This window comes from Bradyrhizobium sp. AC87j1 (assembly GCF_002936975.1).
In the GTDB taxonomy this organism is placed as follows: Bacteria; Pseudomonadota; Alphaproteobacteria; order Rhizobiales; family Xanthobacteraceae; genus Bradyrhizobium; species Bradyrhizobium shewense.
Window position 1 is genome coordinate 1 of sequence record NZ_PTFE01000024.1, and the last position, 56,310, is coordinate 56,310.

Here is a 56,310-nt window from a genome sequence, read left to right on the forward strand (position 1 = left end):
AACTTCAGGTCCTTGCGCAGCGTCAGGCGGAAGCGGCCCTGCAGCGCCGTCTCGATCGCGGTGACGCAGACCTCGCCGTCGCCCTGCACGCCGTGGCCGTCGCCGCAGGAGAACATCGCGCCCGGCACGAACACCGGCAAATAGAGCGTCGCGCCGGCGCCGAGCTCCTTGTTGTCGAGATTGCCGCCCATCGCGCGCGGGATCAGCGAGGAGATACGGCCCCAGCCAGGGGGCGGCGACACGCCCATCACGCCGAAAAACGGCTTGAGCGGCAGGTCGAGGCCCCACGGCATGCGGCCGGTCATCCGCGTCCGGTCGAGCGGGATGTTGAGGATGCGGGTCTCGTGGAAATCGTCGGGCAGGGTGCCGGACAGCGGCTTGATCATGTTCCAGCCCCAGTCCTGCCGGAGCTGGACGTCGAGGATCTCGACCGCGAGCACGTCGCCGCGCTCGGCGCCTTCGACCGCGATCGGGCCGGTGAGAATGTGGCCGGGCAGCATGCGCTCGTTGTTGGCGTGAACCTCGAACATCTCGGGGGGAATGTGAAACTTGTCGCGGTCGGGCAGCATGTCGGGGCCGCCGCTGATGGTGTCGACCGTCACCTCGTCGCCGCTTTTGATCGTCAGCACGGGCTTGAGCGCGGCTTCGAAGAAGCCCCAATGGCAGGTTTTGGGGCTGGAATGCAGGTGGTGATGGGTCATTTGCCGCGTCCGGTCGCTTTCATCAGGCCGGGCTTGACCCGGCGATCGATCCTCTTTCAAGAAGATTTCTGAAGATCGCCGGGCAGGTCAAGCCCCGCGCGGACCGGCCAGTTCATTCCAGCGAGGCTCCCCTGTTTTTCGTCCTTTCCAAGACGCTTGGCACCGCGCTGCTGCCGATCAACTTCATGGTCGAGCTCGGGATCCTGTCGCTGGTGCTGATGGCGACGCGCTTTGCCGCGTTCGGCCGCAAGCTTGCGGTGACCACGCTGATGCTGCTGGCGCTGGCGGCGTTCTCGCCGCTCGGCAATCTCCTGATCTATCCGCTTGAGTCGCGCTTTCCGGCGTGGGACCCCGCGCGCGGCGCGCCCGATGGCATCATTGTGCTCGGTGGCTCGGTCGACACCGATTTGTCGGCGGCGCATCGCACGCCCGTGGTCGCGCACGCCGCCGACCGTCTGTTTGCGCCGGCCGAGCTCGCGCGCCGCTATCCGAATGCGCGCATCGTCTTTACCGGGGGGACCGCGAACCTGGTCTCGACCGACGCCAGGGAGGCCGACTATTCCGCGCCGATCCTGGAGAATCTGGGCATTGCGAAGCAGCGCCTCATCCTGGAGCGGAGTTCCCGCAACACCTGGGAGAATGCGATCTTCACGAAAGAGCTGGTGACGCCGAAGCCGGGCGAGCGCTGGCTTCTGGTGACGTCGGCCTTCCACATGCCGCGCTCGATGGGGATCTTCCGCAAGGCCGGATTTGACGTCGAGGCCTATCCCGTGGACTGGCGGATGGGCGGGCGTGACGATCTCTTCTCCTTCACCAATATGGGCGCCGACGGGCTGGGCCGAACCGAAGTTGCGGTGCGCGAGTGGATCGGCCTTTTGGCCTACCGCCTGATGGGCCGGACCGGCGAGTTGCTTCCGGGACCGGGCAAGGACTAGAACGAGAGCCGTAAAACAAGAACACACGGCGCACGATCGCCGGGCCGGAGGAAGCCATGCAACAGCAGAGTGCAGACAGCATCGATCTTGGCGGCCTCGTCGCCGATCTCAACAGCCTGCTGCGGCTGAAGACGAATGTGATCGGCATGAAGCTGTTCGCGCAAGCGGCAGAGATGGAGGCGATCCCGAAAATCCGGCGGCCGAATGCGATCCACACCACCGACCAGATCGTCAGCATGGCCGCGCGCCTGGGCTGGACCGTCGGCATCACCGCCGAGGACCTTGTCGGCGCGCAATGCCGCGCAGTGATCGGGCTCAGCCCCCAGGACGAGAAATGGCTCGCCGGCGAAAATTATGTCGGGGTCTGGCACGGCACCGCGGACGACGCGCGCAAGCGCCAGGAGGCGCTGGACGTGGTTCCGTTCGGACAGTATCAGGCGCTCGCCGTCAGTCCGCTCGCCAGCGGCCGGCTCGATCCGCCCGACATCTGCCTGGTCTATGCGACGCCCGGGCAGATGATCATCCTGATCAACGGGCTGCAATATACCGGCTACAAGAAGTTCGAATGGGGCGTCGTCGGCGAGACGGCTTGCGCGGATTCCTGGGGGCGGGCGCTCAAAACCGGGGAGCCCAGCCTGTCCTTGCCATGCTATGCCGAACGGCGCTATGGCGGCGTGCCGGACGAGGAGATGCTGATGGCCTTGAAGCCGTCGCATCTCGCCAAGGCAATTGAAGGCATGAAGGCGCTGGCCAAGAACGGCCTGCGCTATCCGATCCCGCCCTATGGCATTCAAAGCGACGTCCGTGCCGGCATGGGCGTGAGTTACGCGAAGAAGTAAAGGCCAGTCATGAGCTCTGCGAAATTCGACATCGTCGTCTACGGCGCGACCGGTTTCACCGGCCAGCTCGTCGCCGAGTATCTGGCGGCGAATTACAAGGACGACAAGGCGCTGAAGTGGGCGATGGCAGGCCGTAGCCTCGACAAGCTCAAATCGGTGCGCGACGCCATCGGCGCGCCCGCGGATACGCCGCTGATCGTGGCGGATGCGTCGAACGCTGCCTCGCTGAAGGCGATGGTGGCGCAGACCAGATCGGTGATCACGACGGTCGGACCGTATCAATTCTACGGTGAAGAGTTGCTCGCGGCCTGCATCGCTGCGGGCACAGACTATTTCGATCTCTGTGGCGAGCCGGTCTGGATGCGCCAGATGATCGACAAGTACGATGCGGCGGCCAAGGCGAGCGGCGCGCGCATCGTGTTTTCCTGCGGCTACGATTCCGTGCCGTTCGAGCTTGGCACGTTCTTCGTGCAGGAAGAGGCCAGGCGCGTGTTCGGCGCGCCGGCCGCGCGCGTCAAGGGCCGCGTGCGCGACATGCGCGGCACGCTGTCCGGCGGTACCGCAGCGAGCGCGAAAGCGACCTTCGATGCCGTCGCCAAGGATCTTAGCCTCGTCGCCATCCTCAACGACCATTTTGCGCTGACGCCCGGATTTACCGGTCCGAAGCAGCCGAAAGGCAACAGAGCGGCTTACGAGGAGGATCTGCAATCCTGGGCCGCGCCGTTCATGATGGCACTGATCAACACGCGCAACGTCCATCGTTCCAACATGCTGATGGGCTTTCCCTACGGCCGCGAGTTCGTCTACGACGAGATGGTCCTGACCGGTCCCGGCGAGAAGGGCGAGGCCAACGCGAAGCGCGTGATGGCGGTCAATGCCGAGAAGACCGGCCCGAATGCGCCGAAGCCGGGCGAGGGGCCGTCGAAGGAAGAGCGCGAGAACGGTCTGTTCAATCTGCTGTATGTTGCGATCGCGCCGGACGGCCGCCAGGTCCGCGCCGGCGTCACCGGCGACCGCGATCCCGGCTACGGCTCGACCTCGAAGATGATTTCCGAATGCGCGATCTGCCTGCTGCGCGACGCGGCGGACGTTCCGGCCGGCTTCTGGACCCCGGGCGCAGCGATGCAGCACAAGCTGATCAAGCGGCTGCAGGATCATGCCGGGCTGACGTTCACCGTGGAGAGCTAGCTCGGTGCCGTAGGGTGGGCAAAGGCGCAACGCGCCGTGCCCACCATTGTCCCGATTGGAGAGAGATGGTGGGCACGCTGCGCTTTGCCCACCCTACGGCAGCGTTCGTGCCGCTTACACCGCCCTCGCGTCATACGCGTACATGAACTCCATGCTCTTCGATCCCAGCGGCAGCAGCCATTTCAGCATCTGATTGCGAACCCATGCGCCGGTGGCGCTGAATTCGCGCTTGCTGTTGCCGTTGCGGCGCGCCATAGCGACGATCTTCTCGGTGCGCGGGCGGCGCTCCGCCTCGAAGGCCTGGAAGGTGGCGCCGAGCTCCTGGCCCTCCTGCATCAGGCGCGCAAGCCGCATCGCGTCTTCGAGCGCCAGCGAGGCGCCCTGGCCGGCATGGGGGCTGGTCGCATGCGCGGCATCGCCGATCAGCAGCGAGCGCTTGCGCGACCAGGTCGGCAGGGTCGCGACGTCGAGCGTGTCCGTGACCACGATGTTCTCGGCGGCCTCGATGATATCAGGGATCGGATCGTGCCAGCCGCGATGGAAGCCGCGCAGATGCTGCTTCAGCGTCGACGGGTCGAGGGCGCGAAACATCGCAGCGTCCATGCCGTGCGCGGGCTGCGTGCTCCACCACATCACGCCGTCCGTGGGATCGGGGCTGCAATAGCCATAACCGAAGAAGCCGCTCTGGCCGAACGTGGTCTCGACGTGCCGGCCGATCGGCCTGCCGTCGAGGACGGCGTGCGGCACGAAGCCGCCGAAGCCGATCAGTCCGGTGTTGAAGGGCTGCGGTCCATCCGGCACCACCTGCCGACGTGTGATCGAGTGCACGCCGTCGGCGCCGATCAGGAAGTCGCCCTCGGCCGTGGTGCCGTCGGCGAAATAGGCGATGATCGGCTGGTCGCCGCGGTCCTCGACCTTGATCAGGCGCTTCTCGAAATAGAGCGAAACGCAGGCGCACCAGGCCTTGTCGACCAGGATCTCGTTCAGCGTGGCGCGGCAGACGTTCACCGCAGGCTGGCCGAAGCGCCGTTCCATGTCGCGGTTGATCGAACCGAGCCTCGCGCCGCGTTGCGAATAGAAGTCGAAGGATTCTGCGACCGAGCCGCGGCTGATCAACTCATTCGCCAGCCCGATCTCGTCCATCACATGCATGCCGTTCGGCGCGATCTGAAGGCCGCCGCCGATGCCCTTCGAATAGGGCCAGGCCTCGTAGATCGCGGACTCGATGCCGGCGCGGCGGAGCAGGATCGCGGCCACGGGTCCGGCAATGCCGGCGCCGATGATCAGGGCCTTGCGGGGTCGATAGGACATGGCTTGCTCCCGACGTTTCCGTGGTGCTAGGAGGAATTACGGTCGCTAAATCTCTTAGTGACTAAGATATATATCGCCTAAGATATGAGGTCGGCCTTGTCAAGGAAGAAGGCGCGCGCTGCGCTGCTGCAGGAGCTCGAGGAGGCCATGCGCAGGTCGTCGGCGCAGGGCGTGCTCTACGGGCAAACCGTTGCCAACGTTGCCGGAATTGCCAATTCCGATCTCGAATGCATGGACATCCTGTATCTCGAGGGACGCGTCACCGCAGGGAGGCTCGCCGAGGTCACGGGCCTCACGACCGGCGCGATCACCGGCGTGGTTGACCGGCTCGAAAAGGCCGGGCTGGTGCGCCGTGAGCGGGATGAGAAAGACCGCCGCAAGGTCTTCATCGCCGTCGTGCCGGACGCGGCGATGAAGATCGGCCAGTTCTACGTGCCGATGCAGCAGGCGATGGAGAAGATCTGCAACGGCTATTCCGACGAGGAATTGCGGCTGCTGCTGCGTTTCGCCAACGAAGGCTACAAGGGCGTGCTCGCGGCGACCGAGGCGCTGAAGGGCCTGCTCGACACGCCGCCGGAAAAACGACCGGCCCTCAAGCTGAAGAAGCTTCGTCGCTAGCCCCAGTCTTGTAGATCTGCGCGGCCGCGATCATGCCCCACATCGCGCCCAGCATCATCCAGAAGTGCCGCCAGTGGTCGGTGTCGATCACGAAGCTTTCGCCGACGGTGCCGACGAAGGCGGAGAACACTGCGAGATAAGCGCGCTGCCAGGGCACCGGAACGAAGATGTGCCGGAAGCCCATGATGACGGTGGTGAAGACCAGCGCGGGATAACACACGCCGGAGAGCCATCCGCCGGACATGAAGGCGTTGAGATAGGAGTTGTGGGTGTCCTCGGGGAAGAAGCGGTGGAATTGCAGGGGGCCGATGCCGAACGGCAGGTCGAGCGCCATTTCCGCACCGAGGATGTGGCGGCCGAACCGGCCGAAGCGGCCCTCGTCGTAGCTCTGGTCGAAGCTCGCGCGCTGCTTGAACATCTCGGCGGTGGAATCGAACGACAGCAGCACCGCGATCAGCGCGAGGCCCAGCACGGCGGCCACGATCGCCATGATGATGATGCGCGAGCGCTGCGCGTTGGTGCGGCTGGTCAGCACCATCAGCGCCAGCATGAAGGCGGAGGTCAACACGAGGCCGCCCCAGGCGGCACGCGAGAAGGCGAGCAGGATCGCGAGCGACATGATGCCGAAGGCGATGACGTTGCGGAAGGCCTTCCCCAGTCTGTCCGAAACCACGCTCTGCAGCGCAAACAGCGCGGGCAGGATCAGGAAGGCGCCGAGCACGTTCGGGTCCTTGAACGTGCCGCGCGCGCGGCCGTAGAGCGTGAGAAGGTCGTTGCCGCCGGGCACCAGGTGGAAATAGCCGGCGACCGCCAGCAGCGAGGCGATCATTCCGCCGACCACGAGGCCGCGGCGGAGCATGTCGAGCCGGGCCGCGGTATCCTCGGACGTGACCATCGCGAAGAACAACACGGTCACCGCCATGTACCAGGAGGTCGCGATCCAGCTCACCACCTCGGACTGCTCGAACAGCGGGATCGCGCTGATGGTGTAGCCGACATTGAGCAGGACCAGCATCAGCACCAGCGGCATCAGCGCGAGCCGCAGCCGCAGGCCGGTGGCGAAGAACGTGACGGCTGCGAGCAGCGTCATGATCTCGTAGGGGCTCGGCTCGATGAAGACGATCGCGCCGGAGGCGCCGACCAGCCACACCAGCGCGCGCTGCAGCGCCAGCACGCCGGGCGCAGCCGGTACGGCTACGTTCACTCCACCGGCTGTTGCCGCATACGCCATCACATGCTCATACGCTTACGCTACTCACACGCCACAAACACCGCTGTCATCGCCCGGCTTGACCGGGCGATCCAGTACTCCGTGGCGGCCATTGGAGAAGACGGTCGGCGCCGCGGCGTACTGGATCCCGCTTTCGCGGGGCATGTCGGAGAAACTCAGCTCAATACGCGTTCTCGTTCTTGGTCAGCAGCGAGATCGGCGTCTTCAGGAGAATGTAGAGGTCGAACAGCACCGACCAGTTCTCGATGTAATAAAGGTCGAACTCGACGCGCTTCTGGATCTTCTCTTCGTTGTCGATCTCGCCGCGCCAGCCGTTGATCTGGGCCCAGCCCGTGATGCCCGGCTTGACGCGATGGCGGGCGAAATAGCCGTCGACGGCCTCGTCGAACAGGCGGCTCTGCAGCTTGCCCTGCACCGCATGCGGGCGCGGGCCGACCAGGGAAAGATTGCCGGAGAACACCACGTTGAAGAGCTGTGGCAGCTCGTCGAGGCTGGTCTTGCGGATGAAGCGGCCGACGCGGGTGACGCGCGGATCGTTCTTGGTCACGACCTTGGAGGCGGTCGGATCGGCCTGATGGTGGTACATCGAGCGGAATTTGTAGACGTCGATGCGCTCGTTGTTGAAGCCGAAGCGCTTCTGGCGGAATAGCGCCGGGCCGGGGCTGTCGAGCTTCACCGCCAGCGCCACCAGTCCCATCACCGGCAGCGCCACGAGCAGCGCGAGGCTGCCGACGACGCGGTCGAACAGCCATTTCATCACCAGATCCCAGTCGGTGATCGGCGCCTCGAACACGTCGAGCGTCGGCACCTCGCCGAGATAGGAATAGGAGCGGGGCCGGAAGCGCAGCTTGTTGGTGTGGGCGGAGAGGCGGATGTCGACCGGCAGCACCCAGAGCTTCTTCAGCATCTCCAGGATGCGCGTTTCCGCCGAGATCGGCAGCGCGAACAGCACGAGATCGACGCGGGTGCGGCGGGCGAATTCGACGATGTCGTCGACCTTGCCGAGCTTGCGCGCGCCAGCGCAGGTGTCGAGCGCGCGGCTGTCGTTGCGGTCGTCGAACACGCCGAGCACGTGGATGTCGGAATCCTCCTGCGCCTTCAGCGCTTCGACCAGCTGCTCGCCATTGCTGTCGGAGCCGACGATGATGGTGCGGCGGTCGAGCCGGCCCTGGCGCGCCCAGCCGCGCACCAGCGAGCGCAGCACCAGACGCTCGGCGAGCAGCGCGGCGAGCCCGAGGAAGTAGAAGGCGGCAAGCCACAGCCGCGAGATTTCGCTGCCGTATTTGGCGAAGAAGGAGATGCCGATGAACAGCAGGAAGACGAACGACCAGGACGAGATCATCCGTGTCATCTGCCGGAGCTGCCCGCGGAACAGCTGCACCTGATAGATGTCGGCGGCCTGGAAGCAGACCACGGCCGCGATCGATACGGCGATGACCTCGGCGGGATAGACCCAGCTGAAGCCGGAGAGCGGCATGACATAACCGACATAGAGCGCGATACCGACGAGGCTCAGCAGCGCGAAGTCGGCGACGCGCACGAAGCCGGCGATCACGATCGGCGAATAGGCGCGGGCGACCTTCTGGTTGACGACGTCGAGGGCTGCGGGCGAGAGCCGGCGGCGACGCTCCACGAAGGGTTGGTCAGCGGGTTTCGCCGCGGCGCTGGTCGCGGCATCGAGCATCGAGCGTGCGTTGAGCGGTTCCACGGGCGTCCACGTCCATTTCAAGCACCCGCGGGCCAATAGCGTTGGCGCCCCGGGCGGCATCCCCTGGTCCTTCGATTATCGAACAAATCGGAAGATTTTCTAAAGCGGGCTTAAGGATGGTTAATGATTGGCAAATGCGTCGCGATAGCCGGCGATCACGCCGTCGACCATGGCGGCTTGCGAGAAATGCGCCGAGATGCGTTCGCGCAAGGACACGGCGCGCTGCGCCGTTGCTGTGGGATCGTCGAGTGCGGCCGCGATCGCCTCGGCCATGGCCTCGGAATCGCTTGGCGCGAACAGGGCAGGACTCTCGGAGCCGAAGATCTCGGGAATGCCGCCGATGCGCGATGCGATCATGGGAATGCCGGCCGCGCCGGCCTCGATCACGACATAGGGCATGGAATCGCCGCGCGAGGGGACGACCAGCAGCCGCCCCTTGGAGAAGCCGTAGCGCGCCTTGACGTGGCCGATGAAACGGATCGCATGGGTGAGGCCGAGCCTCTCGACCTGCGCCTTCAGCGCCGCCGTTTCCTCGCCGTCGCCGCCGAGCGTCAGCGTGACCTTCTTGCCGCCCTCGTGCAGGCGCGCCACGGCATCGACCAGGAGATCGGCGCCCTTGATGTGCCTGAACTCGCCGACATAGGCGAGGTCGGTCGCATCGTCGGTGGTCACGACGGGCTCGAATTCCTCGGGCGTGACGCCGTTGAAGACGCAATGCACCACGCCCTTGGGCGTGCCGACGATGCGTTGATAGGTGTCGCGGGCGAATGCGCTCTCGAACAGGAACAGGTCGGTCGCGTCCATCAGCGTCCGCTCCAGCCGCGCGTAAAACTCACCCTTGAAGGTGTTGAGGGGATAATGCAGCGAGCCGCCATGCGGCGTGTAGATGCGGATGGTGTCGTCGGAGCGTCGTCGCATGCGGATGAAGGCGCCGGCCTTGGCGCCGTGGCCGTGCATGACGTCGGGCTTGAGCGTGGCGATCAGGCGCCGCATGCGAAGCCAGACCAGGACATCGTCCGGCGACGGCTCGCGGCGGATCGCGAGCCGGTACACGCCGAGCTTCAGCCGCGGCGCGAGTTCTGCCAGGGCCTTGTCGGCGCGCTCGCCGCCGGTGAGGCTGTCGGCGAGAATGCCGACATGGTGGCCGCGATCGACCTGGCCGTTGGCGACGTCGAGGATGTGGCGGAAGATGCCGCCGACCGGAGCACGCACGGCGTGCAGGATACGAAGCGGCCGGTCAGGAGAGGGGGGCATGAATCAAAACCAGCGCTCGACGGCGAATGCCGAACAATTCCTAGGAAAATATCGAGACGGATTAAGGGCCCTCGTGGTTAACAAACGGTGACGAGTGCGCCTGCGCAAGTCGCCGCATGCCGCGATTAACCCAGCGGCAACCTTAATGGAGTGTAATCGCCCCGGTTGAGGTAGCTTAGTGGCGTTGCCCCTGCGGGAGTGTTCGATGCGTTTAGCGTTCTGGCGTGCCGGCAAGGACAAGGCCGTGGTCGCGCGGGCCGTCTCGAAGGCCAAACCCGAGGTCGCGCCCAAGCTCGAGACCAAGGTCGAGACCAAGGCTGAAGTCAGGCTTGAAGCAAAGCCTGCGCCCGTCGTCACCAAGCAGGCCCAAATCGAATCCGGCGATATCGACCTGCACGCGCTCGGCGCGGCCTTGGCGCGCAAGCGCGGCTGGATCATCGTGCCGACGGTGCTCGCGCTCGTCGCATCCGTCGCCGTCGTCAACCTCGTCACGCCGCGCTACAAGTCCGAATCGCGCATCCTCATCGACGGCCGCGAGAACGTGTTCCTGCGTCCGAGCAGCGACCGCACCGAGGAGCGGCAGGCGCTCGACGCCGAGGCCGTCACCAGCCAGGTGCAGCTGGTGCTGTCGCGCGATCTGGCGCGGGAGATCATCAAGAAGAACAAGCTCGCCGAACGCCCCGAATTCGATCCCGTGCTGCAAGGCATCTCGCCGCTGAAGTCGCTGGCCGCGATGATCGGTATCGGCCGCGATCCGTTCTCGATGACGCCGGAAGAGCGCGTGCTCGATGCCTATTACGATCGTCTCCAGGCCTACGCCGTCGACAAGTCGCGCGTGATTGTGGTCGAATTCCAGTCCGCCGATCCGGACCTTGCCGCGCGCGTCGCCAATTCGATCGCCGACGGCTATCTCGTGCTCCAGCAGGGCGCGCGCCAGGAGCAGGCCAAGAACGCCAGCCAGTGGCTCGCCGGCGAGATCGAGAGCCTGCGCAAGAAGGTCTCCGACGCCGAGGCCAGGGTCGAGGACTTCCGCTCCAAGTCGAGCCTGTTCGTCGGCACCAACAACACCACGCTGTCGAACCAGCAAATGGGCGAGGTCAACACCCAGCTCAACAATGCGCGCGCGCTGAAGGCAGATGCGGAATCCAAGGCGCGCCTGATCCGCGAGATGCTCCAGAGCGGCAAGCCGATCGAGGCCTCCGAGGTCGTGAACTCCGAATTGATGCGGCGGTTGTCCGAGCAACGGGTCACGCTGCGTGCGCAGCTTGCCGAGCAATCGTCGACACTGCTTGGCAATCACCCGCGGATCAAGGAGCTGAAGGCGCAGCTTGGCGATCTCGACAATCAAATCCGCGACGAGGCGGCCAAAATCTCCCGCTCGCTCGAAAGCGACGCGCGGATCGCCGGCGGCCGGGTCGATGGCCTGACCGTGAGCCTGGAGCAGCTCAAGAAGCAGGCGACCTCGACCAACGGCCAGGACGTCCAGCTCCGTGCGCTGGAACGCGAGGCCAAGGCGCAGCGCGATCTGCTCGAGACCTATCTCGCCAAGTACCGTGAGGCCAACACCCGCGAGACCATCGACACGGCGCCGACCGACGGCCGCGTCATCTCGCGCGCCATCGTCTCGAACACGCCGGCCTACCCGAAGAAGCTGCCGATCGTGCTGATCGCGACGATCGCGACGCTGCTGCTTTCGTCCGGCGTCGTCGTCACCGGCGAGCTGTTGCGCCAGACCGCACCGCGCACGGTGGCCGCGTTCAGCCCGGTGCAAACGCAGGCACCGGTGCGCCAGGAACCGGTTGTCCAGCCGGTCGTCCAGCCGGTTGTCCGGCCCGAGGTCGAGCCGATCGCCGATCCGGTCATGGCGGAGCCCGCGCCGCTTCAGCCGGAGATGACTGATGATGCCGACGTCACCGAATTCACCGAAATCGAAAATCTGGCCGGCAGCCTGCGCGCCGCGGGCGCGGTGGCGAAGAAGGTCACGGTGCTCGGCACCGCCTCCGGCGAAGCCATCACGCTGTCGACGCTGACGCTTGCCCGGCATCTGGCGCGCGAGGCGCGCGTCGTCGTGGTCGACCTCGCCGCGTCCTCGCCGACGATTGCCGCGGTCTCCGTCGACGCTTCGGCGCCCGGCCTTGCCGAGCTGATGCAGGGCGAGGCGTCGTTCGCGCAAATCATCACGCGGGACAAGCTGTCGCGGCTGCATCTCGTCATGGCGGGCCGTCCCGGCTTCGACCGCAGCGTGCTGCAATCGCCGCGGGTGACGCTCGCCATCGACGCGCTGCTGCGCGCCTATGATCACGTGCTGATCGACGCCGGCAGCGCCTCCGACCTTCCGGCCGAACTGCTGACGGCGCATGCCCGCGCCGTCGTGGTGCCCGATGCCTCGATGGCGAGCGATGCGCGCACGCTGATGTGCGAGCAGCTGAAGGCGGTCGGATTCAGCGAGGTGACCATGCTGAGCAAGCCGGTGCAGGCTTCGGATGCGGTGGATGCGCCGCGCGTGGTGGCGGCGTAGGCTCTTCTTTCTCCGCGCACCAGGAATCGTAGGGTGGGCAAAGGCGCGTATGCGCCGTGCCCACCACCTATCCAATGCAATAACATAAGACGTGGGCACGCTTCGCTTTGCCCACCCTACAGGTTTGCTCGCAAGTGGATGGAGGGCGCTAAAGCGCTTGTGACGTTTACCCGAACGCCTGCCGCAGCCGCCTGGCCAGATCAAACAGCATCTGGTTCTGCTTCACCAGCCGCTTGCCGTGGCTCAGCGAGGACATTGCCATCGCCGCGAGCTTGCCGCGCGAGGTCAACGGGACAAAACTGTCGAAGATGTCTTCATCGTCCTTGCAGAACATCCGCTTGTAGTCGTCCGAACCGATGCCGAGGTCGAGTGAGCGGTAGCCGCGCTCGCCGTAGCGATCGATGATGTAGCGCATCAGGATCAGGCCGGGGCTGTAGCGGGCGTGCTCGGACATCGTGTAGGTGTTGAACATCATCGAGAAGCGCTCGCCGTCGGCGACGCCGGCGAAGATCGCGATCACCTCGTCGTCGCATTCGAGCGCATGGATGTCGATGACGCGGCCTTCACCGCGCGGCGCAAGGCAGGCGCTGCGGACGAACTGCTCGACACCCGGTTCGGCGAAGACGTTCGGGAGCTTCTGTTCTGCCATCCGCACCGGCTTGACGCGGAAGAACCAGTCGAGCAGGCGGGTGATGTCGGCGTCTGACGTGGCAAGGTGATAGCGATAGCCGGCCAGCGCCTGGAGCTTCTTTTCCTTGCTCTTGAGGCGGCGGCGGAAGGAGTTGCTGATCCGCGACGCCGGCGGCCCGCCCGGCTCCATCACCAGTTGCGGACAGCCGTTGATCGGGCTCTGCCGCGGCAGTAGAGCAAACGGGTTCTGCTGGCCGTGCCAGCGCTGCGGCAGCTGCGTCAGCGCGAGCACGTCGATGTGCTCGCGCAGCGGCGCAAGCAGCGTATCGAGATCGGCGGCAGTGGTCTGCGCGGCACACGCGGCGTTCCACAGGCCCATGTTGAAGGTGGTATGCTTGCCGCCCATGAAGCACGCGGTGCGCACGCCGTGGCTTTGGCGCAGCGAGAGCGGCAGCAGCATCAATGGCGTGTGATCGGCGTCACGGGCGATCACGACGAAGGGGCGCGCACCCTCGCGCTCGCCGACCAGTCGCTGCCAGGGGCTCAGCAGATCGAACCGCTGATAGGGCGTGAAGAGATGGCCGGGCTCCTCAAAGGCGCGCCAGACCGCCTCGGCAGCGCCAAGATCGGTGAGGATATCGACATGCGCGATACGGCTCGCTTTCGACCGCGCTGGCGCTTCTGCCGTCCGGCTTTGCATCGCCGCAGCCATGGTCATTCGCGAAACCTGTCGAGAAATCAAAATAGACGTAATTCGGCCTGTGGCCGACCTTTGCAAAGAAATGTCAACAAAGGGTAAGGACAATGGAGAGGGAACGGCGCCTTGGGGGCGCGAAGGTGGGATATTGGCATCCGACGACAGATGGCTGGAACGGCTGCGCCTCGAGCTGGCCTGGTTCACCGGCCAGGCCGCGCTGCGCAGCCGCGGTGCCGGCGCCATCCTGCGCTTTGCGCGGGTGCGGCCACGGCGGCGTGGCGGGTTTCAGCCGCTGCGCGCGCACGAGATCACGCCGCAATTTCTCGACCGCGCCATTCGCGCGTTGAAGCGCTGGAACTACGATTTTCTCGGCATGGACGAGGTCTGCCGGCGCGCGGTGACACTGCCGGAGAAACGGCGTTTCGTGGCGCTATCCTTCGATGGTGCGTCCAAGGATCTCATCGACTTTGCCTATCCGGTGCTGGCGCATCACGCCGTGCCCTTCACGGTCTACGTGCCCACCGCATTTCCCGATGGCGTCGGGCAGGCCTGGTGGCTTGGGCTCGAACAGGTGATCGCGCGCGAGAGCCGCATCAACCTGATGATGGGCGAGAGAGAGCAGCGCTTCACCGTCACCGACAATGCCGAGAAGCAGGCGCTGTTCTCGCATCTCGAGAGCTGGCTGCGCTCGCTGTCACCGGCGGATCTATCGGCCGCGATCGCCGATCTCTGCACGCGCTACCGCATTGATCTTGCCGCGCTCTCGCGCGCTGCGTCGATGGATTGGGAGGATCTGGCGAAGCTCGCCGCCGATCCGCGCGTGACGATCGGCAGCGCGACCGTGAACTATTCCGTTCTCGCCAGCATGAAGGATACGGCAGCCTCGCGCGAGATGGCGATGGGCAAGGCCGTTGCCGAAGCCGCTTTCGGCCGCGATGTCAGGCATCTCGCCTTTCCCTTCGGCGACCGCACCTCGTTCCGGCGCAGCCACGTCATGATGGCGGAGGAGGCCGGCTTTGCCAGCGCGGTGTCAACGATCCCGGGCATCGTGGACGCGGAGGGGCGGACCAATCTGCGCGCGCTGCCGCGGATTTCCTGGGACGGCCGCGTGCGCTCGCTGCGCATGTTGCGGGTGCTGGTGTCGGGTGTTACGTTTGCGCCGGTGAGGCCGACCGCTACGAGCCAGACTTGACGCGGTCGGGCCGCTGCATCCAGCTCACGATCGGCATCGCCGGCAGCACCCAACCCATGCCGACCACGACGTAATAGATCGCCTGCCGCCAGCCGGACTCGGCAATCCACGGAATCTGCGCCGCCGCCATGCCGAGCAGGGCCCAGACCGTGGCCAGCACCAGGAGCAGGATGGCGCCGAGGAACTTGCGGGTGCGGATCGTCATGGCGGAATGTCGCGGTCTTTCGCGTAACTTGCGCTGCGGGAGCGGGGGACTATAAGGGGCACGCAGTCCGGTTCAAGCCCTGGTTTTAACCTCTGAAATGACGACGAATTCTGTCCCAACCAACCCGCATCGCGCCGTGCGCTGGTGGCTGATCTCGGTCGCCGCACTGATCGCGCTGATGGTACTGGTCGGCGGCGCGACGCGGCTGACGGAATCCGGCCTTTCGATCGTCGAATGGAAGCCGGTCACGGGCAGCGTGCCGCCACTGTCGGAGGCACAGTGGACCGAGGCGTTCGAGGCCTACAAGAGGATCCCGCAATATCGCGAGCTCAACGCGGGCATGAGCCTGTCCGAGTTCAAGCAGATTTTCTGGTGGGAATGGAGCCACCGGCTGCTCGGCCGTTTCATCGGCCTCGCCTATCTGCTGCCGTTCCTGTTCTTCCTGTGGCGCGGTGGCCTGTCCGGCGAATTGAAGCGCAGGCTGTGGTTGCTGTTCGCGCTTGGCGGTCTCCAGGGCGCGGTCGGCTGGTGGATGGTCGCCTCGGGTCTCACCGAGCGGGTCGAGGTGTCGCAATATCGGTTGGCGACGCATCTTGTGCTCGCGCTCCTGATCTTCGCTGGCATCGTCTGGACGGTGCGGCGGCTCAAGGAGCGGCCGCAGATCGCAGCACCGGCGCGGTTGCGCTTCACGAGTGCGCTGCTGCTCGTCGTGACGTTCGTGCAGATCTATTTCGGTGCGCTGGTTGCGGGCCTGCGCGCCGGGCGCGCCTACAACACCTGGCCGCAGATCGACGGCGCGTTCATTCCCTCGGCCGAGCGGCTGTGGTTCGAGACGCCGTGGTGGCGCAACATGTTTGACAACGTGCTCACGGTGCAGTTCGAGCACCGCATGACCGCCTATGCGCTGTTCGCGCTGGCCGCGCTGCATGCGATCGACGCGGTGCGTTCGCGCGCAGGTGCGGCCGCAAGCGGCGCGCTCTGGCTGTTCGCGGCGGTGAGCCTGCAGGCGGTGCTCGGCATTCTCACGCTGCTCAACCAGGTGCCGATCGACCTCGCGCTGTCGCACCAGGCGGTTGCAATCGTCGTGTTGACGCTCGCGGTGATGCAAGTGGAACGGCTCGCTTCGCGGCGATCTGCAGAGGCGCAGTCGCGTGCGGTTCCGATTAGCCAGCCCGGCTGATCAGCAATAGCCGTAGATGCCGCACGCGTAAGGCAGCCGCCAGAAATAATCGACCTGCTTCCCGCCGTAATACGGGCCCTGATAATCGTAGCTCCAGGGCCGGCCATAATAGCCCGGCAAGGTGCTGGAGCCGGGCAGCAGCGGCGTGCCCGGCAGGTTGCGGACGTAGCTGCCGATGCCATAGGCCGGCGAGATCAGCGCATCCGGATCGGTATCGACATAGACCTGCGGCGGCTCCTGTGGCGGAGCGGCGGCGCGCCGCTTCGGCGTGGCCGGCAAGTCAGCGGCAACGGCGGCTGAGACCGTCAGCATCGCCGCAAGGGCAGGCACCATCCAGCGCAGCATCGTCGGCTCCGAATCAAAAGGGCGATCCAAAGGCCATCTATGCGGCAGATATGGTTAATGACTGTTAACTGACGGCGGCCAAAGCGGCGTCATTCCGGGGCGCGCGTGAGCGCGAACTCAGGTGCGCGATTGCGCACCCGGAATCTCGAGATTCCCCGGTGCGCAATTGCGCACCTGAGGTCTGGTCCTTCGAATCATCCCGGAATGACAGCGATGACTACGCCCCCAGCGCCTGCTCCAAATCGGCGATCAGGTCTTCCTTGTCCTCGATGCCGATCGAGAGCCGGACCACGTCGGGGCCGGCGCCGGACTTCACCTTGGCGGCGTCGTCGAGCTGGCTGTGCGTGGTGGAGGCCGGATGGATCACCAGCGAGCGGGTGTCGCCGACATTGGCCAGGTGCGAGAACAGCTGCAGTTTCGACACCAGGCTGACGCCGGCGTCATAGCCGCCCTTCAGGCTGAAGGTGAACACGGCGCCCGCGCCCTTCGGCGCGTATTTGCGCGCGAGCTGGTTGTACTTGTCGCTCGCAAGGCCGGCATAGCTCACCGAGGCCACCGCCGGATGGCCGGCGAGGAATTCGGCGATCGCCTTGGCATTGTCGCACTGCTTCTGCATGCGCAGCGGCAAGGTCTCGATGCCAGTCAGGATCATGAAGGCGTTGAACGGCGACAGCGCCGGGCCGAGGTCGCGCAAGCCCAGCACGCGGCAGGCGATCGCGAAGGCGAAATTGCCAAAGGTCTCCTGCAGGCGGATGCCGTGATATTCCGGCCGCGGCTCCGACAGCATCGGATATTTGCCGCCGGTCGACCAGTCGAAGGTGCCGGCATCGACGATGATGCCGCCGAGCGAATTGCCGTGACCGCCCAGAAACTTCGTCAGCGAGTGCACGACGATGTCGGCGCCGTGGTCGATCGGACGGATCAGGTAGGGCGAGGCCAGCGTGTTGTCGACGATCAGCGGCACGCCGGCCTTCCGCGCCACCGTCGAGATTGCCTCGATGTCGGTGATGCTGCCGGCCGGATTGGCGATGGACTCGATGAAGATCGCCTTGGTGCGCGGCGTCACCGCGCGCTCGAAGCTCGCGACGTCGTCGGGATCGGCCCACACCACGTTCCAGCCAAAGCTCTTGAAGGCGTGCGTGAACTGGTTGATCGAGCCGCCATAGAGTTTTCGCGCGGCGATGAACTCGTCGCCGGGCTGCATCAATTGCTGCAACACCACGACCTGCGCGGCATGGCCCGAGGCCACCGCCAGCGCGGCCGTGCCGCCTTCAAGCGCGGCGACGCGCTCTTCCAGCACCGCGTTGGTGGGATTGCCGATGCGGGTATAGATGTTGCCGAACGCCTGCAGACCGAACAGCGAGGCGGCGTGGTCGGCATCGTTGAACACGAACGAGGTCGTTTGATAAATCGGAGTCGCGCGCGCACCGGTGGTGGGGTCGGGCTGTGCACCGGCATGCACGGCGAGGGTTGAAAATCCCGGAAGGCGATCGCTCATTGAGGGCGTCCTGTTCTCTTGGTCTGAAATCGCGCGGCATGCTGATGGGCGCCGCGCTCGCCGTCAAGGCGCCGCGTCACATCAAGACCATTTGGGAATGATCTTGCTACGCATTGTCGCGTTGGCAAAATGAATCCCTCGCAATTGCGTCAGCTTTGCTCGGTCTTGTTTTTGGCGGCACGATCGGATGCCGCGGTGTCGCCGCCGCCGACGCTCATCCGATTGAGGGATAGACGCATGCCTTGCGTCGGTGCCGGCGCGCGCTTCGAGCTCAGCGTGCGTGAATTCACGCCCATCCAGGAGATCTCGGACGACAAGCGGCCATATTCGATCTTGGGGCAGCGGTTCATCACCACCTTGATACCGACCGACTCGGCTTTCGCTGCCGCCAAATCGTCACGTGCGCCAAGCTGCATCCAGATCACCTTCGGCAGCGGGTCGAGCGTGAGCGCTTCCTCGACGACAGGCATGATGTGGCTGGAATTGCGAAAAATGTCGATCATGTCGATGGGACGGCCGATGTCGGACAGCGAGGCGATGAAGGGCTTTCCGAGCAGCTCCTTGCCGACATGGCCGGGATTGACCGGGATCATGTCATAGCCGCGCTGCGCCAGATATTTGAACGCGAAATAGCTCGGCCGCACATTGACCGGCGAGGCGCCGACCATCGCGATCGACTTCACGCTGTTGAGGATGCCGCGGATGTAATTGTCGGGATAGGCGTCGTGGTTCATCTTTTTCTTTCTCTGACCCTCATGGTGAGGAGCGCGGCACGCGCGTCTCGAACCATGAAGCCGCAAGCGGGCCTCTATCCTTCGAGACGCCGCGTTCCGCGGCTCCTCAGGATGAGGAGTTGACTATTCATCCCGCCATGTCGGCGTGCGCTTCTCGATGAAGGCGCCGATGCCTTCCTCGGCGTCGCGCGCCATCATGTTCTCGGTCATCACCTCTGCGGCATAGCGATAGGCATCCGCAAGGCTCATCTCGGCCTGGCGATAGAACGCCTCCTTGCCGAGCTTGACGGTGTAGGCCGATTTCAGCGCGACCTGCTCCGCCAGCGCGATCGCGGCGTCGCGTTCGGTGCCGGCGGGCACCACGCGGTTGATGAGGCCGATCTCGCGGGCGCGCGCGGCCGTGACAGGCTCGCCTGTCAGCAGCATCTCCATCGCCTGCTTGCGCGGCACGTTGCGCGACAGCGCCACCATCGGCGTCGAGCAGAACAAGCCGATGTCGACGCCAGGCGTAGCAAATTTCGCGTCCTCCGAGGCGATGGCGAGATCGCAGCTGGCCACGAGCTGGCAGCCGGCCGCGGTCGCGATACCCTGGACGGATGCGACCACAGGCTTTGGCAGATGCACGATCGCCTGCATCATCGCGCTGCAGGCGGTCATCATCTCGGCAAAGAAGGCGCGGCCACGGTCGGCGTCAGTGCGGCGCGCGGTCAGCTCCTTCATGTCGTGGCCGGCGGAGAAGGCGGGACCGCTGGCGGCGATCACGACGCCGCGGACGGCCTTGTCATCGCGGATCTCGTTGAGCTCCGCATGCAGGCTGGCGATCATCGCCGCCGACAGGCTGTTGCGCGCGGCGGGGCGGTTCAGCGTCAGCACGGCGATCGGGCCTACGGTCTCGCGCAGCAGGATCGGCGGTTGCGGGGAGGGGGCGCGGGCGGCCTGGGCGGACATCGAAGCGTTTCCGTTGGATTATTGCATTTGAATGACGCAGATAACTTAATGTAACAGGGCAAGTGAAGCGAGGGTGGGGAACAGCATGGCGTTAGCGAAAATGAGCGTGGCAGAGGTCGAGCAGTTCCTCCGTCACGAGTTTCCCCAGGCCTTCAGCGGCGACGACATCACGATCGAAAGCGCGGACGGCCAGACCTGCCTTTTGCGCCAGCGCTACAGCGAAAGGATGCTGCGACCGGGCGGAACCGTGTCCGGCCCGACGCTGATGGCGCTCGCCGATTTCGCGATGTACGTGGTGCTTCTGTCCGCGATCGGGCCGGTCGGGCTCGCCGTCACCACCAATCTCAACATCAACTTCCTGCGCAAGGGCCAGCCGGGGCAGGACGTGCTGGCGGAGGCGCGGCTGCTCAAGCTCGGCAAGCGGCTTGCGGTCGGGGAGGTGAAACTGCTGTCCGGCAGCTCGCCCGATCCGATCGCCCATGTCACCTCGACCTATTCCATTCCAAATGTTTGAGCTTTTCGCAGGTAATATAGCACCATATTTTTAAGCCATTGATATTACGGTGCTAATTTCAATTGCTGGGCATTGACCGGTGCGCGTCTCTTCTCTAGAAAACCGCGCAGTCCGGTGCGGTGTTCGCGCCGATGCTCCCCGTCCACGGAAACTCTGACATGAAAACCTTTTCGGCAAAGCCGGCTGAGGTGACGAAGAAGTGGGTGCTGATCGACGCCAAGGGTCTGGTCGTCGGCCGCCTCGCCACCATCGTCGCCATGCGCCTGCGCGGCAAGCACCTCCCGACCTACACCCCGCACGTTGATTGCGGCGACAACGTCATCATCATCAATGCGCAGCATGCGGTCCTCACGGGGCGCAAGCGCGAGCAGAAGACCTACTACAAGCACACCGGCTATGTCGGCCACATCAAGGAGCGCACCGCGCGCCAGATCCTCGAGGGCAAGCATCCCGAGCGCGTGCTCGAGAAGGCCGTCGAGCGCATGATCCCGCGTGGTCCGCTCGGTCGTGTCCAGATGGGCAATCTCCGCGTCTATGGCGGCGCCGATCATCCGCACGAGGCCCAGACGCCCGAGAAGATCGATATCGCCAAGTTGAACCGCAAGAACACGAGGGCCGCATAACATGGCCGAATCCATCCAGTCGCTCGACCAGCTCTCGCAGCTCAAGACGGCGGCGGCGCCCGATGCGCCCAAGCACGAGAAGAAGGTCGACAAGTTCAACCGCGCCTATGCCACCGGCAAGCGCAAGGACGCGGTCGCCCGCGTCTGGATCAAGCCGGGTGCCGGCAAGGTCACGGTCAACTCGCGCGAGGTCGAGGTCTATTTCGCCCGTCCCGTGCTGCGCATGATGATCGAGCAGCCGTTCTCGGTGGCCGCGCGTTCCGGCCAGTACGACGTGATCTGCACGGTTGCCGGCGGCGGCCTGTCCGGCCAGGCCGGCGCGGTCCGTCACGGCATCTCCAAGGCGCTGACCTATTTCGAGCCGGAGCTGCGCTCCGTGCTCAAGAAGGGCGGCTTCCTGACCCGCGACTCCCGCGTGGTCGAGCGCAAGAAGTACGGCAAGGCCAAGGCCCGCCGGTCCTTCCAGTTCTCGAAGCGTTAATCGCTTCGGTCACATTCGCCGCGAAAGCGGCTTCAATGAGATGCAAAAGGGCGCTGATTTCAGCGCCCTTTTTGTTGTTCGTTTGTATGCAAATTGATGGCGTGTTTCCCGAAAACTTGGCCTCCCGCGAAAACCTGAATGGAACTCGCGCGACCTAGCATCGCATTCGGAAGGGCGCGCAAATCGGCTGGGGCCGGTCGCGTAACTGCTATGTCTTAAAGGGGGCCGACATGATGTCGCTCGATAGCATCACGCTCTATTTGGTCGCCACGATGGTTGCCGCATTGCTCGGCGCCATGATGGTGTTTTTCGGCAGGCAGGAGAACAGCCCTGCACTGAAATGGTGGGGCACCGCCTATCTGCTCGGTGCCGCCTCCGTCGCGCTGTGGACCGCGGCCGGCGACAGGCTGGGCCCGCATCTTTACCTTGCGCTGAACGCGGTCGGCTTCGTCGCCTGCGGCATGGTGTGGAATGCGGCGCGCGTCTTCCACGGCCGCAAGCCGAACTGGCCGGGTCTCCTCGTCGGCGCGCTGGCCTGGGTCGCCGCCGTCACGCTGCTCGCCCCCGAGGCATCCATGTTGCGGATGATCATCGGCGCCGGCATCGTCTCGGTTTATGCGGCATTGACCGCGAGCGAGCTCTGGACCGAACGGCGCAAGAGCCTGCAGCGGCGCTGGCCGGCCTTCGTGATGCCGGTGATGCATGGCTGCGTGTTGATGCTGCCGGTCCTGATCGGCAGCTTCCTGCGTCCGCACGACGCCGGCTTCTCCCAGAGCATCTGGGTCAAGGTCTTCGCGGTCGAACTGATCCTCTATGCCGTCGGCACCGTGTTCGTGATCTTCATGCTGGTGTCCGAGCGCACCGTGACCGCGCACCGCACCGCCGCGTCGACCGACCCCTTGACCGGCATGCTCAACCGGCGCGGCTTCTCGGAAGCCTGCGGCCGCGTGATCGAGCGCGAGGCCAAGGCCGGACGTCCCGTGACCGTGATGATCTTCGACATCGACCACTTCAAGTCGATCAACGACCGCTTCGGCCACCCCGCCGGCGACGAGATGCTGAAACTGTTCTCGACCGTCGTCGTCAGCAATTTGCGCATCACCGACATGTCGGGCCGCATCGGCGGCGAGGAATTCGCAGCACTGCTGCCGTGTTCGCTGGAGGAGGGCGTGCTGGTCGCCGAGCGCGTGCGCGAGGCGTTCGAGACCTCCGGCGTCGTGGTCGACGAAGGCCCGGTCGACACCACCGTCAGCATCGGCGTCGCCGGCGGACCTGCCGGCACCGAGCTCGAGGTGCTGCTGGCATCCGCCGACACCGCGCTCTACCAGGCCAAGCGCGGCGGCCGTAACCGCGTCGAGGCGGCGGAGGAGCTGCCGCTGTCGCTGGAGAACTGGCGCCGACAGAGCGCCGCGCGGATCAGTGCGCCGCAGCCGCGGCCGGCCACCGCCTGAGACGCAAGGCGGCATCGCGGTAATCCCCTGTTTACCATTCGATCCCTACCATTGCGGCCATGGAATCGATCCGTCGACAGAACCCGCAAGCTGCCCTGATGTCGCTCGAAGCTGCTGCGGCCTCGGCACGCAGCGGCTTCGCCTGTCTGTTCTCCACTGCGGATGAATACGAGAGCGCGCTGATCACCGAGCGCCGCGCGCAGGGGCGTTACACGCAAGGCCGCCGCAGCTACTGGCCGCTCGCTTTGTTCATCGGCTGCGCCCTCATCGTGGCAGGCACGGTTCTGCTGCTGGTCTGAGAGATCTGCATTTTTGGGCCGACCAGGGCGCCGTTTCGGCGCCTTTTTCTTTTTCGCCGGCTGCGCTAGACACGCCCATCGAACAAAAAACAGGTGGAAACCGATGATCACCGAGATCGCGCAAATCGACGTCAAGCCGGGCAGCGAGAAGGACTTTGAGGCCGCCGTCGCCAAGGCCAAGGTCGCCTTCGGCCGCTCCAAGGGCTTTCACGGCTTCGAGCTGCACAAATCGATCGAGAAGCCGCAGCGCTACCGGCTGATGGTGAAATGGGCGACGCTGGAAAATCACACCGTCGATTTCCGCGGCTCGGAGAACTTCACCGAATGGCGCGGCCTCGTTGGCCAGTATTTTGCCTCGCCGCCCGAGGTGGAGCACACCGAGACCGTGCTCACGACCTGAGGGCTTATTTCTGGAGCATGATCTTATCGGAAAACCGCTGCACACTTTTCCGGATCATGCTCTAGGCCGCTTCTGCCAAAGGCGGCGCCTCATAGGTCTTGAAATGGTCGATCATGACCTTGGCGATGGCGACCAGCGGGAGCGCCAGCGCCAGGCCCCAGATGCCGAACACGACGCCGAGCACGATCTGGAACGCGAACAGCGTGGCCGGCGGAATGTCCAGCGCCTGCCGCTGCAGGATCGGCGTCAGCACGTAGCTCTCCATGGCGTGTACGCCCATGAAGAGCAGAAAGGCCGATAGCCCCGGGATCCAGCCCGAGGCGAGGCTCGCCAGCACCACAACGACGCCGGCGATGATGGCCCCGATGGTCGGGATGAAGGCGAGCAGGCCGGCCTGAATTCCCAGGATGAACGAGCTGGGGATGCCGATGACAGCAAGCCCGATCCAGGTCACCACGCCGACCGCGAGCATGACGATGATCTGCGCGATCAGCCAGCGCTCCAGAGTCTCACTGATGCGATCGATGATGAGGGCGACGCGGGTGCGGTGCCTGGCCGGCGCCAGGAACAGCAGGCCGTCGTGATAGACGGCCGGCTGGGCGGCGAAGGCGAAGCCCAGGAACAGCACGATGAAGATGTTGCCGACACCGTGGATGGTGCCGAGCAGCAGCTTGAAAGTCTGGCTCACGATCGCGCCGCCGCTGGAGGCCAGCGCGCCGGCGCCGGGCAGGGGACCGCGCGAGGGCGCTGCTGGTGCGGGCGCCGTCTCCGACGGCGCAGTGGCCGAGGCGTCGGTCGCGCCGTTGCCGAAATCGAAGAAGCTGGTGTCGATGCCGTGGTTGTCCAGGAAGGACTTCACGTTCCCGATCTGCGACTTGATGGTCTTGCTCAGCAGCGAAGCCTGTTCGGCAATGGTGGCGCCGCCGAGATAGGCGATGCCGGCCAGCATCAGGGCGAGCGCGGTGCAGACGATCGCGAGCCGCACCGGATGCGGCAGGGGCACGCGGCGACCGAGCGCGCCCGTCAGCGCGTTGAGGCCGAGACCGAGCAGCATGCCGGTGAAGATCAGCAGCAGGGTGGCGGCGAAATACCAGGTGAAGGCGAGCAGCGCGGTGAACAGCACGACGCCGATGCCCCCGACCGAGATCGCCCAAGCGAGGTCGCCGCGGGTCCGGGAGCGTTCATCTTTGGACGACATGGTCACATCGGGTCCTTTTCAGCGCAATGCGCGCTGCACTCTCTCGACAAACGCGCTTGGGATCAAGACCGCGTCAACGCGCTGGTTTGACGTCGGCGCGCCAACGGTGCAGAGCGATGAGGAAAGAACAATGGGGGCGGTTTGAGCTTCATCAGCAAATGGGCCGGTCTGCTCGGGCTTCTGGCCGTGCTCGTGGTCGGTGACCAGATCCGGATCAACCGGCCCGGGCACAAATATCGTCTCACAGTCGAGGTCACGACGCCTGACGGGATCAAGGCCGGATCCGGCGTTCTGGCCGTCGTGCCCGACCGCAACTATAACCGTGGCGGCCGCACCACGATGCGCGGGGAGGCAGTGTTCGTCGATCTCGGTCAGAGCAAGAATCTGGTGGCATTGCTGGCGCACCGGCAGGACGCCAAGCTGGACTTTGACGACATCAACTATGTCGCGCTCCGTGCCTATGGCGCCGCGCGCGGCAACCGCGTCTCGTTCAACGATATCCACCGGCAGACCGGCGTTGTCCCGGTGCAGGCAGATCTCGTGCCGGTGCTCGTGAGCTTTGGCGATCCCAAGGATCCCAAGACGGCGCGCCTTGTCGCCGGCGACCATGCGGAGGCGGTTCTGGGCGAGGGCTATGCGATCCGGGGCATCACGGTCGAAGTCGTGCCCAACGGGTTCTGGCCGGTTGATTTCGGTGGGGCGCTCGGAAAGCCCGTGACGCGCGGCATCGACGCGAAACTGCCCTGGCTGGCCGCCCCGGGCGATCCGGCCGCAACTGCACTGCAGGCCGCCGGGCTGCCCGCCGGGGGCGAGGCCCGGGAGGCATTTGCGCGAAAATAGCATTGCCGTCCCGCGATCCCTTCTGTTGAATTTGTTCCAGCCCAAGGGCATGTTTGGAGAATCCTATTATCGGAGAGGCGCGGAACGACAGATGAGAAAGCCGGTCGTCGGCGTGATCGGGAATGCCCATCGCGTCGAAAATCGATTTCAGGTCCAGATGGTCGGCGAGCGCAATTTGCGCGCCGTGGCCGAGGTTTCCGGCGGCCTGCCGATGATGTTCGCAGGTGCGCCCGATATCACCGATATCGGCGCGCTGCTCGACGTGGTCGACGGGATCGTGCTCACCGGCGCCCGCGCCAACGTCCATCCGACCCGCTTCAATGTCGATCCGTGTGAGCGCCACGAGCCGTACGATATCCATCGCGACGAGGTGGCGCTGGCGCTTTCGGTCGCCTGCGTCGCCCGCGGTGTGCCGCTGTTCGGCATCTGCCGCGGCCTCCAGGAGATGAACGTCGCCTTCGGCGGCTCGCTGCATCCCGAGATCCGCGAAATTCCCGGCCGCATGAACCATCGCATGCCCCGGCTCGAGAACGGCGAGATTCACCCCGATCCGACCGTGGTGTTCGCCGACCGTCACGACGTCGAGTTGACGCCGGGCGGAGCGTTCGCAACACTGCTCGGCTGCGAGAAGATCAGGGTCAATTCACTGCACGGCCAGGGCATCCTCGATCCCGGCAAGCGCGTGCTGGTCGAGGGCGTCGCCGAGGACGGCACCATCGAGGCGATCCGGATCGCGGAAGCCTCGACCTTCGCGCTCGGCGTGCAATGGCACGCCGAATACGATCCCCAGCGCAATCCGGTCAACCGCAAGCTGTTCGAGGCTTTTGGCGAGGCCATGGTGACGAGGCAGAAGGCGGCGGCGTAGGCCGTAGTCTCGTAGGATGGGTAGAGCGAAGCGAAACCCATCAGCACTTCCACGCTGAAGCATGATGGGTTTCGCAAGAGCTCTACCCATCCTAACGGCTCTTCCCATCAGCAGACACGTCTTCCCATTCTCGCGGCGCGTTTCGCCCGAGGTTTGCTGTCGTTCGCGCCCCATGAAGACCAAAGGGCGCAGGGAAGGCCGGGCGCCGGCGGCACCCGCAAGTCCGTGCGCGACGAAGATGCACACGGGATGGACCACAGGTGATGCCGGTCGCCCGGCCTTCCCTGCGCGGCTGGTTTTAACGGTGTCCTTCGTGCTCTCCCCGGGGAGCGTTGCACTATTGCCCCCGTCGCCTCGCGGATGATCGATGCGCGTGCCCGGTCGGGCCGCCGCATCACCGCAAGCCTTGACGCACAGACCCCGGGCGTCAGGACCACACGACTTCTCCGTCCGCGGACGATCCCGCCCGAATACCCGGAGGCTTGCGTGTGCTCGCCCTCGGGCATCGACGAAACCGCTGTGACCGCGCCGTGTCGTATCGCGTCGCCTGAGGACTCACGGTTGCCCGCCCTGTCATCATGCTGAGCCGCGCCGGCGCTACCGCGTCCACCGCCACCCGGCCCGCATCTCGTGACGATCGCGAAGCGCCCCTTTGGTAGGGCCGGGATGACGCGTCTATGCCACAAATCCGAAATTCGGGAAAGTGGAATATTTTTGTCGGAAGGGCTTGACCGGGTGTTTTGCCCGACGCCTCTCGGGAGTGACCCTGGCAGGGACTTATTGCGTTATCCCAATGCCGGGAGCCGCTTTATCGGGAAGACTTGTTTGGTGGATTTGGCAGATACACCTTAAGTTTTGTCCCAGGACGGAGGATGACCTTCATGAGCAGACCTGTGAAGACTGAAAGCGAACTGATCGCCATGGCCAAGGCCGAGTTGAGGGTTCACGCCGACTGTCCCGATGGAATGACAATTTCGATCCTCCGCGATGGCAATTCCTGGGAGTTTCGAGCCAGCGCAGACCGGGCCACCTCGGATCGGCCCGGCTACCCTGAATGCGTCGCCATGCTTGTCCAGATCGGCGATCACCTCTGCAAGCAGTACGACGTCGAGGGTTAGGCGCGTCCGAGAGCCGGATTGCCGGCTGCCCCGTGCATCGACCAAATTAGGCACAGTGACCCATTTTTGAGGTCACTGCGGCAAACTGTCCATTTTCCTGTTGACCACGAAATTGCTGACGGTAAAGGTGCCGTGCTTCACGCGCGGCCGAGACCCGAACACGTCTCGGCGAAAACCGACAACAAGAACGAGCGGAAGCATCAGGAGGGTGAACTAGCTCCCGCGCAGACGTGGACGGTCGCTGATACAGCGCCATGGTCCTGCTCGTTCGGGGGGAAGCACTCAGCGAGCGGGGAAAAGGCATCGATGCGCCCATTGTTGGCGGTGAGTACGGCTATCGACTGGCTGAACGAAAAGGTCGGTAACGTCTGCAATATTCTGGTGCTCGCGGCCTGCGTGGTCAGCGCTGCAAATGCGATGATCCGGTATGCCTTCAGCTACAGCTCCAACAGCTGGCTCGAGACGCAGTGGTATATGTTCGCCGTCGTCGTGATGTTCGGCTCGTCCTATACTTTCAAGCGCAACGAGCATGTGCGCGTCGAAATCCTCTACCTCATGCTGTCCGAACGCGGCCAGGTATGGCTCGACCTGATCGGGACATTGGTCTTCCTCGTCCCGGCGTGCCTGCTGCTCAGCTACCTCTCATGGGCGATGTTCTACAACTCGTTCATCATCGGCGAGATGTCCAACAATGCCGGCGGCCTCCTGCGGTGGCCGATCAAATTCGTCCTGCCGGCGGGATTCTTCATGCTGGCTTTGCAAGGCGTCTCGGAGGCCATCAAACGCATTGCGGCCTTGCGTGGTGAAGTCACGATCGATGCGAAATACGAGCGGCCGACCCAATGATCACGATTGAAATGATGCCGCCGCTGATGTTCGGCGGGCTGGTCCTGGCCATGCTGATCGGATTTCCGGTCGCCTTCACGCTGGCCGCTCTCGGGCTTTCGTTCGGATTTCTCGCGATCCACGAAGGATTCTTCGGATTCAGCTTTCTCCAGGCCATTCCGGAGCGCATCTACGGCAGCGTTCTCGCCAACGAGCTGCTGCTGGCAATTCCGTTCTTCACGTTCATGGGCGCGATCCTCGAACGATGCGGGCTCGCCGAGGATATGCTGGATTCGATGGGGCAGTTGTTCGGCCCCATTCGCGGCGGTCTCGGCTATTCCGTGATCATCGTCGGCTTCATCCTCGGTGCGATCACGGGCACCGTGGCGGCGCAGGTCATTGCGATGGCGCTGATCTCGATGCCGGTGATGATCCGCTACGGCTACAACATGCGCTACATCACCGGCGTGCTCGCAGCCTCCGGCACCATTACCCAGCTGGTGCCTCCCTCGCTGGTTCTGATCGTGCTCGCGGACCAGCTCGGGAAGTCGGTCGGCGATATGTATCTGGGCGCCTGGGGCCCATCGATCCTCCAGATCGCACTCTTCGCCGGCTACACGTTTGCGCTGAGCGTGATCAAGCCGGGCCACGTTCCGGCAGTGCCCAAGGAAGCAAGGACGCTCACGGGCTGGGCGCTCTGGCGCAAATGCCTTTTGGGCATCATCCCGTCCGCCGTTCTGATCTTCGTGGTGCTCGGCACGATGATGCTTGGCCTTGCCACCCCGACCGAAGCAGGCGCGATGGGCGCCGTCGGCGCGATCGTCCTTGCCGTCATCCATCACAAGGATTTCAGCTCGGCTGGTCACAAGGTGCTGCTGGTCGGCGTTGCGGCGGCGGGCGTCGGCACGATCATCGGCATCTACCTCACGCCGAATCTGCCGTTCAAGATCGCCTTCGCGATTGCCTATCTCGCCGTCGCCTGGGTTTGCATCGAGGCGATCAGGATTCCGGACCTGCGCATGCTGGTCAAGCAGGGCTACGAGACCACGATGCGCATCACCTGCATGGTGACGTTCATCCTGATCGGATCGACCTGCTTCTCGATCGTCTTTCTCGGTTGCAACGGTGGTGTCTGGCTGGAACACATGCTGACATCGCTGCCGGGCGGGGTCTGGGGATTCCTGATCTTCATGAACCTGTTCATCTTCTTCATCGCCTTCTTCCTCGACTTCTTCGAGATCGCCTTCATCATCATCCCGATGATCGCGCCGATCGCGCAGAAGCTGCTCACCCCCATCGTCGGGGCGGACGCTGCCTTGATCTGGTTCGGTGTCATGCTCTGCGTCAACATGCAGACTTCCTTCCTGCATCCGCCCTTCGGCTTTGCCTTGTTCTACCTGCGAGGCGTGGCGCCGAAGGAGGTCAAGAGCTCGGACATCTATTGGGGCGCGATGCCTTGGATCGGCCTGCAGGCGATCATGGTTGCGGTCGTCATCGCATTCCCGATCACGGTCACCGGGCTGCTGGACGCTCCCATCAAGGTGGATCTGGACAAGATCAAGATCGAGATTCCCGACATCGAGCTGCCGCCGCCACTCGATTTCGGCCAGCCCAAGAATTGAGGAAACATCTCTGCCCGGGGATTGATCCAAATATTGGAGGGCTGCCGGTGACCTGCCAACGCTGCCCTTGCGCAGGGAGCCGCGGACCTTGATTGCGACGTCGCAACCGATCAGCAGGCTGGCGGAGTAGACGGTCGCCTCGCGCTGTGGCTAAGTCCAGGCCCAGAGCAGCGAAAGGGGAGCCCGATGCCGTATTTCCCATCTGGACAAGACCGAAACTTCCGCGTCTGCAAGGTGCTTGCCGACCTGTTTTGCGCAATCTTGCTCGGGACCTTTTCCATCGTCTTCTTCGGCTGGGTCGGTGGCATTGTCGCGTTCGTTATCCTCGAAGTGTGCCTGATCGGGCTCGATTGGCTGATCCCGAGCGCGGACGACGCGGCTGGCGTTGTTCGCTAAGGGCAGCTCAATGGCAGAATCTCTCCCGCGACGGAATGGCCTCGCGATGAAGCGCAGCGCCACCGTCACGGTCCTTTTCCTGCTCGCATCCTCCGCATTCGCCCAGAGCGTGCCGCAGGAGGGGCCGATCACCTGCGCTTCGCCGGTTGCCCCTGACGATACCGAGCGGAGCCTGAAGCAGCGCTACGGCAAGGACGCCGTGGTGCAGGAGCTGCCCGGCGCCGAGGGCGAACGATACAAAGGCGTCGTGCTGTTCCCGAAGGCGAGTGACCGCCGCATCGAGGTCGCCTTCACCGACGACAAGGCCGGGCGCGCCTCCGGCCTGACCTTGCGCGACGCCAAGACCAGCCGTTGGACCGTTGCCGGCGTCACGATCGGATCGAGCCTTGCCGACGTGCAGAAGGCGAACGGCAAGCCGTTCCTCGTCAGCGGCTTCGAATGGGACTATGGCGGCTTCGTCATCGACTGGAAGGGCGGGGCGCTGAGCCGGCCGCTGCAAGGCGGCTGCACCGTGTCGATCCGCTTCGGCGGCAAGACCGGGGCGCCGAGGTCGCTGTCCGGCGATGGCGTGAAAGCAGCGTCCGATCATGCGGCGCTGGTGAAATGGGCGCCGGTGGTGACCGCAATCGGGGTGAATTTTCCGGACAAGTGACGAGGCGCGCTGGTGTGTAGGGCGGATTAGCCGAAGGCGTAATCCGCCATCTTGTCTTGATCGGGCAGCTTCAAAGCCCCGAGACGTACAGTCCGGATTATTTCCGGAGGACTGGGGAAGAGACGGCAGCACGGATGGCGACTTTGGAGAGCGCGTGAGCGTCACCAGCAGTCGGCGGATTACGCCCTCGGCTGATCCGCCCTATGTAAACCAATCAGTAGGAATTGGTCCGCCCTGATTTTTGCGGCTCTGATTTGTTCTTTGAGAACAAAGTAGAGTCGGATGTGGAACGAAAGCGGATGACTCGACGGCGCCTCACATCGTCCGCTCCATCCGTCGCGCGCGATAGGCCTGCGGTGACATCAAGGTGAGCTTGCGGAACGCCTTGCGAAAGCTGCTCTCGTCCTCATAGCCGGTCGTGCGCGCGATCGCCTTGATCGGCTGCGTCGTCGTCTCCAGCAGCGTGCGCGCGTGCTCGACGCGGCGGCGCATGATGAAGGCCTGCGGCGGCTCGTGCGTGAGCTCCCGAAATTTCCGGTTCAGCGTGCGCTCGCTGAGACCGAGTGCGCCGGCAAGGCGCTTGACCGTCATCGCGCTCTTGCCGGTGCGGCGAACCAGGAGGTCGGCCCTGGTCAGCAGCGGGTCCTGCGAGAGCAGATAGCCGACCGGCATGAAGATCGACTGGGTGCGCTGCGCGGTGTCGATGACGGCGTAGTCCGCGCATAATCTTGCGGTCTCCTTGCCCTCGACCATCTCGATCAGCCTGAGCAGGAGGTCGACCCATGACATCGGGCCGGCTGCGCAGACGATGCGATCCGCGACGGTGACGACGGCATCCGGGGCGAGGTCGATGCAGGGATGACGCTGCCGCAGCTCGCCCTGCAGCCACCAGGTGATGGTGGCGCGGCGGTTGTCGAGCAGACCGGCGCCGGCCAGCAGGAACACGCCGCTGCAGAACGCGCCGATCAGGCGGCCGTTCGCGTGCTGCTGCCGGAGCCAGGCGCCGGCGCGGTCATATTGCGGCTGCAGGCGCTCGGCGGTGACATGATCGACGAGATTGCCGGGGACGAGGATCGCGTCGAAGCGAGTGCGTTGCCCGATCCCGCCATCGACCGCGACCATCCGGCCGCCGCCGGCGCACACGGGCTTGCCGTCGAGCGAAAGCGTCTGCCAGCTGAAGTCGGATTTTGCGCCGCTCTGCTGCATGACGTGATTGGCGAGCGACAGGATGTCGGCGACGCCGGCGATCGCCGAATGCATGCAGCCTTCCAGTGCCAGAATTGCGAGCTTCATGGGACCCCCCTGGCGTTGATGCCGCGATCCTAGCCGATCGGGTCCGCGAGCGCCTGGCGGAAATTGCCTGATCTCTGTCTTATCCGCCACTGCCCTGCGAAGAGTGTCCGGTCCAATCTGCCGCCGTCGTCACCCGACATGATTGGAGAGAGACATGCCTTACGTCACCATTTCCACCGTCCGCGGCATTCTGGATGCCGCGCAGAAGAAGACGCTGCTCGAACGCGTCACCGACCTCCTGGTCGAGGTCGAAGGGCAGGGCAGCCCGGATTTCCGCCGCAACGTCTGGGTCAGGATCGAGGAGCAGGAGCCCACACACTGGTCGCTCGGCGGCATGCAGCAGACAGCTGAGATCATCGCGAGCACGTTCGGCGCGATCGGGACGGACGGGGTGCGGATCGCGCGGCGCTAGCAGCACGGAATGCGTGGGCGGATCAGCTCAAGGCATGGTCCGCCCGCCACCGCCCCGTGCTCAACCGATCTACGGGGCGGTTTCCATTGCATCGCACAATCAGGACAGGGGCCTGCACCAGCACACGGCTGCATTGAGGTTCGAGAGGCGAACACCATATGCTCTGCAAGGGAGCCCTGCCGTGCAGACCATGAAGGCGGCCCTCGTTGCGGCGATTGGCGTCGTTGCTTTGATCTGCTGCCTCCTTCCCAGCTCAGCGGAGGAGAAGAGCCGCCTTGCACTGATTGTGTCGATCGAAGGGGCCATTGGCCCTGCGTCGGCCAGTTACGTGAAGGAGGCCTTGGCCAAGGCAAGCGAACGGCGCGCCGAGGTCGTGCTTCTGAGAATCAACACGCCCGGCGGTCTCAATTCCAGCATGCGCGAGATCATTGCGGATGTGCTGGCCTCGCCCGTTCCTGTCGTCGGTTACGTCGCTCCCTCCGGCGCCCACGCGGCGAGCGCGGGGACCTATATCCTTTATGCGACCCACATCGCGGCGATGGCGCCAGGCACCAATATCGGTGCGGCAACGCCGGTGCAGATTGGCGGACCGCTGCCGGGGCTGCCGAGCGGTACACCGGACAACGGCGGCAAGGACAAGAAGGACGGGGACCAGCAGAGCGAGCCCAAGGATCAGTTCAAGGATGCGATGACGGCAAAGGTGACCAATGACGCGGTTGCCTTCATCCGCAGCCTTGCGGAGCTGCGTGGCCGCAATGCGGACTGGGCGGAGAAGGCGGTCCGCGAGGCCGCCACTCTCTCTGCCAACGGCGCGCTGCAGTCCCATGCCATCGAACTCGTCGCGCGCGATCAGCCTGAATTGCTGAGGCAGCTCGATGGCCGCGTGGTCGAGGTTGCAGGCGGCAAGACGCAACGTCTTGCGACGAAGGATGCGGTCGTCGAAGCCATCGACCCCGGATGGATATCCCGCTTCCTGGCGGTCATCACCGATCCGAATGTGGCGTTCATTCTCCTGATGGTCGGCATCTACGGCCTGATCTTCGAGTTCATGTCTCCCGGAGCCGTCGCCCCCGGCGTGGTCGGCGCGATCTGCCTGCTGATCGGTCTCTATGCGCTCAATTTGCTGCCGATCAACTATGCCGGCCTTGCCCTGATGCTGGTCGGCATCGTGCTTCTCACCGTCGAAGCCTTCAATCCGACCGTGGTGATCGGTCTCGGGGGGATCATCGCTTTTGTGCTGGGAGCGCTGATGCTCTTCAGGGTCGAGGCGCCCGGTTACCACCTGTCATGGTGGGTGATCGGCATCACGGCAGCCGTGTTCGCCGGCTTTGCTCTGGTCGTGCTTGGTTCGCTTCGGCGTGCCGCCCGGGCTCCGGAACGGGTCGGCGCGCAGGCGATGCGAGGCTTGCCCGCCGAGGTTCTCGACTGGAGTGGGAGCGAAGGTCACGTCTTCGCCCATGGCGAGCGCTGGCAGGCGCGCGGGGCCGAAACGTTCAAGCCCGGAGAGACGGTCGAAGTCGCGAACGTCGTCGACCTGACGCTGCTGATACGGCGCGCACCGGCCAGGACCGGTGAGGGAGGTACATCATGATGCTGGAATACCTGACTTATGCGGCGCTTCTGCTGCTTGTCATCATGTTTCTATCCCAGGCTATTCGAATCCTGCGCGAATACGAGCGTGGCGTCATCTTCACGCTCGGCCGTTTTACCGGCGTGAAGGGCCCGGGCCTCATCATCCTCATTCCGGTCGTGCAGCAACTCGTCAAGGTCGACCTCCGGGTGATGGTGCAGGTCGTGCCGCCGCAGGACGTGATTTCGCGGGACAACGTGTCCGTAAAGGTCAACGCCGTTCTGTACTTCCGCATCGTCGACCCCGAACGGGCCATCATCAAGGTCGGCGATTACATGGCCGCCACCAGTCAGCTCGCGCAGACAACGTTGCGCTCGGTGCTCGGCAAGCACGAGCTCGACGAGATGCTGGCCGAGCGCGACAGGTTGAACGCCGACATCCAGGAGATCCTCGACAAGCAGACCGACGTCTGGGGCATCAAGGTGACCGGCATCGAGATCAAGGACGTCGATATCAACGAAACCATGGTGCGCGCGATTGCCAAACAGGCCGAGGCGGAGCGGTTGCGGCGTGCCAAGGTGATCAATGCGATGGGCGAGCAGCAGGCTGCCGAAAAGCTCGTCGAGGCCGGCCGGATTCTCGCGCAGGAGCCTCAGGCGATGCAGCTGCGTTACTTCGCGGCCCTGCACGATATCGCGGGCGAACGGTCTTCGACCGTGGTCTTTCCGCTGCCGACGGGCTTGCTCGACCATTTTATGCCGCGGCGGGACAATCCTTAGCCATAAGCATTGAGAGGACCATCTTCGGCCTCATTGGGCGTATCGAATATCGCTCCCAACTTGAACGGGAGGAGAATTCGATGACGAAGCATGCCGCCAGACCCGCAATCCACCGCCGAAATCGGCCATCGATCCTCGCCGTTCCGCTGATCGCCTTCGCACTTTGGTCGTGGGGGATCGCCGCGGCGCAGGCCGCGGAATCGGGCAAGGACGCGATGGCTGCCGGCCTGCCGCGCATTCTCGTGCTCGCGACCGGCGGCACCATCGCAGGCCAGGCCGACGCGCGTGCGACCGGCGCGTACAAATCCGGCCAGATCACGGGCGAGCAGCTGATGCAATCGGTGCCGGGGCTGGACAAGCTCGCGAAGCTGAACGCCGAGCAGATTTCGTCGATCGGATCCCAGGACATGAACGACAAGGTCTGGTTTGCGCTGGCCCGTCGTATCCAGGAGGCCTTCGACAAGAACGAGGCGGATGCAGTCGTCATCACCCACGGCACCGATACGCTGGAGGAGACCGCGTTCTTTCTCGACAACGTGGTGCGGGGCGACAAGCCGGTGGTGATCGTCGGCTCGATGCGGCCGGCGACGGCCGTCAGCGCCGATGGCCCCGGCAATCTCTACGAAGCGGTGCAGGTGGCGGCCGACCCGCGCTCGCGTGGGCGCGGCGTGATGGCGGTGCTGAACGACAAGATCCAGGGCGCGCGCTCGGTCACCAAGACCAACACCACCAGCATCGAGACGTTCGGCTCGGCCAACGACGGGCCGGTCGGCTATGTCGACACCGCCGGCGGCATTCGCTTCATGACGCAGGCTCAAGGTCTCAAGCGCGCGACCTATCAGCTCCCGGCCGGCGAGCAATTGCCGCGCGTCGCGATCGTGTACTCGCACGCCAACATGGACGCCGTTCCGATCGAGGATGCCATTGCGCACGGCGCCAAGGGCATCGTGCTGGCCGGCGTCGGCGACGGCAACACCTCGAAGGCGGCGCTCGATGCGCTCGAAGCGGCGGCGAAGAAGGGCGTCATCGTGGTTCGCTCGACGCGGGTTCGATCGGGCTTCGTGACGCGGAACGTCGAGGTCGACGACGACAAGAACGGGTTCGTCGTGTCCGAGGACCTCAATCCGCAGAAGGCGCGGGTGCTCACGCAATTGCTGATAGCGGGCGGCGTGACGGGGGCGGCCGAGCTGCAGAAGGCTTTTACGGCGACCTGGTAGCGGGCCGAGCAGGATGGGTAGAGCGCAGCGAAACCCATCGGTTTTCCACGGAACGAGATGATGGGTTTCGCAAGGGCTCTACCCATCTTACGCCTCAAAACAAAAAGGCGCCCCGGAGGGCGCCTTTCGCGTGTCGTGTCTTTCCGGGCCGCTTTAGCCCGAATAGTACATTTCGAACTCGACCGGATGCGGGGTCATTTCGAAGCGGGCGACTTCGGTCATCTTCAGCTCGATATAGGCGTCGATGAAGTCGTCGTCGAACACGCCGCCGGCCTTGAGGAAGCCGCGGTCCTTGTCGAGGTTTTCCAGCGCCTCGCGGAGCGAGCCGCACACGGTCGGGATCTGCTTCAGCTCTTCCTTCGGCAGATCGTAGAGGTCCTTGTCCATCGCCGGACCCGGATCGATCTTGTTCTTGATGCCGTCGAGGCCGGCCATCAGCATCGCGGCGAAGCCGAGATAGGGGTTGGCCATGGGATCGGGGAAGCGCACCTCGACGCGCTTGGCCTTCGGCGAAGCGGTGTAGGGGATGCGGCAGGAGGCCGAGCGGTTGCGCGCGGAGTAGGCGAGCAGCACGGGGGCCTCATAGCCCGGGACCAGACGCTTGTAGGAGTTGGTCGACGGGTTGGTGAAGGCGTTGATCGCCTTGGCGTGCTTGATGATGCCGCCGATGTAGTGCAGGCAGGTCTCCGACAGGTCGGCGTATTTGTTGCCGGCGAACACCGGCTTGCCGTCCTTCCAGATCGACTGGTGCACGTGCATGCCCGAGCCGTTGTCGCCGAAGATCGGCTTCGGCATGAAGGTGGCGGTCTTGCCGTAGATGTGCGCGACCTGGTGGATGCAGTACTTGTAGATCTGCATGTGGTCGGCCATCAGCGTCAGCGTGTCGAACTTCATGCCGAGCTCGTGCTGGGCGGAAGCGACCTCGTGGTGATGCTTCTCGACCTTGACGCCCATCTTGGCCATGGCGCCCAGCATCTCCGAGCGCATGTCCTGCACCGAGTCCTGCGGCGGGACGGGGAAGTAGCCGCCCTTGGTGCGGATGCGGTGGCCGAGATTGCCGCCTTCATATTCGGTGTCGGAGTTGGTCGGCAGCTCCGAGGAGTCGAGGCGGAAACCGGTCTTGTAGGGCTCGGCCGAATAGCGCACGTCGTCGAACACGAAGAACTCGGCCTCGGGGCCGACGAACACGCTGTCGCCCACGCCCATCGACTTCACCATGGCCTCGGCCTTCTTGGCGATGCCGCGGGGGTCGCGGTTGTAGGGCTCACCGGTGGTCGGCTCGAGCACGTCGCAGGTGATGACCATGGTGGTCTCGGCGAAGAACGGGTCGATCGTCGCGGTGACCGGATCGGGCATCAGGCACATGTCTGACTCGTTGATCGCCTTCCAGCCGGCGATCGAGGAGCCGTCGAACATCGTTCCTTCGGCGAAGATGTCATCGTCGATCATGCTGACGTCGAACGTCACATGCTGCCACTTGCCGCGCGGATCGGTGAAGCGCAGGTCGACGTACTTGACGTCGTTGTCCTTGATCGATTTCAGGACGTCTTTGGCGGTCTTCATGCATACCCCTTTTGGCTCTGCGGGTCGGTTTCCAGATGAGCAAAATTATTCTCGCTCGGGCGAGTTTTGCGCGACCGCACAAACGAAATCAGGCCGCCGAAGCAGCCTTCTTTCTAGTCGGAGTGTCGCAAAATTCGGGATAGCACCCGGCTCAGATAGCGTCCAGCCCGGATTCGCCGGTTCGGATGCGGATCGCCTCTTCGATGTTGGAGACGAAGATCTTACCATCGCCAATGCGACCGGTTTGCGCGGCGCGGCGGATCGCGTCGATGGCGCGCTCGACCAGATCGTCGCCGATCACGATCTCGATCTTCACCTTGGGCAGGAAGTCGACGATGTATTCTGCGCCGCGGTAGAGCTCGGCGTGCCCCTTCTGCCGGCCAAAGCCCTTGGCTTCGGTGACTGTGATGCCCTGAAGGCCGACTTCCTGAAGCGCTTCCTTCACCTCGTCGAGCTTGAATGGCTTGATGATGGCTTCGATTTTCTTCACTGCGCGCCTCCCGGCCTTTCGATCAAATAGCAACGTCTTCGTCAGGATGCGCTTTTCTTAACGCACGATCTTGTCTTCGCAATGCCGGGATCCCTGACCAGTCCGGCAACAACGGCCGGCCACACTCTGATAAATGCCAGTGAGCACGACGAACCGAAGCGGCTTCCTCGAAAGCAGGGTCTATGCCAAGTTGCAAATGCCCTGATTATTGGAGCGTTATCAGCCTTTTAACGAGCATCTCTGAGTAGTGGTGCCGACCTGCCCAAAATACCGAAGACTACGAAATAGGCAAACGGTTCAATATGTGTGCAGATCGACGTTCTCCAGGGTGGGGCGGCACGGAACGTGCCTGTTGAAAAGGCGTTTGGACCAGGGAAGTGGCATGGAAGTTCTGACCACCGCTGAAATGCAGCGCGCCGACCAGCTCACCATCGCGGCCGGCACGCCCGGTTTCAAGCTGATGCTGAGCGCAGGCCAGGCGGTCACCGAGGCCGCCCAGGCGCTGGTGGAGGAGGGGCCGATCCTGATCGTGGCCGGCCCCGGCAACAATGGCGGTGATGGTTTTGTCGCAGCCGCCGAGCTCGCCGCGCAGGGGCGGGAGGTCTCGGTCATCCTGATGTGCGAGCGCGACCAGCTCCAGGGCGATGCGGCCTCCGCGGCGCGCGGCTGGAAGCAGCCGGTGCTCCCGTTCAATCCACAGGCGATCGGACGGCCGGCGCTGATCATCGATGCGCTGTTCGGCGCAGGCCTCAGCCGCCCCGTCGATGGCGAGGCGCGCGCGATGATCGAGGCGATCAACGCCAACGGCGCCCCCGTGCTCGCGGTCGACCTACCGAGCGGCATCAACGGCACCAGCGCGGCGGTGATGGGCGCGGCGGTGAACGCCACCGAAACCGTCACCTTCTTCCGCAAGAAGCCGGCGCATCTCTTGCTGCCCGGCCGGATGCATTGCGGCCGCGTGCGCGTCGCCGACATCGGCATCGACGCGCAGGTGCTCGACGAGATCGCGCCGCAGACGTTCGAGGACGATCCGGATGTCTGGGGCGCCGCGTTCCCGGTGCCGCGCATCGACGGTCACAAATACGCGCGGGGGCATGTGCTGGCGGTCTCCGGCGATGCGGCGGCGACCGGCGCTGCACGGCTCGCCGCGCGCGGGGCGCTGCGCGCCGGTGCGGGCCTTGTGACGCTGGCGAGCCCGCGCGATGCGCTCGCGATCAACGCGGCCGCGCTCACGGCGGTCATGGTTCGCCCCGTCGACACCGTCGTCGAGTTCGGCGAGCTGCTCGGCGACAAGCGCTACAACACCTGCATGATCGGCCCCGGCGCGGGCATCGGTGAGCGCACCTGCGATCTCGTTCACACCGTGCTCGGCGCGCAGCGTCGTCTGGTGCTCGATGCCGATGCCCTGACGAGCTTTGCCGCAACCCCCGAGCGCCTGTTCGAATCGATCAAGGCCTCCCAGGACAATGCGGTGGTGCTGACCCCGCACGAGGGCGAGTTTCCGCGCCTGTTCTCCGACCTCAGCAACAAATTTCCGGGCCGCTCCAAGCTGGAGCGCGTGCGCGATGCCGCCGAGCGCTCCGGCGCCGTCGTGCTCCTGAAGGGACCCGACACCACGATCGCCGCCCCCGATGGCCGCGCCACCATCGCCGCCAACGCGCCGCCCTGGCTCGCCACCGCCGGCGCCGGCGACGTGCTCGCCGGCATCATCGCGGGGCTGCTGGCCCAAGGCGTGCCGGCGTTCGAGGCCGCCAGCATCGGCGTCTGGATGCATGGCGAGGCGGGACGCGAAGCCGGGCCGGGCCTGATCGCGGAGGATCTCACCGAGACGCTGCCGGCCGTGCACCGGCGGATCTATGATGCGCTCGGGGTGGAGTACTGAGCTGTGCTACGTCGGGTAGGATGGGTAGAGCGCAGCGAAACCCATCATCCCAAATCCCGGTACCGTGGCGATGGGTTTCGCTGCGCTCTACCCATCCTACAAAAACTCACTCCACCCCATACCAGCGCTCCAGCCGCGGCGCGGCCCAGTCCGTGACAACGGATTCGATCAGCCATTGTCCGGATGCGGTCGCCGCGAAGGCGATGCGCTGGGTCTGGCCGGGCTCGATCGCGAGCGTGTCGAGCCAGTAGGGCTTCCAGCCGTCGTCGAGCTTGTCGAGCAGGCGGAAGTGGTGGCCGTGGAGGTGGAAGACGGTCGTCACCGGGCCTGTGTTCTTGAGGGCGAGCACGACGGTGCGGCCGGGCTTGGCGCGGAAGGCCGGGGCGGAGGATCTGGAGAAGTCGGCACACCGTGCCCATCCAGCATCGGCTGCGCCGAGCGCGACATCGAACCGCAGGGCGCCTCGGAGATCGAGCTTGTCGGGCAGGTCGTTGGAAGGGAGCGGCTGCGGCGGCAACAGCGGCGCGCGGCGCTCCAGTCTGCCGGAGACCGCAAGCGAGCCGATCTGGTGCGCCTCCTTGCCGTCATGGAGCAGAATTGGGGCCGAGCTGGCTGCATCCACAATGGCATCGGCACGCCCGCCCGGGGCCAGGACCAGAGCGCCATTGCGCGCCGGGAACGGTTCGGCTGGTTGTCCGTCCAGGGCCATCACCCGGACGTCGTGGTTCTCCAATTTGATCGCCAGAACAGTGCGTTGGGAGCCGTTGATAAAGCGCAGCCGCAAACGTTCACCAGCTGCAGCTGAGAGTTCAAATGAAGTCTGTCCGTTAAGCGTATAGAGCGGCGTCGCGTCCTTTGGGGCACGTCCCGGGGGGAGTGCGGTGCCATCCGGCCGCAGCCGCCACTCCTCGATCAGCAGGACCTCGTCGCGATCGACGGCGCCAGCGTTTGCCTCCTGCGCGATGACCGGAAGCGGGCGCGCAGGCCGCGTCAGGACGTCCTCGAAGAGGCGGAAGTCCGCCAGCAGGGTTCCCGCGCTTGGTATTGAAATAATTGAGGTTTCAGTCGCGCCCGGCGGGGCGGGCGCGCGCCCGCGCAGCGGGTCGGCCGCGGCCGGGCCATTGAGGCCGTACCAGGCTGGGGCAAGTGGGACAGGCAGGTCGTTGCGAAACACCACCTCGCAGCGGTCGCCTCGCTTGAGACGGACGTTTCCGATGTGGCTTATGGCGGCCAGCTCCCAGATTGGTGTGGGTGGCTGACCCGGCCTCAGAGCCAGGGTTTGCGGCCTTGCCTGAAGGGAAAGCTGGGCGGTCAGGGCCGGCGCGGCACCGCTGGCGACCAGCCCGGCCGCCGAGGCGCCAAGCCCGGTGCCAAGCCCGGCGGCGAGGCCGGCCAAAAGCTCACGTCGGGTCGGGTCGAAGATCCGCGTTTTCATGGGCCGATCCCGACCACGCCACGCTGGATAAGTCCAGCCATCGTGCCTACGTAAAGCCTGCCTCCATCGGGCCATTTTTTTGCTGCGAACAGTCAGGCACATGTTATAAGCCCGGCCGCCCGCGGCATCGCGGCCGGTCTAGATGCAAATTTACGCGGGCGTGGCGGAACTGGTAGACGCGCTGGATTTAGGTTCCAGTGACGAAAGTTGTGGGGGTTCGAGTCCCTCCGCCCGCACCAAGCGCTTATCGCGTTTGCACGGATTACGAGACCTGCTTTCGCGCGGATGTTTGTCCGCCGGGAGCCGGTTCGATGAAGCACCGGCGTTGAGGCGTTTGCCTCGCGCCGGATCGATTAATGACAGCGTCCCGACGCATGCGCGCCGGGACCGAACGGGAAGAAGATTGGACGCCATGCAGGTCACAGAAACCCTCTCGGAAGGTTTGAAGCACGAGTTCAAGATCAGCGTTCCCGCGTCTGATCTCGACGCCAAGGCCGGCGCCAAGCTCGTCGACCTCAAGGACAAGGTCCGCATCAACGGCTTCCGCCCCGGCAAGGTACCGGTCACTCACCTGAAGAAGGTCTACGGCCGCTCGGTGATGGCCGAGACTATCGACCAGACCATCCGCGACACCAACACGCAGCTGTTCTCCGAGCGCGGCTTCCGCCTTGCGACCGAGCCGAAGATCACCATGCCGAGCGAGCAGGCCGAGGTCGAGGAGCTGCTGAGCGGCAAGACCGATCTGACCTACACGGTCGCGATCGAGGTGGTGCCGGCGATCGCGCTCGCCGACTTCAAGACCTTCCAGGTCGAGAAGCCCGTGGCCGACGTCACCGATTCCGACGTCGACGAGGCGATCAAGCGCATCGCCGATACCAACCGCGGCTATGCCGCGAAGGCCGAGGGCGCCAAGGCCGAGTCCGGCGACCGCGTCACCATCAACTTCAAGGGCTCCATCAACGGCGAAGTCTTCGAGGGCGGCACCGGCGAAGGCATCCAGGTCGTGATCGGCTCCAACACCTTCATCCCCGGCTTCGAGGAGCAGCTCACCGGTATCGGCGCCGGCGAGACCCGCACGCTGAAGGTGTCGTTCCCGAAGAACTACATGAACGACAAGCTCGCCGGCCAGCCGGCCGAGTTCGAGACCACCGCGACCTCGATCGAGGCGCCGCAGGACATCGCGATCGACGACGAGTTCGCCAAGACGCTTGGCCTGGAATCGCTGGACAAGCTCAAGGAAGCCGCGCGCGAGCGTCTGAACGTCGAGTTCGCCGGCGCGACGCGCCAGCGCGTCAAGCGCGCGCTGCTCGACCGCCTCGACGAAGCCCATCGCTTCGAGGCGCCGCCCTCGCTGGTCGACGAGGAGTTCAATCTGATGTGGAACTCGGTCAAGGCCGAGATGGATTCCGCCGGCAAGACCTTTGCCGACGAGGACACCACTGAGGACGCCGCCAAGGAAGAGTACCGCAAGATCGCCGACCGCCGCGTGCGGCTCGGGCTCGTGCTCTCCGAGATCGGCGAGAAGAACAAGATCACCGTGACCGACGACGAGGTCGGCCGCGCCGTGATCGAGCGCGCCCGCTCGATGCCCGGCCGCGAGAAGGAAGTCTGGGACTATTACCGCAGCAACGCCCAGGCGTTGGCCCAGCTCCGTGCACCGATCTATGAGGACAAGGTCGTCGACTTCATCCTCGAGCTCGCCAACGTGACCGAGAAGAAGGTCTCGCGCGAGGACCTCTACAAGGACGACGAAGCCGAAAAGACCGCTGCCTGAAGAGCTTGAGGCAGTCATCTATTAAGGATGATCAGCGAAGAGGCCCAGCTAGCCAGATGGCCGGCTGGGCCTCTTTGTGCGAATCAGCTTCAACTGCCCGACGGATTAAGCCTTAATGCGCTCCGCACTTGTCAGAAGCGAATTGGGCTATATCTGTCGGTACGCCTTTCTATCTCTACCAAGTTCCTGCATCACAGGACGTCCATCGGCCTTCGGCAGATCCAGCCCAAACTGGCAGTCAAGACTGGCGATGTCCGCCTCTTAAAAACCCTAGGTGACTCATGCGCGATCCGGTTGAAACCTACATGAACCTCGTGCCCATGGTGGTCGAGCAGACCAACCGTGGCGAGCGCGCCTACGACATCTTCTCGCGCCTCTTGAAGGAGCGCATCATCTTCCTGACCGGTCCGGTCGAGGACGGCATGTCGACGCTGGTCGTCGCACAGTTGTTGTTCCTTGAGGCGGAAAATCCGAAGAAGGAAATCTCGATGTACATCAACTCGCCGGGCGGCGTGGTGACCTCGGGCCTTGCGATCTACGACACCATGCAGTTCATCCGCCCGCCGGTCTCGACGCTGTGCACGGGGCAGGCCGCCTCGATGGGCTCGCTGCTGCTCGCCGCCGGCGAGAAGGACATGCGCTTCTCGCTGCCGAACGCGCGCATCATGGTGCATCAACCCTCCGGCGGCTTCCAGGGCCAGGCCACCGACATCATGCTGCACGCGCAGGAAATCCTGAACCTGAAGAAGCGGCTCAACGAGATCTACGTCAAGCACACCGGCCAGACTTACAAGTCGATCGAGGACGCGCTGGAGCGCGACAAGTTCCTGACCGCGAACGACGCCAAGGAGTTTGGCCTGGTCGACAGGGTCATCGACAAGCGCGCCGAGGAACCGGCGGCGGCGAAGACCCCGTAGCACTACTGGGGCTGCGGCGATCCCTTGTTAGGCCCTTGGGCAACTCCTTGGGATCGCTTGTTACCATCAGGTGGCGTTCACGCTATGGACGCGTGCGCGCGTCGCAAAACGGTGTTTTGCGCCCTGCGACAAGCAGAAGGTTCCGCTTTCGTGCTTGTTTTTCGTGGCAATCCAGCAACGCCGGGGTGATTTCGATCACTTCGCCCGTGCCAAGACCGGAAATCACGGTATTGTCACGGGTAGCCGGCGAGCCCCGATTAGCGAATTCTTGATAGTCGGGTGACAGCATGGTTGGCTACGAATGATCGGCTATGATCGCGGAGAATCGAGTGACCGTGATTCGCACGGGATGTAACGCGTAGGGTCTTTTTTGGTACGGAATTTGCTCTACTTAAGCTTCATGCCGACCATCGTGTCGGAATGGAGCGATCGAGCGGAACGGGATCGAACCGCGGACGGAGACATGAATGAGTAAGGTCGGCACGAGCGACTCCAAGAACACGCTATATTGCTCGTTCTGCGGCAAGAGCCAGCACGAAGTCCGCAAACTGATCGCGGGTCCCACGGTCTTCATCTGCGACGAGTGCGTCGAGCTCTGCATGGACATCATCCGCGAGGAAAACAAATCCTCGCTGGTCAAGTCGCGCGACGGCATTCCGACGCCGAAGGAAATCTGCAAGGTCCTGGACGACTACGTGATCGGCCAGAGCCATGCGAAGAAGGTCCTGTCGGTCGCGGTGCACAATCACTACAAGCGCCTCAACCACCAGACCAAGCACAACGACGTCGAGCTCGCGAAGTCGAACATCCTGCTGATCGGTCCGACCGGCTCGGGCAAGACGCTGCTCGCGCAGACGCTCGCCCGCATCCTGGACGTGCCGTTCACCATGGCCGATGCGACGACGCTGACCGAGGCCGGCTATGTCGGTGAGGACGTCGAGAACATCATCCTGAAGCTGCTCCAGGCCGCCGACTACAATGTCGAGCGCGCCCAGCGCGGCATCGTCTACATCGACGAAATCGACAAGATCAGCCGCAAGTCCGACAACCCCTCGATCACGCGCGACGTGTCGGGTGAGGGCGTGCAGCAGGCGCTCTTGAAGATCATGGAGGGCACGGTGGCTTCGGTCCCGCCGCAGGGCGGCCGCAAGCATCCGCAGCAGGAGTTCCTGCAAGTGGATACCACCAACATCCTGTTCATCTGCGGCGGTGCGTTCGCCGGCCTCGAGAAGATCATCTCGGCGCGGGGACGGTCGACCTCGATCGGTTTCGCCGCCCAGGTGATGGCGCCGGAAGACCGCCGGACCGGCGAGATCTTCCGTCACGTCGAGCCTGAGGACCTCCTCAAGTACGGCCTCATTCCCGAGTTCGTCGGCCGTCTGCCGGTCGTGGCGACGCTCGAGGACCTCGATGAGGCCTCGCTGAAGAAGATCCTCACCGAGCCGAAGAACGCGCTGGTGAAACAGTACCAGCGGCTGTTCGAGATGGAGAACATCGAGCTGACCTTCGCCGACGAGGCGCTTGGCGCGGTTGCCCGCAAGGCGATCGAGCGCAAGACCGGCGCGCGCGGGCTGCGTTCGATCCTCGAGGCGATCCTGCTCGAGACCATGTTCGATCTGCCGGGCCTGGAAGGTGTGGAAGAGGTCGTGATTTCGCGCGAAGTCGTGGAAGGAACGGCGCGTCCGCTCTACATCTACGCCGATCGGTCCGATCGCGCCGTCGAGAACGCCAGCGCCTGATCTTTCGGCGCTGGAACGCTCCAATTGTATCCCCAAAGTGGGCTGCGGAAGTGTATCTCCGCAGCCGATGTTGCGTCGCTTACCGCGTTGCGTAAGCGCCTGATGGCGCGCGTTTTTCAATGACTTGACACCCCCCGGGTCGATAGCCACCTAATGTCGGCGGCGAGCGAAAATTCTCTTCCAGATTCGCCTCAGTTCCGATCCGGCGAGCCGGTCCAACGCGAAAAACGGACCGATCGGTTTTGCGGATCACCTCGGCACCTTGTGGCGGTTGCGCATGAGCATGGCGGGCTGCGTGCAAGGGGGCAAAGCAAAAGGAAAAGGCCATGACTAATCCAAAACCCAGGCCAACCATCGTTCATGGCGAAACGCACGCCTATCCCGTGCTGCCGCTGCGCGACATCGTCGTCTTCCCGCACATGATCGTTCCGCTCTTCGTCGGTCGCGAGAAGTCGATCCGCGCGCTCGAAGAGGTGATGAAGAACGACGCGCTGATCATGCTCGCGACGCAGAAGAACGCGTCCGACGATGATCCGGCGCCCGACTCCATTTACGAGACCGGTACGCTTGCCAGCGTGCTGCAGCTCTTGAAGCTTCCCGACGGCACCGTGAAGGTGCTGGTCGAAGGGCTCGAGCGTGCGCGCGTGCAGAAATACACCGATCGCGCCGACTATTACGAAGCGACCGCCATTGCGCTGGCCGACACCGATGCGAAGTCGGTCGAGGCGGAAGCGCTGTCGCGCTCGGTCGTGTCCGACTTCGAGAGCTATGTGAAGCTCAACAAGAAGATCTCGGCCGAGGTCGTCGGCGTCGTGCAGGCGATCACCGATTTCGCCAAGCTCGCCGATACCGTTGCCTCGCATCTCGCCGTCAAGATCGCGGATCGCCAGGGTATCCTGGAGACGCTGTCCGTCACCACGCGCCTGGAGAAGGTGCTGGGCCTGATGGAGAGCGAGATCTCGGTGCTGCAGGTCGAGAAGCGGATTCGTTCTCGTGTCAAACGACAAATGGAGAAGACCCAGCGCGAGTATTATCTCAACGAGCAGATGAAGGCGATCCAGAAGGAACTCGGCGACGACGACGGTCGCGACGAGCTCGCCGATCTCGAAGAGAAAATCGCCAAGACCAAGCTCTCCAAGGAAGCGCGCGAGAAGGCGCAGCATGAATTGAAGAAGCTGCGCCAGATGTCGCCGATGTCCGCGGAAGCGACCGTCGTGCGCAACTATCTGGATTGGCTGCTGTCGATCCCGTGGAACAAGAAGTCCAAGGTGAAGAAGGACCTGGAAGCGGCGCAGGCCATCCTGGACTCCGATCACTACGGACTGGAGAAGGTCAAGGAACGTATCGTCGAGTATCTCGCGGTGCAGTCACGCGCTAACAAGCTCACGGGCCCGATCCTGTGCCTGGTCGGGCCTCCCGGCGTCGGCAAGACCTCGCTCGGCAAGTCGATCGCGAAGGCGACGGGGCGTGAGTTCGTGCGCGTCTCGCTCGGCGGCGTGCGCGACGAGGCCGAGATCCGCGGTCACCGCCGCACCTATATCGGCTCGATGCCCGGCAAGATCATCCAGTCGATGCGGAAGGCGAAGTCGTCCAATCCGCTGTTCCTGCTGGACGAGATCGACAAGATGGGCGCCGATTTCCGCGGCGATCCGTCCTCGGCCTTGCTCGAGGTCCTCGACCCCGAGCAGAACGGGACCTTCAACGACCACTATCTCGAGGTCGACTACGATCTGTCCAACGTGATGTTCATCACGACCGCGAATACGCTCAATATTCCGGGCCCGCTGATGGACCGCATGGAGATCATCCGGATCGCGGGCTACACCGAGAACGAGAAGGTCGAGATCGCGCGCAAGCATCTGATCCCGAACGCGGTGTCCAAGCACGGCCTGGACTCCAAGGAGTTCTCGATCGACGACGACGCTCTGCTGCTTTTGATCCGCCGCTACACCCGCGAAGCGGGCGTGCGTAATCTGGAGCGTGAGCTCTCCACACTCGCCCGCAAGGCGGTGAAGGAGCTGATGATCTCCAAGAAGAAGTCGGTCAAGGTCACCGAGAAGACTCTGGAAGAGTTGCTCGGCGTGCCGAAGTACCGCTTCGGCGAGATCGAGAGCGAGCCACAGGTCGGCATCGTCACCGGCCTTGCCTGGACCGATGTCGGCGGTGAGCTGCTCACCATCGAAGGCGTCATGATGCCCGGCAAGGGCAAGATGACGGTCACGGGCAATCTGCGTGACGTGATGAAGGAGTCGATCTCGGCGGCGGCGTCCTACGTCCGCTCGCGTGCGATCAACTACGGCATCGAGCCGCCGATGTTCGACCGCCGCGACATCCACGTGCACGTGCCTGAGGGCGCGACGCCGAAGGACGGTCCGTCCGCGGGCGTCGCCATGGCCACCGCGATCATCTCGGTCATGACCGGCATCCCGGTCCGCCACGATGTCGCGATGACCGGCGAGATCACGCTGCGCGGCCGCGTGCTGCCGATCGGCGGCCTGAAGGAGAAGCTGCTGGCTGCGGCCCGCGGCGGCATCAAGACGGTGCTGATCCCCGAGGACAACGCCAAGGATCTCACGGAGATTTCCGATGCGATCAAGGGCGGCATGGAGATCATCCCGGTCTCGCGCCTCGACGACGTCGTCGCCAAGGCGCTGGTGAAGAAGCCTGTGCCGATCGTCTGGGAAGAGGACACCAAGGTGACGGTGAAGCCGGACGGCGATGAAGCCGCCGGCGGCCTGACCGCTCACTGAGGCTCAGCGAAAAGATGATAGAACGGCGCCTTCGGGCGCCGTTTTTGTTTTGCGGGCAAGGGGGAGGAGGCCGATGCAGATCGACGGGCAATGCCATTGCGGGACAATCACCTTTGAGGCCGAGGTCGATCCGGAGGAGGTCTCGGTCTGTCACTGCACCGATTGTCAGACGCTGACCGGCTCGCCGTTCCGGGTGACGGCCGTCTGTGCCGGCGCTGATGTCCGCCTGACCGGCGGCACGCCCAAGGTCTACGGCAAGCGCGGCGACAACGGCCGGATGCGCTTCCAGCACTTCTGCGCCGATTGCGGTTCCCCGTTGTTCACCAGCGGCGAGGGCGATGAGGCCGACGATTGGGGCATCCGGTGGGGCAGCATCCGCCAGCGCGACAAGTTGCGCCCCGTCAGGCAGATCTGGTGCCAGTCCGCGGCGGTGTGGATCGACGCGGTGCCGCTGCTGCCGGGGAGGCCGCAGGATTGAGGTTGGTTTGCCGAGCCGAAGCTCGCGGCTCAAAAGCCCGCCTTCGCCCGTTGGGCTTTCGGCGCGGCAGCCTGCGCTCGCTTCGCGCCACGAGCACTAATGCTGGCTTGCCGAGTTGCTGGCTTGCCGAGCCGTAGCTCGCGAAGCGAGCGAAGGCTGGTGGGCGGTCACGGATTCGAACCGCGGACCCTCTCGGTGTAAACGAGATGCTCTAACCAGCTGAGCTAACCGCCCCACGGCGCCTCTTTAGCGCCTCGGCGGGTGTCGGAGCAAGGGCCGAGCGCGCCCGAAGCGGCGGCGATCGTACTCGCCGCCGCTGCGCAACGCCTCGGCCTGGAACCCCGCCTGATGTCAGGCTGTCTTGGTGAACATCGTCAGGACGCCGTCGGCGATGTTGATCGCGACGACTTGCGACGAGCTCAAGCCCTTGGCCTTGAGCACGGAGGCTGCTTGCGGTGTGGCGTCGATGGACTGCCGGAGCGACTGGATGTCCTTGTCGCTTGTGTGCGCCACGAGTTCATCGACCTTCGCGCGCACGGCCGGCTGCAATTCCTTGACGTCCACAACCTGTATGCTCCGGATCTCCGTGCTGGACTGCGTGGACGGCTGTTCCGCGCCGGGTTGCGACGATGCGCCCTGTGCCTGCACCAGAGCCGGTGTTCCGAGACAGAGAGCTGCAACGATGACGGATGCCGTGAAGCTGCGCATGGTCATGCCTTTTCCAGTTTGAGGAATGGCGAAACCTATCGATGAAATCTGGTTGGCATCTGATTTCGATGTGGCCGTTCGGTGAAACCAATGCGGCCGCAATGCGCACAGGTGAGACCGGCTGCGCAGGCTTCGGTGATGTCTACGGCAAGGGGGTAGCTTAATTGGTTAGGACATCTCGTTTACACCGAGAGGGTCCGCGGTTCGAATCCGTGACCGCCCACCAGCCTTTGCTCGAAAGCGAGGCAACACTTCAACGTCGATGCCAAAAGGTCGAACAGCAATCAGACCACTCGACGAGGACAGGTGTTCCAGTTTGCAAGACTCGCCTTCGCCGCGCTGCGCCCGCGGCGTTCACTTCGACAGGCACGATGCGACCGGGAGCGACGTGCACCGCAGGCATATCCACCTGCGCAACAGGCGGTGGCCCAATGAAATGCACGCGGGGGGCGGCCTTGAGCGAGATCGGCAACGATTAGAGAGGGAGCGGAATGCTGGCACCAGGAAAGTGAAGAACAGCCAACTCTGGGGCCGAACGGGCCGGCACCAAAATTCGACCCGGCTAAACTCCTGAAGCTGCCGAAGAGTTAGGGACACACTTCCCTGTATCCGACCGATCCCGCACCCGACGAGCTCCCACCCTCGACCCGGCATCCCGATTTGACCGGACGACAGCCTGCGTTGCCGCATATAAGCTGCCCGCTTGCCTGAGGCTTGGATGGTTTGGCTTCCGTTTGCTTGCGCTCAGTATCCCGCTTCTTGGCGTCCTCGCGCGTCGCAACCGGTTTCTTGTCCTGCACCTTCTCGCATTCATTGTCGTCATTGACGCGGTAGCCGGCGCGGCAGGCGATCTTGGTGCATGTGTCGCCGTCTGCCTTGAAGCCGCGATCGCAGATCAGCGGGCAGACGCGGCCGGGCTTGGCCTTGATCGCGTCCAGCGCATCGAAGCTCGCGAGCTTGGCATCGAATTTGGTGCCGGCATATTTGTTGAATAGCGCCAGCGAACGTTGTGACGAGGCATTCCAATCGCCGTCTGCGGAAGCCGTCAGACAGCCGACACGGCGGAGCTCCGACTGCACCAGCTTTGTCGTTTCCTGCGGCGACATCGCCGGCAGAGTCGAAGAGGGCGCAACCGCTGCCACTTTCTGCTCCGTGTTGGCGGAGGCCTGTTTCTCGGCGGCCTGCTTGGCGGCGAGCTCAGCTGCGGCCTTGTCGCTCGCGAGTTTCTCGGCCAGCGCCTTCTCGGCAGCCTGCTTCTCGGCCATTGCCTTCGCGACTGCCGCCTCGGCTTCTTTCCGGCGTTGCTCGGCTGCGGCCGCCTTGGCTTCCTCGACCTGCTTGGCCTTCTCGGCGGCGAGACGCTTGTCCTCGGCCGCCTTGGCCGCGGCCGCCGCCTTCTCCTGCTCGGCCTTGGTGGCGCGCTCGGCTGCGAGCCGGGCCTTCTCCTCTTCCGCCTGCCGGGCCTTGTCCGCCGTGGTCGCGCGGGTTTCTTCGGCAGCGATCTTGTTCAACTGGCCTTTGGCGAGATCGGTATAGAAGCCGCTCGGAAAGCGGTTGAGGAAGGCGGTCCATCCGTCGCGTGTCCCAAGCTGAAGCGCCAATTCGTAGTCGCGCCGGATCTCACTGTCGGGGTTGGCCTGGGGGCCGGCGACGACCTGTTTCGTCGCAACCAGCGGCACGTCGTCGCCGCCCAGCGAGCCATAGACATAGGGCTCCTGCTTGTAGCCGGTGTCCTTGAGGACATCGTCGCGAACGAAGCCGAAGGCCTTGCGCAGGTCGAGCCCCGGCGTCGGCAGGCGTTCGACCAGCGCTGCGGCAAACGGGCTGTTTTTGGAGTTGCCGTCCGAGGCCGTCGAGCCCGCCTTCGCCGCGAAGGCGACCATGGTGTTCGGGCTGGTCGGCTCGACCTTAGCGAGACCGCGGCCGATGGCGCGCGCGGCGATCGTGCGTTTCATGGTCTTGGCAAAGGGATTGTCGCGGCAGGCATCGAGGATGACGAGGCGAAGCTGCTTGGCCGGTTCGACCGCGAACAAAGCGCGGTCCAACGGCAGCGTCTCGTCGAAGACATCGGTATCGGTTTCCAGCGCGGCGTCGGTCGGAACGAGATAATTGTTGCCATCCAACTCGATCCCGTGACCGGCATAATAGATGACCGCGACGTCGGCCTCACGCGCTTTGCCACCGAAGTCGCGCAGCGCCCGCCGCATCTCGGCGGCATTGAGATCGAGCTTGATGTCGACGAGGTCGAACCCGGCCTTCTTCAACATGCCGCCGACCGCCGAGGCGTCGTTCACCGGGTTGGTCAGCCGAGGCGCGCTCTTGTAGGCGGAATTGCCCATCACCAGGGCGACGCGCTTTTCCGCGTGCGCCGGGCCGCAGCCGAGGCACAAGACCGTCAATGAAAATAGAAAAAACCGAAACGCGCCCATTGCAGCCCCAAATCGCAATGTGACCAGAATAGTCCAGAGCATGCCATCAAGGCAAAGCCCCCTATGTGACCAACGTCACAGGCGTCCGGGCCAGCCCGCGCCATGATCGACTTGCAAGTCACAACGGAGGGTTGGTCCAATGTGTGCGCTGCTTGATTTCATTTATCGCTATTGCTGCCGGGCGTGCCTGCGCGAAGCGCGTCGCATGAGCCGAGGCCGTTCGACCAACGCAATCTCGTAATTCCGGGCCCGGCGTGCGACCCGCCTTGACTCCTTGAAGGGGTGCGCCCGCCATCCCGACGTGGTATCGCCCCTGTGCGGTTGCAAAACCGCGACGGGATAAGCATCGCGAATGGGAATGACCGGGAACACCATGCAGCAGCCAAGCGGCCACGAACAAAACGCCGACCAGATCGCCTATTGGAACGGCCCGAGCGGCCAGCGCTGGGCCGATCGCCACGCGGCGCAGGAGAGCCTGCTCGGACCGATTGCCGCCGCCCTGATCGAACGCGCCAAGCCGAGGCCCGGGGAGCGCGTCCTCGATGTCGGCTGCGGCTCCGGCGCGACGACGTTCGCATTCGCCAAGGCGGTGGCACCCGATGGGTTCGCGCTTGGCCTCGATGTGTCCGAACCGATGCTGTCTCAGGCGCGCGCTTTCGCGCCAAAAGGCCTGCCGCTGGATTTCGTGCTGGCGGATGCGACGGTGCATCCGTTCGAGCCGGCGAGCTTCGATCTGCTGGCCTCGCGCTTCGGCGTGATGTTCTTTGCCGATCCCATTGCCTCCTTCACCAACTTGCGGCGCGCGCTGAAGCCGACCGGGCGGCTCGCCTTCGCCTGCTGGCGCGAGCCGAAGGAAAATCCGTGGATGATGGCGCCGCTGATGGCGGTCTACAAGCATGTGCCCAAGATGCCGCCGGTCGGGCCGGAGGAGCCGGGTCCGTTCGCCTTCGCCTCGGAAGAGCGCGTGATGCGCATCCTGAAGGGGGCGGGCTTCGTCGACATGGCGATGGACCCGCACAATCTGGTGATGGATGTCGCGATCGGCGGCGGCCTCGATGCCGCGGTTGATGGCGCCTTGCAGATCGGGCCCGCCAGCCGCGCGCTGCAGGGACACCCGCCGGAGACGTATGCGGCTGCAAAAGCCTCGATCCGCGAGATGCTGGCGCCGTTCCAGAAGGGGCAGAGCGTCGCGTTGCAGGGCGCGATCTGGATCGTGACCGCGAAGGCGACGTAGTCGCCCCCGAACTCCCGGTTGCGAGCATTGACGATGAATCCAGCACTGAACCAGCGCACTGGTCTTTGGTCCGCCTTGCCCCGGTGGGCAGTCTCTATTGCGTGGTTCTGGGTCTGGGTTTGCGCAATCGGCCTGGTCTTGATGGTTCATCTTGCTTTCCTGATGAACTGGCCGGATCACTTCATCCACGAGGACAGCGCGGCCTATATCATACAGGCCGAATCCATCCTGAGAGGACAATATCTCGAGGATATGATGAAGCGGCCGTACGGCGTGGCCGCCTTCCTTGTGCTGCTGTCAAAACTGTTCGGCCCGCACATCCTCGTCTTCGTCATCGCGCAGCACCTGATGAGCGTCGGCACTGCGCTTTTCGTTGCAGGGATCGTGCGTTTTGCCGGCGCGCCGCGTTTCTTCGCGCTGTTGGCCTTTTGTCTGGCGGCGTTGCACGGCCGCATCGTCCACTACGACAACACGATTGGTGCGGAGACGATATCCAACTTCCTGGTCAGTCTTGCGGCCTTCATCGCCGCGGGCGCCGCCTTGAGGAAATGGCCGGCGTTGCCGGCCGCAGCGGCCGTGGGCTTGACGCTCGGCGCCGTGATGACATGCCGGTCGGCCGCAATAGGTCAGGCTGCGGTCATTCTGTTGTGGCTGGTGGTGGTGCTGGACGCAGGACTGCTGCGCCGGCTTGGCGTGCTTGCACTGGCAGGCTTTTTCGCCTCGGCCGTCTACCTGACGCCGGCGGCGATCAACTTGGCGATCGGCAAACGCCCCGCCGGCAACGAGATCGTTGCCGCGATGGCCTTCGTGGTCGGCTATTCCGGCGATTTCGAGCACGGCGTTCATCTCGACCGGAAGGCGCAGGCGCGGGGATACGTCGAGCAGATGCGGGCTGCGGACACTCCTCAGGGATGGCCCGACACCGGTGTCTATCAGTGGCCGTTCGGCGCGATACACCGGCTGGCGAAGCCCGGCGACAGCGAAGTGGATATCGAGCGGATCGTGCGTGACATCTTCATCGAAACGCTGACGACGCCGTCGACGCTCTATCGACACCTCACGAAGCACTTTCTCCGGGAAATGTACTTCCTGCTGTTCGACGCAAATTCGGTTGCGCGGCGGACGCCCAATCCGCAGGGCTACGAATATTTCATGGACCGCGACAGGTTCCCGTTCTTTGGCAGCCCGACCGGGTTGAAGTCCGGACAGTTGGTTCACGACTACTACAAACCCTGGTGGCCACTGTCGCGGCTGCTCTCCGCGGATCGGCTTCAGCTCACCCTGAACCGCCTTTTTGCGCGTGGCTACGCGCCCAACTCGGAGCTGGTCGCGCTGTGCTGCGGGGTGCAGGTTTCGACCGAATACGACGATTTCCCGGGTCCGATCTGGTGGCTGTCCTCGGCGACACTCGGCCTCGCTCTCGTGCTTCTGATTGGCGTCCCTGCGAGCCATGCGGGTTTGGTTCGGTGGCCGACCGGCCGCCTCGTTGCCGGCGGCAGTTTGATGATCCTGCTGGCGTTGGCCAGCGCCGCGTTTCCGACCTTCCTCGTTTATGGGCTCAATCGCTACGCGTATTACGTCATTCCCTTCCTCGCCGGCTCGAGCGCGATCCTGGGGAGTGTGCTGTTCGATTGGCTCAGGGCCGGGGCCAAGGCCGAGCGGGCCGAGCGCGGCGAGGCATAGACGCGGTCACACCACATCATCCGGCGCCAGCGCGCAGCCATTGTCCGGATGGGTCTCGACCTGAAGCGTGGTGTGGCCGATGCGATGGGTCGTCTTCAGGAGCTGCGCCGTCTCCATCAGGAAGGCATCGCCGGCCCCAGTGGGCATGACGAGGTGGCAGGTCAGCGCCGTCTCGGTGGTCGAGATCGGCCAGACGTGGAGATCGTGGATCGCCGTGACGCCAGGACGCGCGAGCAAGAACGACCTGATCGCGGCGAGGTCGGTGCCCTTGGGCGCTGCCGCCATCGACATGTCGACGGAGCCGCGCAACAGGCTGGTCGTGCTCCACAGGATAGTGGCGCAGATGACGAGGCTGGTGACGGGGTCGAGCCAGAGCCAGCCGGTCCAGATGATCAGTGCCGCCGACACTACGACGCCGAGCGAGACCGCAGCGTCGGCCGCCATGTGCAGATACGCGCCCTCGATGTTGATGTCGTCCTTGCGCCCGCTTGCGAACAGCATGGCGGTAAAACCGTTGATGAGGATGCCGATGCCGGCGACCACCATCACGGTGACGCCCGCGACCGGCTCCGGCTCGCGCAGGCGCAGGATCGCCTCCCAGCCGATCGCGCCGGTCGCGACCAGTAGGAACACCGCATTGGCCAGCGCCGCCAGAATGGTGGAGGCGCGAAATCCGTAGGTGAAGCGGCCGCTCGGCGCCCGCTGCGCAGCGATCGACGCGCCCCAGGCCACGACCAGGCCGAGCACGTCGGACAGATTATGGCCGGCGTCCGCGAGCAGGGCGGTGGAGTTGCCGACATAGCCGTAGACCGCCTCGGCCACCACCAGCGCGATGTTGAGCGCAATGCCGATCGCGAATGCCTTGCCGAAATTCGCAGGGGCATGGACATGGCCGTGACCGTGGTCGTGACCATGGTCGCCATGATCATGGTGGTGATGAC

The 56,310-nt window shown here is 64.4% G+C and carries 52 protein-coding genes and 2 tRNA genes (1 of these 54 only partly in view); 33 read left to right on the plus strand and 21 right to left on the minus strand.

What is annotated here, in order from left to right; translation table 11 throughout:
* Positions 1-701, minus strand: a 701-nt coding sequence (locus CV770_RS14865; RefSeq protein ID WP_104462865.1) for an acetamidase/formamidase family protein, incomplete at its 3' end; no start/stop codon positions are given.
* Between the two features lie 185 nt (positions 702-886).
* Between CV770_RS14865 and CV770_RS14870 the strand changes: the two genes are divergently transcribed.
* From CV770_RS14870 to CV770_RS14880, 3 genes are read left to right on the plus strand one after another with little or no spacing between them, the layout of a single operon-like run.
* Complete coding sequence (locus CV770_RS14870; protein ID WP_201759862.1) at positions 887-1,636, plus strand: YdcF family protein; 750 nt, start codon at positions 887-889, stop codon at positions 1,634-1,636.
* 56 nt (positions 1,637-1,692) lie between these two features.
* Positions 1,693-2,475, plus strand: a complete 783-nt coding sequence (locus CV770_RS14875) for a DUF169 domain-containing protein (RefSeq protein WP_104462867.1) — start codon at positions 1,693-1,695, stop codon at positions 2,473-2,475.
* Between the two features lie 9 nt (positions 2,476-2,484).
* Entirely contained in the window at positions 2,485-3,663 is a 1,179-nt protein-coding gene (locus CV770_RS14880; protein ID WP_104462868.1) for a saccharopine dehydrogenase family protein, read from the plus strand.
* A 114-nt stretch (positions 3,664-3,777) separates the two neighbouring features.
* Here the strand turns inward: CV770_RS14880 and CV770_RS14885 are convergent, their stop codons facing one another.
* Positions 3,778-4,974, minus strand: a complete 1,197-nt coding sequence (locus CV770_RS14885) for an FAD-dependent monooxygenase (RefSeq protein WP_104462869.1) — start codon at positions 4,972-4,974, stop codon at positions 3,778-3,780.
* Between the two features lie 147 nt (positions 4,975-5,121).
* Here CV770_RS14885 and CV770_RS14890 point away from each other — a divergent pair, with 147 nt between their 5' ends.
* A complete protein-coding gene (locus CV770_RS14890) occupies positions 5,122-5,592 on the plus strand; it encodes a MarR family transcriptional regulator (protein WP_165637712.1) in 471 nt (156 codons plus the stop codon).
* On the opposite strand, the gene CV770_RS14895 is transcribed toward CV770_RS14890, so the two are convergent.
* From CV770_RS14895 to CV770_RS14905, 3 genes are all read right to left on the minus strand, one after another.
* Complete coding sequence (locus tag CV770_RS14895; RefSeq protein WP_201759863.1) at positions 5,567-6,823, minus strand: O-antigen ligase family protein; 1,257 nt, start codon at positions 6,821-6,823, stop codon at positions 5,567-5,569. The genes CV770_RS14890 and CV770_RS14895 overlap by 26 nt on opposite strands.
* 160 nt (positions 6,824-6,983) lie before the next feature.
* The gene (locus CV770_RS14900) at positions 6,984-8,531 is read right to left on the minus strand and encodes an undecaprenyl-phosphate glucose phosphotransferase (protein WP_165637705.1); all 1,548 of its coding nucleotides are present in this window, start codon (positions 8,529-8,531) and stop codon (positions 6,984-6,986) included.
* Between the two features lie 120 nt (positions 8,532-8,651).
* Positions 8,652-9,785, minus strand: a complete 1,134-nt coding sequence (locus CV770_RS14905) for a glycosyltransferase family 4 protein (RefSeq protein ID WP_104462871.1) — start codon at positions 9,783-9,785, stop codon at positions 8,652-8,654.
* 205 nt (positions 9,786-9,990) lie between these two features.
* Between CV770_RS14905 and CV770_RS14910 the strand changes: the two genes are divergently transcribed.
* Entirely contained in the window at positions 9,991-12,303 is a 2,313-nt protein-coding gene (locus CV770_RS14910; RefSeq protein ID WP_104462872.1) for a GumC family protein, read from the plus strand.
* 166 nt (positions 12,304-12,469) lie between these two features.
* Here the strand turns inward: CV770_RS14910 and CV770_RS14915 are convergent, their stop codons facing one another.
* Positions 12,470-13,651 (minus strand): GNAT family N-acetyltransferase, encoded by a 1,182-nt coding sequence (locus CV770_RS14915; RefSeq protein ID WP_104462873.1) that lies wholly within the window; start codon positions 13,649-13,651, stop codon positions 12,470-12,472.
* 127 nt (positions 13,652-13,778) lie between these two features.
* On the opposite strand from CV770_RS14915, the gene CV770_RS14920 reads away from it, so the two are divergent.
* Entirely contained in the window at positions 13,779-14,822 is a 1,044-nt protein-coding gene (locus tag CV770_RS14920; protein ID WP_104462874.1) for a polysaccharide deacetylase family protein, read from the plus strand.
* Here the strand turns inward: CV770_RS14920 and CV770_RS14925 are convergent.
* The gene (locus CV770_RS14925; protein ID WP_091965239.1) at positions 14,806-15,027 is read right to left on the minus strand and encodes a DUF2842 domain-containing protein; all 222 of its coding nucleotides are present in this window, start codon (positions 15,025-15,027) and stop codon (positions 14,806-14,808) included. The two genes, CV770_RS14920 and CV770_RS14925, sit on opposite strands and share 17 nt — an antisense overlap.
* A gap of 97 nt (positions 15,028-15,124) precedes the next feature.
* Here CV770_RS14925 and CV770_RS14930 point away from each other — a divergent pair, with 97 nt between their 5' ends.
* Complete coding sequence (locus CV770_RS14930; protein ID WP_104462875.1) at positions 15,125-16,207, plus strand: COX15/CtaA family protein; 1,083 nt, start codon at positions 15,125-15,127, stop codon at positions 16,205-16,207.
* Here the strand turns inward: CV770_RS14930 and CV770_RS14935 are convergent, their stop codons facing one another.
* The 4 genes from CV770_RS14935 to CV770_RS14950 all read right to left on the minus strand — a co-directional run bounded on the left by CV770_RS14935 (position 16,208) and on the right by CV770_RS14950 (position 19,732).
* On the minus strand, positions 16,208-16,552 hold the full coding sequence (locus tag CV770_RS14935; RefSeq protein WP_104462876.1) for a hypothetical protein: 345 nt from the start codon (positions 16,550-16,552) through the stop codon (positions 16,208-16,210).
* 217 nt (positions 16,553-16,769) lie between these two features.
* A complete protein-coding gene (locus CV770_RS14940; protein WP_104462877.1) occupies positions 16,770-18,050 on the minus strand; it encodes an O-acetylhomoserine aminocarboxypropyltransferase in 1,281 nt (426 codons plus the stop codon).
* A 149-nt stretch (positions 18,051-18,199) separates the two neighbouring features.
* The gene (locus CV770_RS14945) at positions 18,200-18,784 is read right to left on the minus strand and encodes a CoA-binding protein (RefSeq protein ID WP_091965247.1); all 585 of its coding nucleotides are present in this window, start codon (positions 18,782-18,784) and stop codon (positions 18,200-18,202) included.
* Positions 18,785-18,907: 123 nt separating this feature from the next.
* Positions 18,908-19,732 (minus strand): enoyl-CoA hydratase, encoded by an 825-nt coding sequence (locus CV770_RS14950; RefSeq protein ID WP_104462878.1) that lies wholly within the window; start codon positions 19,730-19,732, stop codon positions 18,908-18,910.
* Between the two features lie 85 nt (positions 19,733-19,817).
* Here CV770_RS14950 and CV770_RS14955 point away from each other — a divergent pair, with 85 nt between their 5' ends.
* The 6 genes from CV770_RS14955 (at position 19,818) to CV770_RS14980 (ending at position 23,500) form a co-directional block, all read left to right on the plus strand.
* Complete coding sequence (locus CV770_RS14955) at positions 19,818-20,246, plus strand: PaaI family thioesterase (protein ID WP_091965251.1); 429 nt, start codon at positions 19,818-19,820, stop codon at positions 20,244-20,246.
* 158 nt (positions 20,247-20,404) lie between these two features.
* Complete coding sequence (gene rplM, locus CV770_RS14960; protein WP_091965253.1) at positions 20,405-20,869, plus strand: 50S ribosomal protein L13; 465 nt, start codon at positions 20,405-20,407, stop codon at positions 20,867-20,869.
* A 1-nt stretch (position 20,870) separates the two neighbouring features.
* Positions 20,871-21,350: a 30S ribosomal protein S9 gene (gene rpsI / locus CV770_RS14965; protein WP_008547917.1), complete on the plus strand. Its 480-nt coding sequence runs from the start codon at positions 20,871-20,873 to the stop codon at positions 21,348-21,350.
* Positions 21,351-21,580: 230 nt separating this feature from the next.
* Positions 21,581-22,801 (plus strand): GGDEF domain-containing protein, encoded by a 1,221-nt coding sequence (locus CV770_RS14970; RefSeq protein ID WP_091965255.1) that lies wholly within the window; start codon positions 21,581-21,583, stop codon positions 22,799-22,801.
* Between the two features lie 59 nt (positions 22,802-22,860).
* Positions 22,861-23,100: a hypothetical protein gene (locus tag CV770_RS14975; protein ID WP_104462879.1), complete on the plus strand. Its 240-nt coding sequence runs from the start codon at positions 22,861-22,863 to the stop codon at positions 23,098-23,100.
* A gap of 103 nt (positions 23,101-23,203) precedes the next feature.
* Positions 23,204-23,500 carry an antibiotic biosynthesis monooxygenase family protein gene (locus CV770_RS14980; protein ID WP_104462880.1) on the plus strand — a complete coding sequence of 99 codons (297 nt, stop codon included), beginning with the start codon at positions 23,204-23,206 and terminating at the stop codon, positions 23,498-23,500.
* Positions 23,501-23,561: 61 nt separating this feature from the next.
* On the opposite strand, the gene CV770_RS14985 is transcribed toward CV770_RS14980, so the two are convergent.
* Positions 23,562-24,698, minus strand: a complete 1,137-nt coding sequence (locus CV770_RS14985) for an AI-2E family transporter (RefSeq protein WP_104462881.1) — start codon at positions 24,696-24,698, stop codon at positions 23,562-23,564.
* A 141-nt stretch (positions 24,699-24,839) separates the two neighbouring features.
* Between CV770_RS14985 and CV770_RS14990 the strand changes: the two genes are divergently transcribed.
* From CV770_RS14990 to CV770_RS15020, 7 genes are all read left to right on the plus strand, one after another.
* Positions 24,840-25,538 (plus strand): hypothetical protein, encoded by a 699-nt coding sequence (locus tag CV770_RS14990; RefSeq protein ID WP_104462882.1) that lies wholly within the window; start codon positions 24,840-24,842, stop codon positions 25,536-25,538.
* Between the two features lie 91 nt (positions 25,539-25,629).
* Complete coding sequence (locus CV770_RS14995; protein WP_201759865.1) at positions 25,630-26,403, plus strand: gamma-glutamyl-gamma-aminobutyrate hydrolase family protein; 774 nt, start codon at positions 25,630-25,632, stop codon at positions 26,401-26,403.
* An 881-nt stretch (positions 26,404-27,284) separates the two neighbouring features.
* A complete protein-coding gene (locus tag CV770_RS15005; protein WP_165637708.1) occupies positions 27,285-27,521 on the plus strand; it encodes a hypothetical protein in 237 nt (78 codons plus the stop codon).
* A gap of 306 nt (positions 27,522-27,827) precedes the next feature.
* Positions 27,828-28,367 carry a TRAP transporter small permease subunit gene (locus CV770_RS15010; RefSeq protein WP_104462883.1) on the plus strand — a complete coding sequence of 180 codons (540 nt, stop codon included), beginning with the start codon at positions 27,828-27,830 and terminating at the stop codon, positions 28,365-28,367.
* Complete coding sequence (locus CV770_RS15015) at positions 28,364-29,968, plus strand: TRAP transporter large permease (RefSeq protein ID WP_091965264.1); 1,605 nt, start codon at positions 28,364-28,366, stop codon at positions 29,966-29,968. Before CV770_RS15010 ends, CV770_RS15015 begins: the two co-directional genes overlap by 4 nt.
* A gap of 186 nt (positions 29,969-30,154) precedes the next feature.
* Complete coding sequence (locus tag CV770_RS41615) at positions 30,155-30,364, plus strand: hypothetical protein (protein WP_129590988.1); 210 nt, start codon at positions 30,155-30,157, stop codon at positions 30,362-30,364.
* A 46-nt stretch (positions 30,365-30,410) separates the two neighbouring features.
* Complete coding sequence (locus CV770_RS15020) at positions 30,411-31,016, plus strand: hypothetical protein (protein ID WP_104462884.1); 606 nt, start codon at positions 30,411-30,413, stop codon at positions 31,014-31,016.
* Between the two features lie 315 nt (positions 31,017-31,331).
* On the opposite strand, the gene CV770_RS15025 is transcribed toward CV770_RS15020, so the two are convergent.
* The gene (locus tag CV770_RS15025) at positions 31,332-32,309 is read right to left on the minus strand and encodes a GlxA family transcriptional regulator (RefSeq protein WP_091965266.1); all 978 of its coding nucleotides are present in this window, start codon (positions 32,307-32,309) and stop codon (positions 31,332-31,334) included.
* Between the two features lie 154 nt (positions 32,310-32,463).
* Here CV770_RS15025 and CV770_RS15030 point away from each other — a divergent pair, with 154 nt between their 5' ends.
* The 4 genes from CV770_RS15030 (at position 32,464) to CV770_RS15045 (ending at position 36,287) form a co-directional block, all read left to right on the plus strand.
* Positions 32,464-32,721 (plus strand): tautomerase family protein, encoded by a 258-nt coding sequence (locus CV770_RS15030; RefSeq protein ID WP_091965267.1) that lies wholly within the window; start codon positions 32,464-32,466, stop codon positions 32,719-32,721.
* Between the two features lie 181 nt (positions 32,722-32,902).
* Complete coding sequence (locus CV770_RS15035) at positions 32,903-34,312, plus strand: NfeD family protein (RefSeq protein WP_104462885.1); 1,410 nt, start codon at positions 32,903-32,905, stop codon at positions 34,310-34,312.
* Entirely contained in the window at positions 34,309-35,070 is a 762-nt protein-coding gene (locus CV770_RS15040; protein WP_018320108.1) for a slipin family protein, read from the plus strand. The genes CV770_RS15035 and CV770_RS15040 overlap by 4 nt, the downstream gene beginning before the upstream one ends.
* Before the next feature lie 80 nt (positions 35,071-35,150).
* The gene (locus tag CV770_RS15045; RefSeq protein ID WP_104462886.1) at positions 35,151-36,287 is read left to right on the plus strand and encodes an asparaginase; all 1,137 of its coding nucleotides are present in this window, start codon (positions 35,151-35,153) and stop codon (positions 36,285-36,287) included.
* Positions 36,288-36,440: 153 nt separating this feature from the next.
* Here CV770_RS15045 and glnA read toward each other — a convergent pair whose 3' ends face one another.
* Both glnA and CV770_RS15055 read right to left on the minus strand, forming a co-directional pair.
* A complete protein-coding gene (glnA, locus tag CV770_RS15050) occupies positions 36,441-37,850 on the minus strand; it encodes a type I glutamate--ammonia ligase (protein ID WP_018320110.1) in 1,410 nt (469 codons plus the stop codon).
* A 151-nt stretch (positions 37,851-38,001) separates the two neighbouring features.
* On the minus strand, positions 38,002-38,340 hold the full coding sequence (locus CV770_RS15055; RefSeq protein WP_007603495.1) for a P-II family nitrogen regulator: 339 nt from the start codon (positions 38,338-38,340) through the stop codon (positions 38,002-38,004).
* A 382-nt stretch (positions 38,341-38,722) separates the two neighbouring features.
* Between CV770_RS15055 and CV770_RS15060 the strand changes: the two genes are divergently transcribed.
* Positions 38,723-40,222: an NAD(P)H-hydrate dehydratase gene (locus CV770_RS15060; RefSeq protein WP_091965270.1), complete on the plus strand. Its 1,500-nt coding sequence runs from the start codon at positions 38,723-38,725 to the stop codon at positions 40,220-40,222.
* A 106-nt stretch (positions 40,223-40,328) separates the two neighbouring features.
* Here the strand turns inward: CV770_RS15060 and CV770_RS15065 are convergent, their stop codons facing one another.
* Complete coding sequence (locus CV770_RS15065; protein ID WP_104462887.1) at positions 40,329-41,657, minus strand: multicopper oxidase family protein; 1,329 nt, start codon at positions 41,655-41,657, stop codon at positions 40,329-40,331.
* A 154-nt stretch (positions 41,658-41,811) separates the two neighbouring features.
* Between CV770_RS15065 and CV770_RS15070 the strand changes: the two genes are divergently transcribed.
* The 3 genes from CV770_RS15070 (at position 41,812) to CV770_RS15080 (ending at position 44,348) form a co-directional block, all read left to right on the plus strand.
* Positions 41,812-41,896 (plus strand) — tRNA-Leu (locus CV770_RS15070).
* Positions 41,897-42,069: 173 nt separating this feature from the next.
* Positions 42,070-43,431, plus strand: a complete 1,362-nt coding sequence (gene tig / locus CV770_RS15075) for a trigger factor (RefSeq protein WP_104462888.1) — start codon at positions 42,070-42,072, stop codon at positions 43,429-43,431.
* Positions 43,432-43,712: 281 nt separating this feature from the next.
* Positions 43,713-44,348, plus strand: a complete 636-nt coding sequence (locus CV770_RS15080) for an ATP-dependent Clp protease proteolytic subunit (protein ID WP_091965273.1) — start codon at positions 43,713-43,715, stop codon at positions 44,346-44,348.
* 82 nt (positions 44,349-44,430) lie between these two features.
* Here CV770_RS15080 and CV770_RS41620 read toward each other — a convergent pair whose 3' ends face one another.
* Positions 44,431-44,637, minus strand: a complete 207-nt coding sequence (locus CV770_RS41620) for a hypothetical protein (RefSeq protein WP_129590989.1) — start codon at positions 44,635-44,637, stop codon at positions 44,431-44,433.
* 178 nt (positions 44,638-44,815) lie between these two features.
* Here CV770_RS41620 and clpX point away from each other — a divergent pair, with 178 nt between their 5' ends.
* The 3 genes from clpX to CV770_RS15095 all read left to right on the plus strand — a co-directional run bounded on the left by clpX (position 44,816) and on the right by CV770_RS15095 (position 49,315).
* The gene (clpX, locus tag CV770_RS15085) at positions 44,816-46,087 is read left to right on the plus strand and encodes an ATP-dependent Clp protease ATP-binding subunit ClpX (protein WP_091965274.1); all 1,272 of its coding nucleotides are present in this window, start codon (positions 44,816-44,818) and stop codon (positions 46,085-46,087) included.
* A gap of 326 nt (positions 46,088-46,413) precedes the next feature.
* The gene (lon, locus tag CV770_RS15090; protein WP_091965275.1) at positions 46,414-48,837 is read left to right on the plus strand and encodes an endopeptidase La; all 2,424 of its coding nucleotides are present in this window, start codon (positions 46,414-46,416) and stop codon (positions 48,835-48,837) included.
* 73 nt (positions 48,838-48,910) lie between these two features.
* A complete protein-coding gene (locus CV770_RS15095; protein WP_104462889.1) occupies positions 48,911-49,315 on the plus strand; it encodes a GFA family protein in 405 nt (134 codons plus the stop codon).
* A gap of 157 nt (positions 49,316-49,472) precedes the next feature.
* Here the strand turns inward: CV770_RS15095 and CV770_RS15100 are convergent.
* From CV770_RS15100 to CV770_RS15110, 3 genes are all read right to left on the minus strand, one after another.
* A tRNA-Val gene (locus CV770_RS15100) sits at positions 49,473-49,549 on the minus strand.
* Positions 49,550-49,666: 117 nt separating this feature from the next.
* Positions 49,667-50,029: a hypothetical protein gene (locus CV770_RS15105; protein WP_018320121.1), complete on the minus strand. Its 363-nt coding sequence runs from the start codon at positions 50,027-50,029 to the stop codon at positions 49,667-49,669.
* 581 nt (positions 50,030-50,610) lie between these two features.
* Positions 50,611-52,452, minus strand: coding sequence for a caspase family protein (locus CV770_RS15110; RefSeq protein ID WP_201759866.1), 1,842 nt, complete (start codon positions 52,450-52,452; stop codon positions 50,611-50,613).
* A 373-nt stretch (positions 52,453-52,825) separates the two neighbouring features.
* Between CV770_RS15110 and CV770_RS15115 the strand changes: the two genes are divergently transcribed.
* Both CV770_RS15115 and CV770_RS15120 read left to right on the plus strand, forming a co-directional pair.
* Entirely contained in the window at positions 52,826-53,686 is an 861-nt protein-coding gene (locus CV770_RS15115) for a class I SAM-dependent methyltransferase (RefSeq protein ID WP_104462909.1), read from the plus strand.
* Between the two features lie 141 nt (positions 53,687-53,827).
* Complete coding sequence (locus CV770_RS15120; protein WP_104462891.1) at positions 53,828-55,369, plus strand: hypothetical protein; 1,542 nt, start codon at positions 53,828-53,830, stop codon at positions 55,367-55,369.
* Between the two features lie 6 nt (positions 55,370-55,375).
* On the opposite strand, the gene CV770_RS15125 is transcribed toward CV770_RS15120, so the two are convergent.
* Positions 55,376-56,310: the 3' portion of a cation diffusion facilitator family transporter gene (locus tag CV770_RS15125; protein ID WP_201759867.1), read on the minus strand. The gene runs 22 nt beyond the window's last position; only the last 935 of its 957 coding nucleotides appear in the window; the start codon falls outside the window, past its right edge; its stop codon occupies positions 55,376-55,378.

What these genes read in the sequence shown, in the direction of transcription:
- CV770_RS14915 (WP_104462873.1), bottom strand. Translation starts at nt 13,651, where the DNA reads ATGACCATGGCTGCGGCGATGCAAAGCCGGACGGCAGAAGCGCCAGCG.
- CV770_RS14910 (WP_104462872.1), top strand. Translation starts at nt 9,991, where the DNA reads ATGCGTTTAGCGTTCTGGCGTGCCGGCAAGGACAAGGCCGTGGTCGCG.
- CV770_RS14880 (WP_104462868.1), top strand. Translation starts at nt 2,485, where the DNA reads ATGAGCTCTGCGAAATTCGACATCGTCGTCTACGGCGCGACCGGTTTC.
- CV770_RS14970 (WP_091965255.1), top strand. Translation starts at nt 21,581, where the DNA reads ATGATGTCGCTCGATAGCATCACGCTCTATTTGGTCGCCACGATGGTT.
- CV770_RS14875 (WP_104462867.1), top strand. Translation starts at nt 1,693, where the DNA reads ATGCAACAGCAGAGTGCAGACAGCATCGATCTTGGCGGCCTCGTCGCC.
- glnA (WP_018320110.1), bottom strand. Translation starts at nt 37,850, where the DNA reads ATGAAGACCGCCAAAGACGTCCTGAAATCGATCAAGGACAACGACGTC.
- CV770_RS41615 (WP_129590988.1), top strand. Translation starts at nt 30,155, where the DNA reads ATGCCGTATTTCCCATCTGGACAAGACCGAAACTTCCGCGTCTGCAAG.
- CV770_RS15005 (WP_165637708.1), top strand. Translation starts at nt 27,285, where the DNA reads ATGAGCAGACCTGTGAAGACTGAAAGCGAACTGATCGCCATGGCCAAG.
- clpX (WP_091965274.1), top strand. Translation starts at nt 44,816, where the DNA reads ATGAGTAAGGTCGGCACGAGCGACTCCAAGAACACGCTATATTGCTCG.
- CV770_RS14995 (WP_201759865.1), top strand. Translation starts at nt 25,630, where the DNA reads ATGAGAAAGCCGGTCGTCGGCGTGATCGGGAATGCCCATCGCGTCGAA.
- CV770_RS15060 (WP_091965270.1), top strand. Translation starts at nt 38,723, where the DNA reads ATGGAAGTTCTGACCACCGCTGAAATGCAGCGCGCCGACCAGCTCACC.
- CV770_RS15065 (WP_104462887.1), bottom strand. Translation starts at nt 41,657, where the DNA reads ATGAAAACGCGGATCTTCGACCCGACCCGACGTGAGCTTTTGGCCGGC.
- rplM (WP_091965253.1), top strand. Translation starts at nt 20,405, where the DNA reads ATGAAAACCTTTTCGGCAAAGCCGGCTGAGGTGACGAAGAAGTGGGTG.
- CV770_RS15080 (WP_091965273.1), top strand. Translation starts at nt 43,713, where the DNA reads ATGCGCGATCCGGTTGAAACCTACATGAACCTCGTGCCCATGGTGGTC.
- CV770_RS14925 (WP_091965239.1), bottom strand. Translation starts at nt 15,027, where the DNA reads ATGACGATCCGCACCCGCAAGTTCCTCGGCGCCATCCTGCTCCTGGTG.
- CV770_RS14980 (WP_104462880.1), top strand. Translation starts at nt 23,204, where the DNA reads ATGATCACCGAGATCGCGCAAATCGACGTCAAGCCGGGCAGCGAGAAG.
- CV770_RS14905 (WP_104462871.1), bottom strand. Translation starts at nt 9,785, where the DNA reads ATGCCCCCCTCTCCTGACCGGCCGCTTCGTATCCTGCACGCCGTGCGT.
- CV770_RS14895 (WP_201759863.1), bottom strand. Translation starts at nt 6,823, where the DNA reads ATGGCGTATGCGGCAACAGCCGGTGGAGTGAACGTAGCCGTACCGGCT.
- CV770_RS14885 (WP_104462869.1), bottom strand. Translation starts at nt 4,974, where the DNA reads ATGTCCTATCGACCCCGCAAGGCCCTGATCATCGGCGCCGGCATTGCC.
- CV770_RS15015 (WP_091965264.1), top strand. Translation starts at nt 28,364, where the DNA reads ATGATCACGATTGAAATGATGCCGCCGCTGATGTTCGGCGGGCTGGTC.
- CV770_RS15120 (WP_104462891.1), top strand. Translation starts at nt 53,828, where the DNA reads ATGGTTCATCTTGCTTTCCTGATGAACTGGCCGGATCACTTCATCCAC.
- CV770_RS14945 (WP_091965247.1), bottom strand. Translation starts at nt 18,784, where the DNA reads ATGAACCACGACGCCTATCCCGACAATTACATCCGCGGCATCCTCAAC.
- rpsI (WP_008547917.1), top strand. Translation starts at nt 20,871, where the DNA reads ATGGCCGAATCCATCCAGTCGCTCGACCAGCTCTCGCAGCTCAAGACG.
- CV770_RS15040 (WP_018320108.1), top strand. Translation starts at nt 34,309, where the DNA reads ATGATGCTGGAATACCTGACTTATGCGGCGCTTCTGCTGCTTGTCATC.
- tig (WP_104462888.1), top strand. Translation starts at nt 42,070, where the DNA reads ATGCAGGTCACAGAAACCCTCTCGGAAGGTTTGAAGCACGAGTTCAAG.
- CV770_RS14955 (WP_091965251.1), top strand. Translation starts at nt 19,818, where the DNA reads ATGGCGTTAGCGAAAATGAGCGTGGCAGAGGTCGAGCAGTTCCTCCGT.
- CV770_RS14985 (WP_104462881.1), bottom strand. Translation starts at nt 24,698, where the DNA reads ATGTCGTCCAAAGATGAACGCTCCCGGACCCGCGGCGACCTCGCTTGG.
- CV770_RS14890 (WP_165637712.1), top strand. Translation starts at nt 5,122, where the DNA reads ATGCGCAGGTCGTCGGCGCAGGGCGTGCTCTACGGGCAAACCGTTGCC.
- CV770_RS15010 (WP_104462883.1), top strand. Translation starts at nt 27,828, where the DNA reads ATGCGCCCATTGTTGGCGGTGAGTACGGCTATCGACTGGCTGAACGAA.
- CV770_RS14935 (WP_104462876.1), bottom strand. Translation starts at nt 16,552, where the DNA reads ATGCTGCGCTGGATGGTGCCTGCCCTTGCGGCGATGCTGACGGTCTCA.
- CV770_RS15095 (WP_104462889.1), top strand. Translation starts at nt 48,911, where the DNA reads ATGCAGATCGACGGGCAATGCCATTGCGGGACAATCACCTTTGAGGCC.
- CV770_RS15020 (WP_104462884.1), top strand. Translation starts at nt 30,411, where the DNA reads ATGAAGCGCAGCGCCACCGTCACGGTCCTTTTCCTGCTCGCATCCTCC.
- CV770_RS15115 (WP_104462909.1), top strand. Translation starts at nt 52,826, where the DNA reads ATGCAGCAGCCAAGCGGCCACGAACAAAACGCCGACCAGATCGCCTAT.
- CV770_RS14950 (WP_104462878.1), bottom strand. Translation starts at nt 19,732, where the DNA reads ATGTCCGCCCAGGCCGCCCGCGCCCCCTCCCCGCAACCGCCGATCCTG.
- CV770_RS14975 (WP_104462879.1), top strand. Translation starts at nt 22,861, where the DNA reads ATGGAATCGATCCGTCGACAGAACCCGCAAGCTGCCCTGATGTCGCTC.
- lon (WP_091965275.1), top strand. Translation starts at nt 46,414, where the DNA reads ATGACTAATCCAAAACCCAGGCCAACCATCGTTCATGGCGAAACGCAC.
- CV770_RS41620 (WP_129590989.1), bottom strand. Translation starts at nt 44,637, where the DNA reads ATGCTGTCACCCGACTATCAAGAATTCGCTAATCGGGGCTCGCCGGCT.
- CV770_RS14940 (WP_104462877.1), bottom strand. Translation starts at nt 18,050, where the DNA reads ATGAGCGATCGCCTTCCGGGATTTTCAACCCTCGCCGTGCATGCCGGT.
- CV770_RS15045 (WP_104462886.1), top strand. Translation starts at nt 35,151, where the DNA reads ATGACGAAGCATGCCGCCAGACCCGCAATCCACCGCCGAAATCGGCCA.
- CV770_RS15030 (WP_091965267.1), top strand. Translation starts at nt 32,464, where the DNA reads ATGCCTTACGTCACCATTTCCACCGTCCGCGGCATTCTGGATGCCGCG.
- CV770_RS15105 (WP_018320121.1), bottom strand. Translation starts at nt 50,029, where the DNA reads ATGACCATGCGCAGCTTCACGGCATCCGTCATCGTTGCAGCTCTCTGT.
- CV770_RS14870 (WP_201759862.1), top strand. Translation starts at nt 887, where the DNA reads ATGGTCGAGCTCGGGATCCTGTCGCTGGTGCTGATGGCGACGCGCTTT.
- CV770_RS14930 (WP_104462875.1), top strand. Translation starts at nt 15,125, where the DNA reads ATGACGACGAATTCTGTCCCAACCAACCCGCATCGCGCCGTGCGCTGG.
- CV770_RS15025 (WP_091965266.1), bottom strand. Translation starts at nt 32,309, where the DNA reads ATGAAGCTCGCAATTCTGGCACTGGAAGGCTGCATGCATTCGGCGATC.
- CV770_RS15110 (WP_201759866.1), bottom strand. Translation starts at nt 52,452, where the DNA reads ATGGGCGCGTTTCGGTTTTTTCTATTTTCATTGACGGTCTTGTGCCTC.